We start from the raw sequence: 52,272 nt of genomic DNA on the forward strand, positions 1-52,272 counted from the left end.
CAGGAGCCGGATCGACGCGCGGCCGCCCCACAGGTCCTGGTCGTTCACCTTCCGGCCGTCAACGATGTTCCGGTCGTAGCCCTCGTGGTAGCGGCGCATGCCGGCGATCTGGAGGCTCGTCTTGCCCCCGGCGATCGGCACGCTGACCGACCCCTTGAAGTCCGCCTGCGTGTACTGGCCGAAGGTGCCTTCGAGGTGCGCCATCACCTTGTTGCCGGGCTGTTTGCTCACCAGCTTGATCGCGCCGGCGCTCGTGTTCCGTCCGTAGAGGGTCCCCTGCGGGCCGCGAAGCACCTCGATCCGATCGACGTCGTACAGGTCGAACTGCGCCCCGATCTGCCGCGGGATGTACACGTCATCGACGTAGATGCCGACCGGCGTGTCGGACGTGAAGAACGACTCGTCCTCGCCGATGCCTCGAATCGCCGCGCGCGAGCCGCTCGACGTCCCGGTGTTCTTCTCCATCCACAGGTTGGGTGTCTGATACGAGACCTGCTGGACGTTGGCCACCCGCTGGACCTCGAGGGCGCGGGACGTGAGCGCGGTGACCGACACCGGCACCTTCTGCAGGTTCGCCTCGACGCGCTCGGCGGTCACCGTCACTTCCTCGACCGCGAGGGCGAAGAACTGGACCGGCGGCGTGCCCGTCGGGTCGAACACGAGCTGCACGTTGCCGTTCAGCGGCAGGTCCACTTCCGCCTCGTACTTCTTGTCCTCGTAGGCAAACACGACCGTCTGCGGCCCGGCACCGGACGGCCTGACCGTCGTGTCGCCGCGAAAGACGTGGGTCTCCGCCTTGCCATCCGGTGTGGTGAAAGTCACGGTGACCTCGCCGCGGGGCACCACGGAGATGTTCACCGTGGCGCTGGCCCGCGCAGGAGCCGCCGCCAGCAGCACGCCGCCCGTCACGAGCAACCCCGCGACCAGGCGCGCGGCACGCCGCCCGCCCGCGGCGATGCGCAAGTTCTTCGACATGGTCCGCCTCCCCTGAGCGTTCATAGAGCCGTAATTGTCACGTTGTTATGACAACAGGAGCCTTTACCACGTGGCGGCGGTTTGTCAAGACCTTTGAGAACCCGCCGCCCCGGGGCGTGCGCCGCGCCCAAGACCCCTCTGTTGGCGCCCTTCACGCTAACTGCCGGTGCGGGACGGCTCGGTCGCGAGCGACGCCAGCACGTATTCCAGATCCGTTTCCCCCCAGTCGTACCGCACGAGGAGGCGGCTGTCCCCCGTGACCCACACCTCGGAGGTCGGCGACTGCACCCAGTCCGAATCCAGCCGGTAGCGCTGGCACGGGAAGACGCCGGCCGGAACGGTGACCGATTCGTCACCGACGTACCGGAAGCGAACCGTCTCCATGCGGCCCAGCGGGCCGTCCGTGCCGTTCCACTTGCTCGACGTGTTGTACACGGTCAGGATCTGCTCGCCGCCGCGCTGATGGTCGTAGACCCAGGACGGCCACCCGTCGAAGATCACTGCGTGCGGGTGCTTCGACATGTCGCCCTCCTCGTGGGACAGTCGACCGGTTGTCCTATTGTTATAAGAAGCGCACATTAACCGCCGCACCCGCCCCTGTCAAGCGGAATCGCGCTTCCGGAGGCAGACCTGCCCGCCTATGACGCGCGCCGCGCACGGGCGCGCAGCCACCCCCTCGCCCCCTTCGACCTTCGCGGTCGCCAGATCGATCACCCACCCGTGCCAGGGGCACACCACCCTCCGCCCCGTCACGGTGCCGGCCGACAGCGGCGCGCCCAGGTGCGGGCAGCGATCTTCCAGCGCCACCACCGCGCCGGCGATCCGCGTCAGCGCCACGCGCCCGACCTCGGGTCGCGCCACCACCGTGAGGCGCCCTTCCGTCACGTCGCCCGCGTCGAGCACGGGCACGAACGCCGCGGCGGGTGACGGGTCGTAAATCTCGAGGACCGCGCCGTCCGGCGATCGAAACGACGAGGTCCTCACGCGACCGAGGGGAGGCACCAGCCCGTCGGCGGGCGGCGCGATCTCGGCCGCGCCGTTGAGCAGCGCCAGCGCGTGGCGCCGGTCGACATCGTCGGTTTCGAACGTCATCACGCGCACGCCGCGCGCCGACGGCGCGGCGTGGGCGGAAAGGGATCGCGAGTCGGCGACGCGAGGCCCCTCGTACGCGACGAGCCCGACCTTGCCTCCGACCGCCGCCGGCGGGCCGATGAACGACATGCGGAGGCGGGTCTCCGGCGGGAGGCCGAGCGCCGCGACGAGCCCGGCGTCATCGACCACCGTTTCGGCCGCCGGCACACAATCGAAGACTCTCGCGTAGAACCGGACCGCGGCGTCGTAGTCGGAGACGATCTGGGTCGCCGCCGCGACTTCCGTGAACGCCGCGTCGCGCGATGATTCGCCGAAGGCGCGCCGCGGAACGCGGCTCATGCCGGCGAGGCTGACTTTCACGCCATCGGGCGTCGGCAGGTGCGCCTCTGTGGCTGTCACGCGGCTGCCCCACGACAATGGGTAGGTGACCGGCGGAGCGAGAAACCGTTCGCCCGCGGCGACGAACCGCTCGTAGGCGCCCGGCACGTCGTCGGTGAAGAAGTCGAGGTTCTTCACGTACCCGTGGTCGTACGTCCTCGCGCCATCGGTGATCGCCGGAGGGTTCCCCGACTCGAACCGGACCAGCCGCACGGCGCCGGATCGCGCGCCGGGCTGTTCCAGGCACGCGATCGCCAGCGGCGTATCCGAGGGAAGCGCCCAACGGCGCGCGACCGCGGCGCCCTCATCTCCCTCCAGCCGGTAGGCGGCGACCTCGCGCATCCCGAGCAGCCCGGCGTAGAGCCGGCGGGCGCGCTCGAGGTCTGCAGTGACGATGGTGACGGCGCGGACTTCTGAAATCATCGGCTCCCCTTCGTGTCGAGAATGTGTGCGTCGCCGCGCCAGTCGCTGAGGTCCAGCACCGCGCGGACGACCCGGTCGGGAGAGGTGGAGATCAACGCGAACGCCTCGGCGGCACACCCGGCGGGAGCGTGATGCGTGATGAGCGGGCCGGGATCGACCTCGCCGGCGGCCACCGCGGCGATTGCTTCGGGGTACAAGCCGCGGCCCCCCTTCGCCGCGCGCACCTCGATCTCGCGCGTGAGGATGGTGACGGCGGACACCTCGACCGCCCCGCCGACGAGGACGACCGTTCCTCCCGGCCGCACCGTCCGTTCGATGAGCGCGGCGGCGGAAGGATGGCCGGAGGTCTCGACGATGACGCACCACGGATCGGCGCCGGTCTCCTCGGGGGTCCGCACGTCGGTGACGCCGCAGCGCCGCGCCGCGATCCGCCGGCGCTCGAGCGGCTCGACGAGCGCGACGCGGCGGCCGTCGCGCGCGAGCAGGCACGCGGCCACGATGCCGATGGGTCCGCCACCGATGACGAGCGCCGCGCCGGGGCGGTCCGCGATCTGCTCGCGGAGATGCAGCCCCACCGCGACCGGCTCCAGCACGGTGGCCGTCGCATCGCTCACCGAATCCGGCAGCGGGATGGCGCGCCGCGCCGGCACCACCACCGCCTCGGCGAACGCGCCGGGCGCGGTCATGCCCATGTAGGTGGCCGCGGCGCACAGGTGGGTGTCGCCGCGCGCGCAGGCGCCGCAGAGCGCGCCGGGCACGGCCGCGCGGGCGCAGCACGCGGCGGGGTCGATCGTGACGCGCGTCCCCGGCTGCGGGCTTTCGACACCCGCTCCCACCGACTCGATGACGCCGGCCACGTCGTGTCCCGGCACGATCGGCAGCACGCCCGCCGCGCCGCGGTACACGTGCAGGTCCGTTCCGCAGATGCCGCCGGCGCCGAGCGCGACGCGCACCTCTCCGGGCCCGGGCTCCCTCACCGGGATGTCCGCGATCTCCACGCGGCCGGGCGCCGTGATCCGGATCGCGCGCGCGGCGCGGCCGGGGGCCGGGAACGAACCTCTTGACATTGTTATATTAATATGACATTTTCCGCGCGTTTGCGCACCTGGAGAGATTCAGCCATGGCCCCCACGTCCGCACCGACGCTCCCCACCCTGTCCCCCGCGCTGCTGCACATCGACGGCCGGACGCGCGAGGGGCGCGGCGCCGCGATCACGACGCGATGCCCGGCGACCGCGGAGCCGCTCGTCACGTTCCCGGCCGCGAGCGACGAGGATCTCGATGCGGCGATCGCGGCGGCGCGCCGGACGTTCGATGAGGGCACGTGGCGCGACGCCGCGCCGGAACGGCGCGCGGCGATCCTGTCCGACGCCGCCGACCGGCTCGCCGCGCGTCACGAGGAGCTCGTGCGGCTCATCGTCGCCGACAACGGCAAGACGCTCGGCGAGGCCGCCATCGACGTGCTCTCCGCGGTGGGGGTGCTCCGTGCGGCGGCGCAGCATGCGGGCCATCCCACCGTCACCGAGATGGGCGAGGAGCGAGGGGTCCGCAAGCAGATCCGGCGCGAGCCGATTGGCGTGGTCGCCGGCATTACCCCGTTCAACGCCCCCATCGCGTTCACCGCGCTGAAGGCCGCGCCGGCGCTCGCCGCGGGCAACTCGGTCGTGCTCAAGCCGTCCGAGCGCGCGCCGCTCGCGCCGCTCGCCGTGTGCGAGGCGCTCGCCGCTGCCGGGGCGCCGGCCGGCGTCGTCAATCTCGTGCAGGGCGACACGGCCACCGCGGCCGCCCTCGCCGGCGATCCCCGCGTGGATCTCGTGTCGCTGACCGGCGGCACGCCGGCCGGCGAGGCGGTGATGCGCGCCGCCGCGCCGGCGATCAAGCGCGTCGTTCTCGAGCTTGGAGGCAAGTCGGCACACATCCTTCTTGAGGACGCGGATCTCGAGGCCGCGATTCCCGCCGTCGCGGGGGGCATCTTCAAGAACGCCGGCCAGCGCTGCCTGTCCGGCTCGCGGCTGCTGGTCGACGCGTCGATCGCCGACGAGGTCGAGGCGCGTATCGCGGCGTTCGCCGATCGCCTCATCGTCGGCGACCCGCTCGACCCGGCGACCCAAGTGGGCGCGATGATCGACGGCCGTGCCGTCGAGGACGTGGCGGCGTTTGTCGCGCGGGCGCGCGGCGACGGGCTCGCGGTCGCGGCCGGCGGGCGCCGTGTCGCCGAACTGGCTCCCGGCTCCTTCTTCCGCCCCACGGTGATGACCGGCGCGAACCGCGGCAGCCGCGCGGCGCAGGACGAAATCTTCGGTCCCGTCCTGACGGTGATCCGGGTGAACGGGCCGGAGGAGGCGGTCGCCGTCGCCAACGACAGCCGCTACGGCCTGGCGGCGGGCATCTGGTCGCGCGACGTCGATCGGGCCGCGGCGATGGCGCGGCGCATTCGCGCCGGGTACGTCTGGATCAACACCTACGCCGCCATCTTCGGCGACATGCCGTTCGGCGGCTTCAAGCGGTCGGGACTGGGGCGCGAAGGGGGCGTGGTCGGGTACGAGGCCTACACCGAGCTGAAGAGCGTCCTGGCGGACACGACCGGCGGGACGACGGCGTTGCGATTCTGACACGGCGGCCTCAGGCCGGCTCGCGGGTCGCCCCCGATTGCAGCATGGCCGCAATCGCGTCGTCATCGAGGCCGGCTTCGCGCAGCACCTCGCGGCTGTGCTCGCCGAGCCGCGGCGGCAGCCGGCGCACGTCGCCCGGAGAGACCGAGAACGACATCGGGATCCCCGGCATGTTCAGCCGCCCCTCGGTGGGATGCTCGAACTGCTGCCAGAAACCGGTCGCGACGAGGTGCTCGTCGGCGAGCAGATCGTCGAGCGAGTTGACGATCATGGTCGGCACGTTCGTGCGCCCGAGGATGTCGAGCCACTCGGCGGTCGTGCGCTGCTCGAGGATGCGGCCGGTCTCGGCGTAGACGTCGTCGATGTGCGCGAGGCGGAGACTGAGCGTGGCGAACCGGGGATCGGCGCCGAGTTCCGGCCGCCCGGCGACCTCACAGAAGGAGCGCCAGTGCTCGTTGAGGTATGGCAGGACGGCCAGGTAGCCGTCCTTGGTGCGATAGGGGCGGCGATGGGGGCTGAGCAGACGCGTGTAGCCGACCGTGCCCTCGGCCGGCTCGAACACGCGCCCGAACAGGTGCTCTGCCATCACGTACGAGACGAGCGTCTCGTACATGGGCACTTCGATCTCCTGCCCCTCGCCGTGGCGCTCCCGGTGGAACAGCGCCGCGACGACCGCGCCGACGACCGCGAGCGCGGTGGTCTTGTCGGCGACGATCGTCGGCAGGTAGCGCGGGTCCTCGCCGATCATCGTCGGCAGCATGGCGATGCCGCTCGCCGCCTGGATCGAATCGTCGTAGGCGGCGCGGTCGCGGTACGGGCCCCGGCGGCTGTACCCGTACGTGCCGCAGAAGACGATCGTCGGGTTGACGCGGCGGACGGCGTCGTAGTCGAGGCCGAGGCGTGTCAGCGCGGCCGGGCGGTAATTGTGGACGAGCACGTCGGCGCCGGCGGCCAGGCGCAGCAGCGCGTCGCGGCCGGCGGGCTGCTTGAGGTCGAGCACGACGCTCCGCTTGTTGCGGTTGCACGTCAGGAACAGCGCCGACATGCCGGCGTGGCGCGACGGCCCGAGCTGGCGGTTGCTGTCGCCGCCGGGGGGCTCGACCTTGATCACGTCGGCGCCCATGTCGCCGAGGATCTGGCAGGCCCACGGGCCCAGGACCACGCTGGTCAGCTCCAGCACGCGCACGCCGTCGAGGGGTCCCGCCATCGCTCACCCGTCCCAGGGCGCGGCGCCGCGGGGCGCGCGCCCATTTTGTACTGTTGTTATTACAACCTGTCTTGAAGTAGTCTAGGAGCCGATCGCGGGGCTGTCAAGCCAGACGCCCCCGCGCGGGAGTTGCGCATGAGGGCCCTCGACATCGTCGTCAACCTGTGGACCAGCGATCTGACGAAGAACTATACGCCGAAGCTGAACGCGTTCTGGCAGAAGGTCAGCATCCTCGGCGAAACCGCCGCCGGCATCTCGCTCGAGGAGGAGATCCGGCGCATGGACGCCGCGCAGATCGACAAGGGGCTGCTCATCGCCACCACGGGCGGCTGGCAGGGATCGGACATCTTCTTTGAAAAACCGGTCGAGCGGATCGCGGAAGTCGTCGCGGCGCATCCGCGGCGGTTCAAGGGGGTCGTCGGCATCAACGTCACGCACATCGTCCCCTGGCTCCGGCGCATGGAGATGGCGGTCAGGGAGTACGGGTTCGTCGGCGCGCACCTGTACCCGCACTGGTTCGGCGAGGCGCCGGACCACCGGCGCTACTACCCGTTCTACGCCAAGTGCGCGGAACTCGGGATCCCGCTGCAGATCCAGGTGGGACACTCGGCGCAGCAGTTCCTGCCGACCGTCGCCCACCCGATGACGCTCGACCGCGTCGCCCTGGATTTCCCCGAGCTGACGATCATCGGGATCCACATCGGCTATCCGTGGACCGAAGAGATGATCTCGGTCGCGTGGAAGCATCCGAACGTGTTCGTCGGATGCGACGCGCACTCGCCGCGCTACTGGGACCCGTCGTTCGTCCGGTTCATCAACACGCGCGGCCAGGACAAGGTGCTCTTCGGCACCGACTGGCCGGTCATCGATTTCGAGCGCGCGCGGCGCGAGATCGACGAGCTGGATCTCCGCGAGCGCCCGAAGCAGAAGCTGCTGTGTGAAAACGCCGTCCGCGTCTACAAGCTCGAGCAGTGGGTCTGACGCACAACGGCTGCAGGAAGGATTGAGTCGAGATGGGACGCCCTCATATCGAACCGCTCGTTGACACGGACGTGCCGCGCCGGTCGCTCCCGATGCCCGGCTGGAAGAGCGGAGTCCAGGTACGCACGCTGAGCCTCGACCCGGTCAACGGCGCGTGCACCCAGATCGTCGAGTTCGGCGGCGGGTTCCGCCAGCCGGCCGGCTTCTCCACCAGCGAGTGGGAGCTGTTCGTCCTCGACGGCACCCTCCACGTCGGCGACGAGGTGCTCCGCAAGGATCATTACCTGTTCGTCCCGGCGGGACACCGCGTCGGCGCGATCTCGACCCGCGAGGGGTGCCGCGCGATCTGGTTCTTCAACGACCATTACCCCGACTGGGTCGCGGCCGAGGGGCACCGCGACCGGTCGGTCGACACCGCGCTGTTCACGAGCGTGAACGCGAACGACACGGTGCGGTGGACGACCCCCTCCTTCGCGCCGCAGACCGAGCCGGGCATCTTCATCAAGCTGCTCCGCCTGGACGAGAAGACCGGCGCGTTCACCGGGCTCTACAACATGTGCCCCGGCTTCTGGCAGGACAACGTGTCCTTCCACGACTGCATGGAGGAGGCGTACCACATCTGGGGCGAGTCGTGGATGCTGCAGTTCGGCTACCTGCCGACCGGCGGCTACTTCTATCGCCCGCCGTACATCAACCACGGCCCGTTCCGCTGCGAGTACGGCACGTACGCAATCTTCCGGACGGACAGCTGGCTGGTGAACCACTTCAACTGGAATCCGTTCACCACGCCCGACGAATGCCGCGTCAACGTGATCGAGACGATGCGGAAGCGTCAACCGGATCTCATGAAGTGGGTGTTCTTGCATGCCGGCGAGTTCATCCCGTAACGGAGACCCTTCGATGGCACAACAGCCACGCGGCGCCCTGGCCGGGCTGCGCGTGATCGACGCCGCAACGTTGTTCGCCGGACCGCTGGCGGCGACCCTGCTCGGCGACTTCGGCGCCGACGTGATCAAAGTGGAGCACCCCCGCGGGGACCCCGTGCGCACGCATGGGCCGCAGAAGAACGGCGTCCCGCTCTGGTGGAAGATGGTCGGCCGCAACAAGCACGCGGCCACGCTCAACCTCGGCGCCGCCGAGGGCCAGAAGCTGATGCGCCGCCTCGCGGCGGACGCCGACGTCCTGATCGAGAGCTTCCGCCCCGGCACGCTCGAACGGTGGAATCTCGGCCCCGACGTCCTCCACGAGATCAACCCGCGGCTCGTGCTGGCGCGCGTCACCGGGTTCGGCCAGTTCGGGCCGTACCGATCGCGCCCCGGCTTCGGCACGCTCGCCGAGGCGATGAGCGGCTTTGCCGCCATGACCGGCGAGCCGGACGGCCCGCCGACGCTGCCCCCCTTCGGCCTCGCCGACGGCATCACCGCCCTGGCGACGACGGCCGCCGTGATGTTTGCGCTCGAGGCGCGCCATCGCACCGGGCGGGGACAGGTGATCGACATGGCGATCATCGAGCCGATCCTGACGATCCTCGGGCCGCAGCCGATCTGGTTCGATCAGCTCGGCCTCGTGCAGGAGCGCCGCGGCAACCGCTCCGTCAACAACGCGCCGCGCAACACGTACCGCACCAGGGAGGGGCGGTGGGTCGCGATCTCCACCTCCGCCCAGAACATCGCCGAGCGCGTGATGCGGCTGGTGGGCCACCCCGAGGTGATCGACCAGCCGTGGTTCCGCTCCGGGGCCGAGCGCGCGCTCCACGCCGACGAGCTCGACGCGATGGTGGGCAGCTGGATCGCCGAGCGGTCCTTCGAGGAGGTCTCGTCCGCGTTCGAGGGAGCGGAGGCGGCTGTGGCGCCGATCTACGACATCCGCCACATCATGGAGGACCCGCAGTACCAGGCGCTCCGCACCATCGTCGCCGTCGAGGACGGCGAGCTTGGCCCCGTGAAGATGCAGAACGTGATGTTCCGCCTGTCGGACACGCCCGGGGCCATCCGCTGGGCCGGGCGTCCGCTCGGGGCCGACAACGACTACGTGTACGGGGAGCTGCTCGGCCTGCCCGCCGGCGAGCGCGACGCGCTGAAGGCCCGGGGCGTCATATGACCGAACAGCCCGCACGCCTGATCCGCTCGCACCTCTTCGCGCCGGGACACAGCACGCGGCTGCTGGCGAAGGTCTTCCTGGCCGGCGCCGACGCGGTGGTGCTCGACCTCGAGGACGCGGTGCCCGCGGCGGAAAAGGGGGCCGCGCGCCGCGCCGTCAGCGCCGCGCTGGCGGACCGCACGTCGGCGGAACCGCCGCTCGTGTTCGTGCGGATCAACGGTCTCGAGACCTCCTGGTGGGAGGCGGATCTCGACGCGATCGTCCAGCCCGGGCTCGACGGGATCAGGATTTCGAAGGCGCAGTCGGCCGCCGACGTGGAGCGCGTGGCGACCGTCCTCGATCGACTGGAGCCCGCGCGCGGCCTTGCGGCGGGACGGCTCGCGATCGTGCCCACGATCGAGAGCGCCGCGGGCGTGCTCCACGCCGCCGAGATCGCCGCGGGCCCCCGGGTCCGCGCGCTGTCGTTCGGCGCCACCGACTTCGCCCGTGACCTCGGCGCGCAACCGGGGCCCGACGATCTGGAGACGCTCTTCGCGCGGTCGGCGCTGGTGGTCGCCTCACGGGCCGCCTCGATCGATCCGCCGATCGCCTCCGTGTACACGCACCTCAGCGACGACGCCGGCTTGCGCCGGTCCTGCGAGGCGGCGCGGCGCCTGGGGTTCTTCGGGCGCTCCTGCATCCACCCGTCGCAGCTCGCGATCGTGCACGAGGTGTTCACACCGTCGGCCGAGGATGTCGCGCGCGCCCGCGCGATCGTGTCGGCCGCCGCCGATGCCGCCGAGCGCGGCGTCGGCGCGTTCGTCACCGCCGAGGGGGAATTCGTGGACCGCGCCGTCGTCGATCGCGCGCGCGCCGTCCTGGCCCGCGCCGTCGCCGGCAACCCCACAGGGCCCCAGGAGCCAGCCTCATGATCGAGACCGCCCCGTCCTTGTGGCGCATCGCGCAATCCGCCCGGGTGTTCGACCTGGCCCAGCCGCTCGAGCCGCTGATGCCGGTGTCGCCGAACCATCCCGGCTTCAAGATGTCGCTGATGCGCCGTCACGGCGATGTCGTGCGCGCCGACGGCGGATCGGCCGCCAACGAAATGATCGTGATCGGCGGGCACACCGGCACGCACGTCGACGCGCTGTGCCACGTGTCGCACCAGGGGCGGCTGTTCGGCGGCGTCGATGCCGGCGAGGCGCAACGAGGCGGCCGCTTCACGGCGCTCGGCATCGAGACGATGGCGCCCGTCGTGTGCCGCGGGGTGCTGCTCGATATCGCGGCGCTGCGGGGCGTCGACGTGCTGCCACCGGGACAGCCGATCACCGCCGACGATCTCGAGGCCGCCTGCCGCCGGCAGCGGCTGCAGGTGCGAGAGGGAGACGCGGTCCTGATCCGTTCGGGGTGGGCGCAGCACTGGTCGGACCCGCAGCGGTTCATCGGGCACGCGGCGGGCGTCCCCGGGCCGGACGAGGGGGCCGCGCTCTGGCTGGCCCAGCGCCGCATCCGGATCACCGGCGCCGAGACGATCGCGTACGAATGCATCCCGCCGGGGCGCGGTCACGCGCTCCTGCCGGTCCATCGCGTGCTCCTCGTGGAGTCCGGCATCCCGATCATCGAGGTGCTCGACCTGACCGCCGTCGCGGCGCAGGGGGTGCACGAGTTCCTGTTTGTGATGGCCCCGCTCAGGATTGCCGGCGCGACCGGCAGCCCGGTGCGGCCGCTGGCGGTGGCATGACGAGCGCGCCGACACCCCTCGAGCAGCTCGCGGCCTTCGTCGCCGGCGTCACCTACGAGCGCCTCCCGGCGGACGTCGTGCTCAGCGTGAAGCACCGCGTGCTCGACACGGTCGGGCTCTGCCTGGCGGCCACGCCGCTCGACACCAGCGTGCAGGCCGTGCGTCTGGCGCGGGCGTGGGGCGGCCCGCCGCAGGCGGCGGTGATCGGTCATGACGACCGGCTCGCCGCGAGCGGCGCCGCATTCGCCAACGGCGTGCTGGCGCACTCGCTCGATTTCGACGACACGCACCTGCCCTCCGTGCTGCACCCGAGCGCGTCCATCGTGCCCGCGGTGATCGCGGCCGCCGAGGAGACCGCCGCCCCGCCGTCGGCCGCCATCGCGGCGGCGGCCGCCGCCTACGAGGTGTGCATCCGGACGGGGATGGCGGCCTACGACCGCGCGCTCGGCAATTCGGTGTTTTTCGAGCGCGGGTGGCACGCGACCTCGATTTGCGGAACGCTGGCCGCCGCCGCCGCGGCGGCGAAGCTCTACGGGCTGAGCGCGGCCGGAATCGGCCACGCGATCGCCATTGCCGCGTCCACGAGCGCGGGCATCATCGAAGCGAACCGCGCGGGAGGGTCGGTCAAACGGTTGCACTGCGGGTGGGCGGCACACGCGGGGCTGATTGCCGCGCAAGCCGCGCGCGCCGGATTCACCGGGCCCGCGTCGGTGTTCGAGGGGCGGTTTGGTTTCTACCAGGCGTTCTGCGGCGGGATCGCCGCACCCGAGGAGCTGACGCGCGGCCTGGGTGCGAGCTGGTGCGTGCCGGACGTGTTCTACAAGCCGTACCCCGCGAACCACTTCACCCACGCCGGCATCGACGCGGCGCTCTGCGTCCGCCGGCAGATCGCCAGCTCCGACGAGGTCGTCGACGCGGAGCTGGCCGTGGCCACCCCCACGCTGCGCACGATCGCGGAGCCGCGCGAATCCAAGATTCGGCCGCAGTCGGGGTATCATGCGCAATTCAGCGGTCCGTTCACCGTGGCGGCGGCGCTGCTGGGAGGCGGCGGGCTGGGGCTGTGGCTCGATGATTTCACCGACGCCCACGTTCGCGATCCGCGCTACCAGGCGCTCGCCGCGCGCGTTCGCTGCATCGCAAGCGCCGAATGTGACGCCATCTTCCCGAACCAGTTTCCCGCCGTGCTCACCGTCACGCTGGCCGACGGGCGGCGGATCGTGGAGAAGGTGCTCGCCAACCGCGGCGGTCCCGGCAACCCGCTGAGCGAGGCGGAGCTGACGGCGAAGTTCCGCGCGAACGCCGGCCGTGCGCTCGACGAGGCGGCGGCCGTGCGGCTGGCGAACGCCATCGTGACGCTCGAAGCGCGTCCGCTGGAGGACACGCTGTCGCTCGCGCGGCCGAGTCCCGCCGCGCGGGTCTGACGCTGACTGTGACAGAGGATCAAGCTATGTCGAAACGACCGAACGTCCAGAGCGCGCGCGAGCGGGCCGTCGAGCGCGACACCCAGCGCGCGCGGCGGGCGCGCGACGCCCGGCTGTCCGCCGAGCGCGGCCGGCGCCGCACCGCCACGACTCCCGAGCCGACGATCACGTGCGTTGGGCGCGGGCCGGTCGGCGGATCGATTCCGCGGACGGTGCAGGCGTGGATCGATCGCGAGGCGGCCGATCAGCTCCGCCGCTACGGCCGCATCGCGGCCGAGATGGAAACGCTCGCCCCGGCGCGCGAGCGCTGGGTGCGGGAGTTCTACGAGCGCATCACCGGCCCGCGCGGGTTCTCGGTTCACGCGGGCCAGCGGCGGACGATTGCCGCCGGCGAGCTGCCGGAGCGCCCGCGCCGGCCGTGGCGCGTGGTCTGGTAGCCCCATGGCGCGCAACCATTCGACCGGCGCGGAGCGCCAGCCGCGCTCCAAGGAGTTCTTCTCGTCCGAGGTCCCGCTCTACTACCAGCTCGCCGCGGTGCTGCGCGAGCAGATCCTCTCGGGACGGTTCGCCGCCGGCGACCGGATTCCCACCGAGGCGGAGCTGGTCGAGCACTACGGCGTCAGCCGGATCACCGTCCGCCAGGCGCTCTCATCGCTCGAGCAGGAAGGCTTCGTGCAGCGCCAGGTCGGCCGCGGCACCTTCGTCCGGGAGCGCCGCACCTTCAGCGGCGAGCTGAAGGTCGAAGGATCGCTCGACGACCTGATCTCGATCGGCCAGTTCACGTCGGTGAAGCTGGTGGACCTGCGCACCGTGAAGGCCTCGGGTGCCGACGCGGAGGTGCTCGGCGTCGAGCCGGGAACGCCGCTGACGCGCTGCTCGCGTCTCCGGTACTGGCACAAGGACCCGTACTGCCACATCGTCGTCGATCTGCCGGCCGACGTCGGCCGCCGGCTCGCGCGCAGCGACTTCAAGGGGTCGATCCTCGGCGCGATCGAGAACAAGCTCGGGATCGGCATCCGCGATGCCCAGCAGACGGTGCGCGCGTCGCTGGCCGACGCGACGCTCGCGCGCATGCTCGAGACGCGGATCGGCGCGCCGCTGCTGGCGATCGATCGCGTGGTGGTGACCGACGAGGGAACGCCCATCGAGCACGTGCGGACCCACTATCGCAGCGACATCTACTCGTTCGCCGTGCACCTGCATCGCGACCAGGGGCGCCACGTCTGGAACGCGAAGACGAAGCCGCGCGCCTGAACGGCCCCAGTGAGGCGACCATGACCCAGGATTCTGCCCGCCCGTTCGACACACTCATCCGCAACGTCCGCCTCGTGCGCCCGCGCGTGCCCGCCGTGGAGACGGTGGACATCGGGATTCACGACGGCCGGTTCAGCCGCATCGCGCCCGGCCTGGCCCCGGGGCAGGCCGCCCGGGTGATCGACGGCGGCGGCCTGCTGGCGTTTCCCGGCGTGATCGACGCCCACATGCACGTCGGGATCTACCAGCCGCTCGCCAAGGACGCCCCCACCGAGAGCCGGTCGGCTGCGACGGGCGGGGTCACGACCAGCCTCAATTACATGCGGACGGGGCAGTACTACTTGAACAAAGGGGGGTCGTACCGAGACTTCTTCCCCGAGGTGCTCGGGATCTCGGACGAGCGGTTCTACGTCGACTACGGGTACCACATCGCGCCGATCGCGGCCAGCCACATCGACGAGATGGAGTGGCTGTTCACCGAACACGGCGTCTCCTCGTTCAAGATTTTCATGTTCTACGGCGGCTACGGGCTGCACGGCCGGTCCAGCTCGCAGCAGCAGTTCCTCATGATTGGCGACGAGGATCGGTACGACCTCGCGCACTTCGAGTTCATCATGCGGCGCTTGACGCAGATGATGCGCGAGCACCCGGCGGCGCGGGAGCATTTGAGCGTCAGCCTGCACTGCGAGACGGCGGACATCCTGAACGCGTATACGCAGATCGTCGAGCGCGAGGGACGGCTCGCCGGGCTGCGCGCGTACCACGCCGCCCGCCCCCCGCATTCCGAGGGGCTCGCGATCACGATCGCCTCATACCTGGCGCATGAGACGGAGTGCGCCAACATCAATCTGCTGCACCTCTCCTCGCGCAAGGCGGTGGAGGCGGCGCTCGCGATGGAGCAGGCGTTCCCGCACGTGAACTTCCGGCGCGAGGTCACCATCGGGCACCTGCTGCTGGACGTGGACGCGCCGGCGGCGGTGAAGGCGAAGGTGAACCCGCCGATCCGCCCGCGCGAAGACGTCGAGTACCTGTGGTCGGCGCTGCTCGACGGCCGCATCGACTGGGTGGTCAGCGACCACGCGTGCTGCTCGGCCGAACAGAAGTGGGATGCCAGCCAGCCGAACAACATCTGGCCCGCGAAGTCCGGGTTCGGTGGCACGGAGTACCTGCTCGCCGGCCTCGTGAGCGAGGGGCAGAAGCGCGGGCTGCCGTACCACCGCATCGCGGAGCTGCTCTGCTGGAACCCGGCGCAGCGCTTCGGCCTGCCTCGCAAGGGCGACGTCGCGCCGGGTTTCGATGCGGACCTGGTGCTCGTCGATCCGGCGGAGCACCACACCGTGCGCGCCGCCGACTCGCCGTCGCAGCAGGGCTACACGCCGTTCGAGGGACAGACGCTGACGGGTCGCGTGAAGCGGACGCTGCTGCGCGGCGAAGAGATCTACGACGGCCGCGCGGTGGTCGGCCCCCCGCGCGGCCGGTACGTGCCGCGATCGGTGGCGGCACCGGCCGTCGTCTAACCGCGCCGTAGCGGCGCCCCCCAGGAGCGGCCATGCGCGTGTTCTACGGCTGGGTGATCGCCGCGTGCGCCTTCTGCACGCTGCTGGTGACCAACGGCCTGATCATCACCGGAATCAACGCCTTCGATGCCTCGCTGCTCGCCGAGTTCGGCTGGTCCCGCGGCGGCCTGAAGTTCCGCGACCTGCTGACGTTCATCGCGGCGGGCCTGCTGGCCCCGGTCGGCGGCGCGCTCTCCGATCGCTTCGGTGTCCGGCGGATGATGCTCACCGGCGCCGCGCTGCTCGCGGTCTGCCTGTGGGCGTACTCGCACATCCACTCGGCGGCCGGCATGTACGCCGTGCACGTGCTGTTCGCGGTCGTGCTGGTGACCTGCGGCCTCATGGTGTGCGTGCTGCTCACGTCGCACTGGTTCGTGGCGGCACGCGGAACGGCGCTCGGCTTCGTCATCATCGGCACCAGCCTGGGCGGCGTCGTCTTCCCGGTGCTCAACACGGTCGTGATCGCCGCCTACGGGTGGCGCACCGCCATGCAGCTGCTCATCGCGGCGCCGCTCCTGCTGTGGGTGGCCATCGCCGCCCTCGTACGGGACTCCCCCGCCGACAAGGGGCTGCAGCCGTACGGGGCCGGACGCGCGGTTCCGGCGGCGGGCACGACCCGCCGGCAGCCTGAGCGCAGCGTGCCGTACGGCCAGGCGCTCCGGACCACCACGTTCTGGGCGCTTGCCGTGACGGCGATGTCGACCTTCTACGCCATCCTGGCGACGCAGGCGCACCTGATTCTGTACCTCCGGAGCCTGGGCGCGAGCCCCGTGAAGGCGGCCTCGGGGCTGAGCACGCTGTTCGTGATGGGGATGATCGGCAAGTTCCTGTTCGGGATGCTCGCCGACCTGTACGACAAGCAGCGCGTGCTGCAGGTGAACCTGCTGGTCATGTGGATCGGCGGCCTGGCGCTCGCGTCGATGTCGCCGGGCGCGGTCTGGTTCGCGATCGCGCTGTTCGGCCTCGGCTGGGGCGGGATCTACACGCTGCTCCAGGTCATCACGATGACCGCCTTCGGCCTCGCCGCCGGCGGCAAGATCCTCGGCACCATCACCGTGCTCGACGCCATCGGCGGCGGGCTCGGGATCTGGCTCACGGGACTGCTGTACGACCGCACCGGCTCCTACGCTTCCGCGTTTGCCATCGTCGCCGGCCTGATCACGCTGGCGGCGGGGGCGTCCACCCTCGTGAACGTCGGCCTCGGCGCGGACGGCAGACCGGCGATCAGCGAGACCTGAGCGCGCCGGCGGCCGCCCGGGCCGACTTGTTGATATTGTTATGTCTTTATGTCAATCTACCCCGGGAGGTCCCCCCGTGCCTGAAACACTCGCCAGCCTGCCCGATACGCTGCGCCACGATCTCGTCAAGACGATCGGCGCGGCCCACGTGCTCGTCGACGAGGAGACGCGCGCGTTCTTTTCGCAGGACATCGGCCGCGCGGCCGACGTCCCGGCCGCCGCGGTCGTGCAGCCGGGCACCGTCGAGGAACTCTGCGCCGTCGTCGCGTCGACGACCGGCGCCGGGTTCGCGGTGATCCCGCGCGGTGGCGGAGCCTCCTACACCGGCGGCTACCTCCCGGAACGCCCGAACGCCGTCATCGTCGACACGCGCCGGCTCGCGCGCGTCACCACGATCAGCCCCGAGGACATGTACGTCACCGTGGAGTGCGGCATGACCTGGAAGGGCATGGCCGATGCGCTGCGCCCTTCCGGCCTGCGAACCCCGTTCTGGGGCCCGCTCTCGGGGGCGTTTGCCACGATCGGCGGCAGCCTCTCGCAGAATTCGATCCTCTGGGGATCGGCGCGCTACGGCGTGTCGGCCGACAGCGTGCTCTCGCTCGACGTGGTGCTCGCCGATGGGACGCTGCTGCGCACCGGCTCGGCGGCCGTCCGGACGTCCTCCCCGTACTTCCGGTACTACGGGCCGGACCTCACCGGTCTTTTCCTCGGCGACACGGGGGCGCTCGGCATCAAGGCGCGCGCGACGATGCGGCTCATGCGGCTGCCGGCCGCCGTGCAGACGGCATCCTTCAGCTTCGAGACGCACGACGACCTCGTCGGCGCGATGGCGGAGATCGCGCGCGAGGGGATCGCGACCGAGTGTTTCGGCATGGACCCCTCGCTCCAGCGGCAGCGCATGAAGCGCGCGAGCCTGGCGAAGGATCTCAATGCGCTCAAGGGCGTGGTCACCTCCGCGCGCAACCTGGCCGAGGGGGTCAAGGAAGCGGCCAAGGTGGCGCTGGCGGGCCGTCGCTTCCTCGACAACGTTCCGTACTCCATGCACGTCTGCACCGAGGCGCGGGACCAGGCCGGGGCCGACGCCGCGCTGCGCGACATCCGCCGGATCGCGGCCGAACGCCGCGGGCGCGAAGTCGAGAACACGATTCCGAAAGTGATGCGCGGCGAGCCGTTCATGGGGATGCTGTCGGGCATCGGGCCCGAAGGCGAGCGGTGGCTTCCCGTCCATGCCGTGCTGCCACTCTCGCAGGCGGCGGCCACCTGGTCGGCCGTCAAGGCGCTGCTCGAGCGGCACGCCGACGCCTTCGCGCAGCACGGCATCGTGGTCGGCGTGCTGACGGCGATTGTCGCGCCCAGCGCGTTCGTCCTGGAGCCGGTGTTCTACTGGCCGGCGCCGCGGACGCTGTACTACGAGAAGGTGTTCGACCGCGCGACGCTCGCGCGTTTCACCGACTTCCCCCCCAACCCCGAGGGGGAGGCGCTGGTTTTCGACGTGCGCGGGAAGCTGAAGGAGCTGTTCCTCCAGCGCGGCGCGACCCACCTGCAGATCGGGAAGACGTATCCGTACCACGAGGGGCTCCGGCCGGAAGCGTGGGCGCTCGTGAACGCCGTGAAGAACGCGGTGGATCCGCGGCACCTCGTCAACCCGGGCAGCCTCGGCCTTGCGTGAGGAGAGCTGACGAGATCGTTCTGCCGGACCGAGCTCGGACAGGCGCACTACGCGACGGCCGGCCCCGCCGCCGGGCCGCCGCTCGTGTTGCTGCATCAAACGCCCCGCTCGATCGATGAATTCGCCGAGCTGATACCGCTCCTGGCTCCCACCGCGCGGGTCATCGCCATCGACACACCGGGATACGGCTGTTCCGATCGCGTCGCCGGCGCCCCGTCAATCGCCGACTACGCCCGGGCGGTCCTCGCCGTGCTCGATCGCGAAGGCGTTCAGCGGGCGCACGTCTTCGGCCATCACACCGGCGGGGTCACGGCGGTGGAACTGGCCGCCGCCGCCCCTGAACGCGTCGCGTCGGTGGCGCTGTCCGGCCCGATCTATCTCGACGAGAGCGGGCGCGCGGCGCTGCGGCCGCTGTTCAAGCAGTGGCACGCGCAGGCGGATGGCGCGCACCTGATCGACAAGTGGCAGAAGATGTCCGGCTGGACGACGCGCGACCCGGGGTTCGTGCAGCGCCTCGTGCTCGACGTCTTCCGCGCGGGCGAGACGAGCGAGCAGGGACACTTCGCCGCGGCGGCGTACCGGATGGAAGACCGGCTGCCGCTGGCGCACTGCCCGGCGCTGCTGGTCTACGGCACGCATGATCCGTTCGCGAGCCCGGCCAACGCCGGCACGTTCGCCGCCTCCTTCCGCCCCTGCCGCACCGTCACGGTCGAAGCGGGGATCTTCCTGCCGAACGAGGCGGCGGAGGCGCTGGCGCCGGAGCTGCTCTCGCTCGTGACGACGGCCTGAAGCGCGAATCGAATTTTCGCACCGTACGGGAGAACGTGCACATGTGGGTCAGCGAGATCCGGTACGCAACGATCGGCTGCTCGGACCTGGAGGCGTCGCTCCGGTTCTGGCGGGATGTCGTCGGGTTCGAGCTGCTCTCGCGCACGCCGGCCGGCGGCGCCGGCCTGGAGCGCGCGTGGGGGCTCGAGCCGGGAACGGGCGCCGAGGTCGCCGTTTTGCGATACGCCGGCATCGCGACCGGGCAGCTGCGGCTCGTGCAGTTCACGACGCGCAGCGGCGTGCACGTTCGCACGCGCGCCGACGACCCCTGGGCGATCGGTATCGGCGCCCTCGACTGCAACGTGCGGGATCCCGAGGGGACGTTCCGCCGCCTGCGCGACGCCGGATATGAATCCGAGGCGCCGCATCCGCACTATTACGTGATCGATGGGCTCGAGCAGTCGGAGGTCGTGTTCCGCACTCCCGACCACGTCAACCTGGTGCTGGTCGGCGCGATGAACTACCCGCCCGCGATGGCGCGGCCGAATCTGCCCGGCGACTTCAGCGCTCTGACCGTGGTGTCGCAGTTCGTTCGCGACATCGACGCCAGCGCGAAGTTCTACGGCGACGGGCTCGGGCTCGAACTCGCGTTCGATGCGTGGGTGGACGACCGCACGCGGCCGCTGATCAATGCGATGGTCGGCATCCCCGCGCACGCCGATCTGCGGCTGGCGGCGTACCGCACGCCGGGTGAGCCGGACGGCAAGACGCTGCTGCTGCAAACCAAGGGCATTCCCGTTACGAGCATCGCAGATCGCATGCGCCCGCCGCACCTGGGCGTCGTGATGTTGAGCCACGCCACCGACGATCTCGACGGCCTGCGGCTGCGGCTGCGGCAGATCGGCGGAACCCCGGTGACCGTGCCGGGCCTCGTTCCGGGCGCCGGCGGGTCCGTGCGCAGCTTCCTGGCGCGCGCGCCGGGCGGAACGATGCTCGAGTTCTACGAGGAGGCGCGCGAGCAATGACGGACCTGATCGCGGCGCTTCAAGCGATTGTGGGCGAGCCCTACGTGCTCACCGATCCGGCGGAGCGCGCCTTCCACTCCATGGACGCGTTCTGGACCGGCGAGACGGCGGCGGCGGTGGCCAGGCCCGGCACCGTCGCTGAACTCTCCGAGATCGTCCGGGTGGCGACCGGCGCGGGATACACCGTGATCCCGCGCGGCGGCGGGCTGTCCTACACCCGCGGCTACGTGCCGGTCGAACGCAAGACGGTGATGATCGACATGCGGCGCATCAACCGGGTCACCGAGATCGACGCCGAGGACATGACGGTCACGGTGGAGGCCGGCTGCACGTGGAACGAGCTGCGGAACGCGCTGCGCCCGCACGGGCTGCGGACGCCGTACTTCGGCCCGATGTCGGGACTCGTGGCGACAATCGGCGGCACGCTCTCGAACAACTCGATGTTCTACGGATCGGGCGTCTACGGAACGGTTGCCGACAGCGTGCTCGGATTGACGGTCGTGCTCGCCGATGGGCGCGTGCTCGCGACCGGCTCGGGAGCCACTCACGGCCACGATCCGTTCCACCGCCATTACGGCCCCGATCTGACCGGCCTGTTCCTGTCGGATTGCGGCGCGCTTGCGATCAAAGCTGCGGCGGCGCTCAAGGTCATTCGCGAGCCCGCGGTGACCGCGTTCGCCTCGTTCGCGTTCGACGACTTCGAGCCCATGTTCGAGGCGCAGTCGGAAATCGCACGCCAGCGTCTCGCCGCCGAATGCTTCGGCCTCGACCCGTTCCTCAACAGCCACATGACAGACCCGGGATCGACGGGCGAGGCGCTGCGCGTTCTCGGGCGCGTCGCGCGCGCCGGGCGTTCGCTGGCGGCGGGCGCGAGGGACGCGGCGCGCATCGTGTTCGCAGGACGGCGGTTCATGGAAGGCGTCGCGTGGTCGCTGCACGTCACGGTCGAGGGGCGCAGCCAAGCCGCGGTCGCCGCGGACATGTCGACGGTCCGGCGGATTGCGGGGCGAGCGGGTCGGCGGATCGCCGCAACGCTTCCCGCGGTGATCCGCGCCACGCCGTTCCAGCCGGTGGGGCCGTTTCTCGTCGGGCGCAACGGCGAGCGGTGGGTGCCGATTCACGCGTGCCTGCCGCTGTCGAAGGTGCCGCGCGCGTACGCGCTCATGCGCGAGGTCTTCGTGCGGCACGCCGATAGGTTGGAGCAGTTCCACATCGCCACGTCGCTCCTGACCGCGGTGGCCGGCACCGAGTTCATCTTCGAGCCGGCGTTCTACTATCCCGACGCGCTGACCCCGTATCACCTGCGTTACCTGGACCCGGCCGATGCGGCGCGCTACGCCGCGCATCCGCGCGTCGAAGGGGCGAACGACGCGGTCATCGCGCTGCTGAACGAGCTGAAGAGCGCATTCCTCGAACTGGGCGCCGTCCACCAACAGATCGGCAAGTTCTATCCGTATCGCGACAGCCTCGATCCCACGCCGCGGGCGGTGGTCGCCGACCTCAAACACCTGCTCGATCCACGCGGGCTGATGAATCCCGGCGCGCTGGGCTTGCGCTGAGAGGCTGGGAAGAAGATGCCGCTCGGATCGATCGTCGAGGCCGTCGTCGCCACGAGCGATGTGACGGCCGCTGCCCGGTTCTACTCGCGGGCGTTCCAGCTCGAGGTCCTCGAGGATCGGCCAGGCGACGTCCTGCTTGGTGTGGGTGGATCGCCGGCGGGGCGACTCCGCCTGCAGACGGCCGTCGATCCGGGGCTGCCGCCGCCGGAGTTGTGGGAGCCCGGACCGCGCCTCCTGGGCATCTACTCCCGGAATCTCGAGCGCACGAAAGAGCTGGTCGAGGCCGCAGGCGGTACGGTCGGGCCGATCGTGACGTACCCGTACGCGCAGTCGATGCGCGAATGCGTGCTGCGGAGTCCGGACGGCATGTGGTGGACGGTGCCACAGGTCTCGCCGCGGCGCCCCAGCCCTGCGCTCGATGCCGACCCGGATCGGCTGCACGGGGAACTGCACTCGGCCGTCCTGGTGGTCGGCGACGTTGACGCGGCGCTGCGCCTGTTCGCAACGGCCGGCGGCCTCAAGGTGCTCTTTGACGGAACGCTCACCGGCGATCCCTTCGACAGGATGCTCGGGCTGCCGGCAGAAGCGACGTTCCGCCTCGCGTTTCTGGCGAGCGAGGACGAAGCGCCCGCACGTTTCGAGCTGATGCAGTTCTCCGGCGTGCCCGATGGAAAAGTTGCGGGCCGCACGCTTGGCCTGCGGCGCCTCGCGTTTGCCTGCTCCGGCGATTCGGTTCACGAACGGCTGGTCGCGGCGGGCGCCGAATCGATAGGCCCACGCCTCGTGCGCGGGCCGGACGGGGTGGAAATCGAGCTGCGCCCGGTCGATCGTCAGAGCGTCCCGCTCAATGCCCCCCACCCCCCGGCCTGACGGTCATCGCGACAGCAGCCGCCCCCGATGGCCAGCGGTGCGGAGAGCGGTCACCACGCCGAAATCGCAGCTCTCGTCGGCGAGAAACCGCACCGTCTACTCTCGATCGTGGGCCGAGCGTTTGCCGATGAAGACGACTTCCTCGTGCGCCAGCGTCTCGGCCGCGTACCGCATCGCGGCCTGGATGTCCTCACGTGTGAGGCGCGGGTAGGCCTCCAAAAGGTCCGCCTCGGAAGCACCTTCGCTCAACTTGCGAAGTATCAGCTCAACCGGGAGCCGCGTCCCGCGGATGACTGGCTTCCCAAGCATCACGTCGGGATTTACCTCGATGCGGTCCGTCAGCATCATACGAAGCCTCTGCCCAGCATACACCGCAACGACCCTCGATATCGCCACCCTTCACCGCATTGGCGAGTCGCTCCAAACGCGGATTCGTGCCTGGTTCCGCGCTTCTTGCGGTGAAGCGGATCATCCCTTCGCACCCGCGGCGACCCGGCGACCCGCGAAGGTGACCGCCCGAATGTGGAGCAGCGCGGCTCGCGCCGGTTCGGTGTCGCGGATGGTGCGCAGAGCCAGATCCACAAACGCCGCCGCCGTTTGCGACATGGTGGCGCGGCTCCGCGCCACCAGCCAGATCTCGCGTCCGGCCGCGGGGCCGTCGAGCGGGATCGCCACGAGGCGGCGCTGCTGGACCTCGGTCAGCACGCACCGGCGCGACATGATCGTGATCCCCATCCCCGCCTCGACGGCGCGTTTCAGCGCATCCAGCGTCGGCACGCCGAGCACGATCCGGTGCTTGACGCCGCACGCGTCGAGCAGCGCGAGCACGCGCGTGCGGTCCGGCGACGGTTCATTGTGCGCGATGAGCGGCTGTTCCGCCACGTCGCGCAGCCGGAGGCACGATCGGCTGGCGAACTCGTGGGAGGGCGGAACGACGACCAGGAACTCGTCGCGGTCGAGCACGATGCTCTGCAGGTCCTCCGCCTCGGGCTTGTCCATCGCCAGGCCGACGTCGAGATCCCCCTTGCGGACCAGGCCCGCGACGTCGCGCGACCGCGTTCGTTTCAGGTCCACACGGGTATCCGGGCGCTGCTGGCGAAAGGTATCGATGAGCGGCAGGGCGACGCCCGCCAGCGAGTCGTTGGCCCCCACGAGCAGCTCCGTCCGTCCGATCTGTCGCAGGTTGACGATGGCGGCATGCGCCTCGGCGGCCATGTCAACGATCCGCCGGGCGTAGGCGGCGAGCCGCTCGCCGGCGGACGTCAGCCGGACGGCGCCGCGGTCCCGAATCAGCAGCGTTGTGCCCGCCGCGCTCTCGAGGCGTTGGATCGCGACGGTCACGGCGGGCTGCGTGCGGCCCAGTCGTGAGGCCGCCCGGGTCAGGCTCGTCTCGTCCAACACCATCACGAACGTGCGCAGATCGGTCAGGTTCATAAGCCACCAGAAAATGAAAAAGGCCATCATCCCGGGTGGGTGATGGCCTTGGTCGTGCTCTCGATTCCTCGCCGCCTACATCACCCAGCCCTCATCGCCGGCGTAATGCCGACCACGACCACGAGGGACAGGACGAGGACGAGCACGGACGACAGGCGGGCGAGAATCCGCCCGGACGCAGGCGCCGGGGCGGCGCTCGGCGCCGGTGTGCGAGGCGTGTCCGTGAACGAAGACGGCGTCATGTCTACGCGCATCGTAGCCCGGTTCGACGCGCGGCGACAAGGAGAGAGGCTGTCATTTATGGAAGGCAGAAGCGCAATTTATGCCAAGGCTGCGACATCTGCGACGACCGCTTCGTACGCCGCGCGGCCTCGAGGTGCACCCTACGCCGCCAGCTTCGCGTACACCCCGCGAGCCCGGCGCCAGAGCTCGATGACTTCCCGCTTCTGTGCCGGCGTGTCGAACGCGTCCGACTGCTCCAACAGCCCCAGGACGTGGTCGATCCACCGGAGGAAGTAGCGCGCATCTTCGGGAGACCGCGGCCGCGAGCCCTCCTTGGCCAGGTACACGGGATTGGTGTGCGCGTACACGTAGCTGTCCATCAGCAGGTGCTGGCGCTCCGGCCCGGTCACGCGTGCCGCGATCCAGCCGCTCTGCTCCACCGGCACGCTGCCGGCGAACGTCGCGTGGTACGGATCGGCCGGCTTGATCGACCGGACGACAGCGCCGTTCTGGACGATGTCGAGCGTGTCCATCGGAACGATCGACCGCGCCTCCACCTCCACCTTCACCTGCGTGCCCCTGCCGGCCGGGAGCGCCAGCTCCTCTCCGGGCTCGCGTCCGTCCACGCGCATGAACAGCAGCGGGCCGTTGGTGACGAACGAGCGTCCGGCCGTCAGGCCGCGGATCCAGTCCTGATAGTTGAGCGGGGACGCGCTCCGAACGTATACGCGGGTGGTGCCGATCGCCGGCGCCCGCCAATAGTTGGTCATCGCGTCGGTGCCCGCAGAGGCGGGCACGCGGAATCCGAGGTTGAGCACGCGGTACCACACCTTGGCAGACACGTACTCGTCGCTCCAGATACACATCACGTCGTAGTAGTCGACGTTGCCGAGCGCGGCGTTCACCGGAAACTCGCGCGCGCCGCTGTAGTTGACCTCCTCCGGCTCGCGCTTCGGCGTGGTGAACGGGTGAACGTAGCCCGCGACGCCCCCCTGCGCGTGCACGGCGTCGAGCACGAGCGCGTTGGGCGGGTAATGCCCGCCGAGCGCGGTCCCCTGGTTGCCGAGAAACTGCGGCCACACGAAAGACGTGAGATTCAGCAGCGCCATGTGGCCGGCGAACCCGGGACGGTACTCCTCGTTGAAGTACATCAACCGGTTCGGCTTCGAGATGGCGTTGAGCTTCCCCTCGAAGTACTTGAGATCGTGAATGCGGGTGCCCGCCTGGTTGGCGATCAGATCGTTGACGACGTGCAGATCCTCGCCGTCGGCTTCGAGCATCAACGAGCGCGGCGTCGCCTCGAAGATGCCGCCGTAATTCATGTGGATGTGATTGTCGCCCGAGTGCCAGCCGAGCGCCGGCATGTCGAGAACGCGCTTCAACGCGAACTCGACCGTCGCCGTCTGCCCTTCCACGATGGTGACCTGCTGCTTTTCCGGGCGGTACTCGAAACCCTTCGTCAGCTCGATCGTCGCGGGGCCGGCAGGCAGCTCGATCGTGAAGCTGCCCGGCGCATGAAAGTAGTGGTCTTTGGTGACCACCACCATTCGGTGAAAACCATCCTCCGGCGTGTAGCTCTTCCCGTCGGACGCGACGAGGTAGGCACGCGCCTGCGTGTCCTGCCCGGTGGCGGCGTCCCTGAGGTGAACGCGGAGGAGCCCGACGGGACGCCGGTGCTTCAGCCGCCTGATTTCCACCTGCGCTGGCGTACCACCGACGGCCGGCACGGTCCAGAGCGTGAACCGTCCGCCTGCGTTCGAGATGTAGGCGAGCGTGCGGCTGTCGGGCGACCAGGCGGGCGTGTGGACCTCACCATCGACGTACGTCAGCCGGTGCGGGTTGCCGTCGCTCGCCGACATCACCCAAAGCTGGTTGTGCCCGCTGCGGAACGACGCGTACGCGACCTTGCGGCCGTCGGGCGACCACACCGGGCGCGCGTGGTACACCGTTTCTTCCTGCAGCAGCAGATCGATCTGGCCCGTGTCGGGGCGCAGCGTCCAGAGACCGCCCGTGCCCTGGATGCGTTTGCTGCCCCACGGCCGGTTGCTGACGAAGACGATCGCCCGCCCATCCGGCGACCAGCTCGGCGAGATGTTCTGATATTCATCGGCGAGCACCGGGCGCACGGCCCCGTCGGCCAGGCTCACAGACCAGAGGCCCAGCGCCTTGCCCCGGTCCATCGAGACGAACAGGATCGACTGGCCATCGCGCGCCCACTGAGGGTCAACCGCGAAGCCGGTGCTCTGGGTCAGCGGTTGCGGATGGCCGCCGTCGGCGTCGATCGTCCAGATATCGATCACCGATCCGGTGTCGCGCGTGAACGCGATCCGGCGGCCGTCAGGCGACCAGTCGGGCTGCGAGTCGTAGTGCGGCCCCTCGGTGAGCTGTACCGCTTCTCCACCTTGAGCGGGAATGCGCCACAGGCTGCCGCGCATGGCCACGACAATCGACTGCCCGTCCGGAGACCATGCCGGCGCCCACGGTCCCGTGGTGACCGGCGGCAGGTACATGCTCTCCATGTACATTGTCGATCCGCCGGCGCCGAAGATGCGCTGGTAGGCCGACGGAATCTGGAGGATATGAGCCGTGAGCGGCACGGCCGCGACGATCGCGGCAGCAGCCAACGCAGCCAGAGCCAGTCGCCTCGACATCGATACTCCCTTTCGGACGGACTCAGGGGGTCGGCTTGGCCGTGCCCCCGCCGGCAATCGCTTCGAGGCGGCGGCGGGCTTGCGCAAACCGTGCTTTCAGTTTCGGGATTGCGGCACCGTCGTACCGCTCCGCGAGGCGCTTGTCCGCCACATCCATCCACCGCAGCAGTTCCGTTGCGGCGCGCTGGGCGGACTCGCGGTCCGTACTGCCGACCCGCCCGAACCAGACGGGTGCCGTGTGGGCGAACGGGTAGCTGTCCATGACGGGCCACCGCGCCGCGCCGCCGCGAACGCGTGCCGCAATCCATCCGCCGGCCGGAGCCTTGATCCGCCCTGTCCACGTGCGCTTGCCTGGCGCGTCCAGCCCTCGATCGCTCCACGCGACCGTGCCGTTGACGAGGACCTCGACGGTCTCGAGCGCCGTTGGCGACGCGACCGTCAGCTCCCACGGCACGTCGGCACCCGGCCTGGCCTCGATCGCATCACCCGGACCGGCGCTGCCCGCGGCGAATTGCAGCAGCGGGCCCGTCGTGACGAAGCTGCGGCCCGCGCGCAGAGCGTTCAGGTAGCTGTTCAGCGTCAGCGGGCCTTCGGGTTTCACGTACACGCGCGCGGTCCCGACCGCCATCGTTCTGTAGAAGTCGTTCATGACGTCGGTGCCGGCCGATGGCGCAACGACGGCTCCGACGTTGAGCAGTCGGTACCACGCGTCGCTGGTTCCCAGTTCGTCGCTCCACAGGCACGCCACCTCGATCGTGTCGAGGTCCCCGAGCACGGCGTCGGGTACGAGCCCCAGCGGCAGGCCGTTCGGCGGCTCGTTGCCGCCGGGGAAGGGACCAGCCCGCATCACCGGGTGGACGTATGCGTTCACGCCGCCCTGGCGCCTCGCGTGCGCGAGCGCGACAGCATTCGGCCGGTCGTCCAGTCCGTACGCGGGGTACCCAGGCCCCCAGTACCACGGCCAGTGCGGCGACGAGACGCCGATGAGTCCCATGTGCCCGAAGAAGTGGGGCCGGACCTCCTGGCCGAACGCGATGAGCGGCGGACCGGACGAGAGGCGTCGCCAGTCGAACCACTCGAGATCGTTCACGCGCGTGTGGAGATTGGCCATCAGTGGAGTGCCCACATCCAGGTCCTCGCCCTGCATCATCGGGACGAGATGCTCGGGTCGAAGCGTATACACGCCGCCGTAGTTCATGTGGAAGTGGTGATCTCCCGAGTACCAGCCGTCGGCCCGCGTGTTCCAGATCGGCGAGAACTGAAGATCGGCGGTCGTCGTTTCCGCCGTCCTGGCGTTGGCCGTCGCCGAAACGGCCGCCGCTCCGAACCCCGCGGCGGCGGTCACGCGCACGGCGCCGGCAGGCACTTCGATGGTGACCACGCCTGGCGAGTAGAAGTAAACGAGCCCATTCTGCCCGTCGAACCAGACCTGGCCCGAAGACGGCACTGCCGGGTGCCCGTCGCGATCGGCGACGTGCACGCGCGCCGGCAGCGGCGCGGCGCTCCCCTCGCGGCGCGTTCTGACCTGGACTCGCGACGTCGGCTCGCCCCAATCCCAGGCGCGTACCGGCACCTCCAGCACCTCGCCACCGCCGCGACCCACGCGACGCAGGCGGAACTGGCGCTCCGCGTCGGCCTCGACGAAGAACACGGATTCGCCGTCCGCGCTGAATGCCGGCATGACCGGCTTGCCCCCGCGCGCGATCCGGATCGGCGGTCCTCCGGCGACGTCCACGAGCCACAGGTCCCACGCGTCCGGATTGGGAAAGCCGGCGGCAATCGTCTTCCCGTCCGGATGGAGTGCGGGACGCATCTGCGAGGCAATCGGGTACTCGGCCAGCACGCGCCGCTGTTTGTCGGGAAGGCTCAACACCGCCAGCCGGTCGGACCCCTGGCCCTTGCCCACGTAGATCACCTGGCTGTCGCCCGGCAGCGGCAGCGGCCGCAGCTCGAGCCCCTCGTCCTCGGTGAGACGCGTCCTGGCGCCCGTCGCGAGGTCGATGCGCCACAGGTCAAGATCGCCGGCTTCACCCGACGAGTAGAACAGCGAGCGGCCGTCGCTCGAATAGGCCGGATCGAGATCGATCGCGGGTGTATCGACAAGAACCTTCTCAGACCCGCCCGCGACCTCGATCTGGACCAGGCTCGTGTCCTTGCCGGTGTCGCGCACGAACGCGATCTTCTGGCCGTCAGGCGACCAGGCGGGACGCGAGTCCATGCCGGCGCCTCGTGTGATGCGCCGCGCTTCCCCGGTCTGCGGGTCGAGAAGCCATAACCACCCGCGTGCAGAGAACGCGAGCCATTTCCCGTCGGGCGACGCGGCCGGATCGGTCGGGCCGGCGCCGAGCGCCGGCATCTCGTACCCCTCGAGATACACGTGATGGCTGTAGCCGGCGACCTTCGGGTAACGGTTGCTCCACTGCGCGAGTGGCGCGGGTTGCGCCACGCCGAAGGCAACGGCAAGAACGGTCGAAAGGCCGATCGCGCGCGGCAGCCCGCCCCCGGACGTCATCGCGACACCCCGGCGCACGGCGCCGCGCACTCGTTCCCCCGCGACGAGATCGGGCCGCGATCCTGGGCGTCGAACTCGCGGATGGCCTTCACCTCGGCCGCCGACAACCGCCGCACCATCTGCACGATCAGCTTCACGGTGTTGTCAAAGTCCGCGCGGTCGATCACGCCGGACTGGCTGTGCCCGTACCGGGTCGGCACGCCGATGTTGATCGCGGGGACGCCCGTGTCCGACTTCTGAAGCATCGCGCCGTCCTCGCCGTACCCGCTCACGGATTCGAACTGCAGCGGGATCTGGCCTTCCCGGGCGACCCTGATGATCCACTCGACGAAGTTGTTGTTCGGGATCATGCTGTTGTCGAATACAAACACCGACGGCCCCTTGCCCAGCGCCTCCTGCGACAGCCTGGGCGAGGTGAGCAGCGGGAAATCGGCGGCGATACCGATCTCCAGGTTGATCACGATGTCCGGTTTCGTGCTGGCGTACACCACAGACGCGCCGCGCAGTCCGATCTCCTCCTGCACCGTCGCGGCAACCTGCACGGTGTTGGGGTGCGATGTCGCCTTGAGCTGCTTGAGCGCCTCGGTGATGACCGCCAGCCCCACGCGGTCGTCCCAGGCCTTGGCCAGGTACCGGCCGGTCCCGCTCAGCGCCTGGAACTCGGTGTGGTAGGCGATGGGCAGCCCCGGCCGCACGCCGAACTTCTCCATCGCTTCCTGCCGGCTCCGCGCGCCGATGTCGATGAACATGTCCTCGAGCGGCACCAGGTGGGTGCGCTCGGCCGGCCGCAGGATATGTCCCGACTTCATCCCGGTATACCCGACGACGATGCCCCGGGGCGTCAGGATCGACATCCTCTGCGTGAGCACGCTCTGATCGAAGTAGCCGCCGACCGGATGAAAGTAGATGAAGCCGTTGTCGTCGATGTGGCGCACCAGGAATCCGACTTCGTCCATGTGCGCCATGAGCAGCACGCGTGGCGCGTCCGCCTGGCCGCGCAGCGCGCCGAGCAGGTTGCCGAGACCGTCGGTGCGCAGGTCGGAGAGCAGGCCCTGCCACTCCCGGCGGAGGATATTGCGCACGGGGCCCTCGAAACCGGCGATGCCATGGGCGTTGGTCAGCTCGGCCAGCAGCCGCACCGTGGCGTCCTGCGCCTGCGCCAGCACGCCGGCGGGTAGGGCGACGGTGCACAAGGCTGCCACGAACAAACCGGCCGGGGCGGGCGCCAACAGTCGCCTGCGATGGAGTCGAGTCGTTCTGCGCATCTAGTCCTCCTCTTGAGACGGGGCGCGCCTGGTCTTAACTGCGATGATGCCCGCTTTCTCCGCCGAGTCAAGATAGGCCGCCACCTCGTCGAGCGACACGACGCCGTAGTACCAGGCGCCCGCCGCATCCGCCTGCGCCGCCACTGCGTGAAAGATGTCGAGATAGCTGCGGCCGCCGCCGACGAAGTTGAGCACTTCGTAGGCCATGAGCGGATGCAGGTTTGCCGGTCTTTCGAGCCTGCTGCGTCCCGACATGAATGCCTGCACGGATTCGACGGTCTCCGGAATCCTGCCCGCCAGCTCCCGCTCGCGCGCCGTGAGCGCGGCCCGCGGCGGGGTCTGGCCGGTCAGCGTCGCGTAGTAGCCGGCGAGCCTGGCCACGGCCGCCGTGTCGGCAGGCAGCTGGGTGGAGAGATCAGTCAGTACCCGCTCGGCGTCGGACCCCCTGGTGGCGAACACACGCACCGACTCCAGGGCCGTCTTCTCACGATGCGACGCCTGGCGCACCAGATTTGCGGCGCGCGGGTACACGGCGGCGCGATCGGCCGGGGGCACGGCCTGGAGCATCTGCATGGCGGTCGTGGCGTCGCGGCTCATCCGCGCCAGCCCGCGTCCGTAGATCTCGGTTGCCAGCGCCGGAACGTGGGCGTCGCCGGCATTCGCCAGATAGAGCGCCGATGCGGCCACGCTGACCGCGTTGCGTTTCAACTGCGTCGGATCGATCTGCCAGAGGTCGTCGTCGGTGGAGTGGATGTACTCGTCGGGCCAGTTGGTGAACGTCACGGCCGGGATCCCGATCACGCCCATGTTGAACACCTGGTGGTCCGTGCTGTTGTGAAAGGGAATGACGCGTGCGTCGTAGCGTTCGCGCGTGCCCAGGCGTGAGAGGATCGGCTCGCTGAACGGGAGGTCCTCGCCGCTCGTCGACGAGGGCTGCGCGACGCCGCGGTGCATCTGGCGGGCCTGTCCGGCCGCGAGGTACGACGTGTTGCCGTGGACGATCGCTTCGACAACCGACTCGATCACGTCACCCAGGAAGCTCGCCCGCGAGAATGGGGGCCGCGTGATGAACTGGATTCGGCTCCCGGCGGATTGTTTCGCCCCGACCATGTCCTGGTTGATGTTGGCGAGGAACCGCCGGCGCTCGTCAGGATGATCGGCGAAGTACTGCTCCTCTGCGCTGATTTCGTCGACCCACCAGAAGCGGATGTCGCGGCGCGGCCTCGGCAGGCGCCCTTCGTCAATCATCTTCTTGAGCGCGCGCGCGATCTCCAGCACGTTCGCGCAGCCGCTCGCGTCGTCATTGGCGGAAAAGCGTTCTTCCTGCAGGTGCCCGGTCAGCACGATGTCCTGATCGTGGATTTCCGTACCGCGGATGACGGCCTCGACAATGGCCTGCGTCGAAGGCTCGTGGAACTCGGAGTCCACCTTCGCGCGGACTTTGAACGGGCGGCCGCCCGCGCCGGCCAGCGCCTGCCGCAGCCGCATCCCTTCGCGGTAGGAGAGCACGAAGGCGAAGGTGCCCTGCTTCGTCTTGTCCTCGCTCTCGACGGGAATCCGCATCCAGGGGAGCTGGTCCGGATAGCTGGGAACGCGTGATGTGGTGAAGGCCACGATTCCCAGGGCGCCCCGCTTCCAGACGGCCTCGTTCATCACGACGGCCAGCGGACCGCTCGCGAGCACGACCTTCCCCGCGATATCCGTGTTGTCGTAGTCGGCCTGCGTTGTGCCCTCGCCAACATCCACGAGATCCGCCGAGGCGATGTTCGTGTTGCGGCTGTAGTCGGCGAGCGACACGGCGACCTCCGGGCTGAACGCCAGCCGCCGCTCTTCGGGCTCGATCAGCCACAACTCGCCCAGCTTCGGCGTCCAGCTCGGGCTGTCGCCGGCAAGCTTGATGTACCGCACGTCCTCGAGGCCGTACTCCCGCGCTTTCTGCTCGACGTAGCGCGCCACCGCCTCGAATCCTGCACCGCCGCCCATCGGGCGGTGGTGGTGCGTGAACCAGCGGATGTGCTCGTAGGCGATGTCGCCCGAAAGTTCGTTGACGAGCGCGCGATGCGTGCGGGCCGGGAGGAACGGAGACTCCTGCGCGACGGCCGGCCCGGCCGTCGCGGCGAGAACGAGTGTGAGAGACAGGATTCGGTGTGCCATGTGATATTCCATCGGTCCGGCGTGCGTCACGGCGTGGGCGGAGCCGGCAGCAACTGCCTCGGGAAGAGCGACGGCATCATCGCGATGTTGTAGGCCGTCACGGCCATCGCGGCCGCATTCTTCTTGACGACGTCCGGATGGACCTTGTCGAACGTGTCCGACTCGCTGTGGTGTGACTTGACGTACTCGGAGATGTCCTGGTGGAAGGCGAATGCCGGTACGCCCTCGTCGAGAAACGGCAGGTGGTCGGTCCCGCCCTGGTAGTTGAGCGTGACGCCCCGAACGCCGAGGTCATTGAGCGGCGCGAGCGCCGCCGCCATCGCGGGCCGAAGGCGATCGCGGCCGTGAAGGGAGATGCCGACGGCCGGCCCCTGCCCGATGTCCATGATCAACACGGCGGAATGACGAGTCAGTTGCTCCTTGTGCGCCGTCACATACGCCTTGGCGCCGAGCAACCCCTGCTCCTCGCCGTTGAAGAGCGCAAACCGGATCGTCCGCGCCGGCCGCGCCCCGACCGCCTTCAAGGCCCTGGCGGCCTCGAGCACGATCATGCAGTTCACGCCGTTGTCGGTGGCGCCCGTGCCGAGATCCCAGGAGTCGAGGTGACCGCCAATCAGGACGATCTCGTCAGGCTTCTCCGTCACGCGCAGCTCGGCCACGACGTTGTACGCGTCGACCGGTTGGGTGCTGAAGGTGTTCTCCACGCCCAGCTCGACCACAGTCCGGCCGCGTTTGATGAGGCGCCAGAGCAGGAGGTAGTTTTCATGCGTCGTGTAGAGCGTCGGCAGCACGGGCGCCGCGGGATCCTGCCCGCCGATGCCGCCCATGTTGAGCAGACCCCAGTCCTTGTCCGAGTCCCGGATGATCGCGCCGACCCCCTCGCGGAGGAAGAACTCGTTCCGCCTGCGATTGAAGTCCGGGTTCTCCTTTTCCCGCTGCCGCTGCTCCTGGAGTTCCTTGACGCGGCGCTCCCATGAATACGGGTCCCAGGACGGCGGCCTGCCGACGTCGGCCGGCTCGCCGAGCAGGAGGATTGCCCCCTTCAGCGTGCCCGTGTGCTTGCCCAGCTCCGCCATCGTGTCGGCGGGGACGTACTTCACCTCGCCGCGGACGGTGCCGTTTGTGCCCGGTGCGAAACCGGCGGAGTGGACGATGAGGGGCAGGCCGTCGCTGGGCTCAACGATCCGCGCCCAGGCCGACCCGCGCGTCCAGCGGCGCCCGAACGGCCACGGCTCGAGGCGCACGTTCTCGAGGCCATAGTCACGGAACCGCTGGGCGGTCCACTCGTTCGCCTTTTCGAGCCGCGGCGAGCCGGTCACCCGCGGGCCGATGAGGTCGGTCAGGTACTCGAGATTCGTCATCACCTCGGACCGCTCGGCGATGTTCGCGATAATCCGCTGCGACGTCTCGACGACCGGGCCGGCGTCCTGCGCGGCAGCCGCCGCAATCACGAGCGTCGCAAACAACACCGGCAGCACGCTGCGCTTCAACATCGACATCATCGGCATGTACTCCCGTTCGATTACCGCCGAGCGGTGGGCCGGGCTTTGGCGGGAGCGAGGTAACGGTCGAACCATGCAAGCGTGCGCGCCAGTCGATCGACCTGGTGTTTGGGCTCACGGAACCCGTGGCCCTCGCGGGCGTACCGCACCAGCGCCGCCTCGACGCCGCGGCGCCGCAGGGCCGTATACATCTCTTCTGCCTGCGTGATGTGCACGTCGTTGTCCAGCTCGCCGTGCACGAACATGGTCGGCGTCACGACCTGCTCGACGTAACGCAGCGGCGACCACTTCCACAAGAGCGCGAAGTTGTCGCCTTTCCAGGGCTCGCCGCCGAACTCGACGTGCACCAGGTCCTGGTAGAGAGACGTCGCGTAGAAGCTGATCAGGTTGGAGAGGCTGGCGCCGGAAACGGCCGCTTTGAACCGCGGCGTCTGTGTGATCACCCAGTTCGTCATGAACCCGCCGTAGCTGCTCCCGACAACGCCCAGCCGGTCTCCATCGATCTCGGGGTACGCGCGGAGGACGTGGTCGACGCCCGCCATCAGGTCCTTGTAGTCGCCGCCTCCCCAGTTGCCCACGCAGCCATCCGCGAACGCCTGCCCGTAGCCGGAGCTGCCGCGCGGGTTGAGCGCGAGCGTCGCGTATCCGCGGGCCGAGTGGACCTGGAATGCCGGGTTGAAGGCGTAGCCGTACATGCCGTGCGGCCCGCCGTGGATCGAGAGCAGCATCGGCGCCTTGCCGCTGCCCGCGGCAGCCGGGTAGAGCCAACCCTCGATCTCCGTCCGGTCGAAGCTCGTGAACCGAACGGCGCGTGGCTCGACCAGGTTCCACCCGCTCGCCAGCGCGTGGTTCAACGTCGTCAGAGGCTGGAGCGCCCCCCCGCTCGCGGCCATGCGGTAGATCTCGGGAGGCTTCGTCGGCGAGCTGAGGCTGAGCGCGACGGCGCCGTCGCCACGGGCGACCGAGAAGGATCCGATCTGCGCGCGTTCGTCCACGAGCGGCACCGACCGGCCGCCGCCGCGCGGCACGGAGTACAGCGACGTCTTGCCATGATCCATCGCGGTGTAGAGCACGGACAGGCCGTCTCGCGTCCACCGCGGTGACGCGCTCCGCCGGTCGAGGGCGTGGTTCAGCTCCCGCGCGGGACCACCGGCCGTGGGAATCACCCACACGTGCGCGTCTTCGGCGACGCTGTCGATCGTCGTGACCGCGCGGGTCGTGGCGATGTACGCGATCCATCGCCCGTCCGGTGAGAGGCTGGGGTCCATCTCGACGCCCGGTGTACTGGTCACCTGCCGGACGGCGCCGGACCGAACGTTCACGGCGAACAGGTCGTAGTTGTAGTTCGCGTCGGCGTCCGGCTCGCGATTCGAGAGGAAGATGATTTCCGAGCCGTCTCCGCCCCAGTCGATCGAGTGCTCGTCGAAGCTGCCGGTGGTCACGGCACGCGGCGTGCCGCCCGTCGAGGGCACCACGTGGATGTGGGAGCGGCGGTTGTCGGACAAGGCGGTTCGGGTCTTGTACTGGATGCGGGTGATCACGAGCGGATCCGCTTCCGCCGGAGGCGGTTCGGTGGTTCCGGCGAACGCGAGTTGGCTCCCGTCCGGCGCCCAGGCCAGCGGGTTGCCGGCTTTCGAGAGAAAACTGTTGCCGCGATCGTAGTCGCAGATCCGCGTGAGCGCGCCGGAGCGGGCGTCGAGCACCCAGACGGCAGACCTTCCGCCTTGCGAGGCGAAAAACGCCAGGCGAGATCCGTCGGGCGACCAGCGCAGGCTGCCGATGCCGCCCAGGCCTTCTGCCAGCTGCCTCGACGCCCCGCCCGCACTTGGCATCACGATCAAACGCACGGTATGCCGGTTGGCTGCGAGGTCGGCCTGCGTCGCAACGAAAGCGACCGAGCCGCCGTCGGGGGAGGAGCTGATGTCACTCGGCTCGGTGACTGCGAGCAGGTCTTCCGGGGCCGGGGGCCGGGTTGCCGCCGGCGAACCCATGGCGGCCGAGAGTAACAACACAAGGGTCTCGAACGATGTACGCGCCAGCATCATGAGGTCCTCGAGAAAGCAGCGTTACGACATCCCGCGCCGTGCTGCCTGTCGACAGCGTAGTCTGGATGGCAGCGAAAGGCCGGACGCCGCATCCCGCCGGGCTGGAGGAGGAACGCCCGGCCGGCTCACGGCGCCCGGCCACGGCAGGGAACGTCGGCTCCGCTCGCGGGCCGACGTTCACTGTTGTCTCAGAAGTTGATCTTCACACCGAACTGGAACTCGCGAGCCGGCGTCGCCGTGCTCCCGATGCGGCCGAACGCGCTCGATGACATGTCGTTGACGGGCGCGCCCAGGTTGACGCGATTGAACAGGTTGAACGCCTCGGCGCGGAACTCGACGTTCAGACCCTGCCGCGCGCCGTCGAGCCGCAGCCGCTTGATGATCGACAGGTCGGTGTTGACCAGGCCTGGGCCCCGGATCGAGTTTCGCGGCGCACTGCCGAACTGGCCCAAGGCCGTGCGCTCGAACGCCGAGGTGTTGAACCACCGGGCCGCCGACCGCCCGTCGCTCGACAGGATCGGATCGCCGACAAGATTCGGGCGGCACGTGGGCGTGTAGTTGCCGGCCGTCAGACAGCGATCGCTCCCGTCATAGACGTTGTAGGGGAAGCCGCTCTGCCAGGTCCAGATGCTGGCCAGCGTCCAGTTGCCCAGGATGTTCCCCAGGGCACCTTTCGAGAGCCAGCGTCTTCCCGGTCCGAACGGCAACTCGTACACGTTCGAGATCACGAGCCGGTGGCGGGCGTCGTGATCGGAGTGCGCCCATTCCGCGGGAATGTTGCCGTCGTCCTGCGGCGTCATGACGTACACGCGGCTCGTCGCGCCCGAGTGGAAGTGCGAAGAGTAGTCCTTCGACGCCGACAGCGTGTAGGCCACCTGGTAGCCGAGGCCGTTGGCGAAACGACGCTGCAGCGTCGTCTCGACGCCGTTGTACTCGGACTTGCCCCAGTTCGTGGACCGGAGTACGGACGAGAAGCCGGGATACGGACGGAAGCGATCCTTCGTCGCGGCTGTCGTCTGGCCGGCGACGTATATTGGCTGGTTCATCTCCCGGAACTGCAGCAGGTCGTATCCGCGGTTGCCGACGTACGCCATCTCGAACATCGTGCTGTTGATGAACTGCCACTGGAATCCGACGCTGTAGACGACCGCGTACGGCTGCACGATGTTCGGGTCCGTCGTGTAGAGCTGTCCAATCACGGGCGGTCCCACGACTGGACGAATCGGGTTTTCAAGGGTCGTGTCGCGCACGACCGGCTGCTCGTAGAACGGGTACGAGAGCAGCTGCTGCAGCGTGAGGTTGTTGCGGAGCTGGTTGTGGAATACGCCTGCCCCGCCGCGCACCGCCAGCTTGCCGTTGCCCCACACGTCCCACGAGAAACCGAGGCGCGGCTGCACGTTGTTCTTGTCGGGAAAGTACGTCCCCTTCTCGGGCAAGCCTTCCGTGCCTGCGATCACGATATGGGCCTGGCCGCTCTGCGGCACGCCGGACGCGGCCTCGCGGTCGATCACCCACGTTGACGTCTGTCCAAGCTTGTCGCGGATGGGACTGAAGTAATCCCACCGGAGACCCAGGTTCAACGTGAGGTTGCTGGTGATCTTGTAGTCGTCCTGGAAGAAGACGCCGTAATTCCAGTTCTGCATGACCATCTGGGTACGGCCGACGGCGTAGTTGAACTCCGAGGCGCGCCCGATCAGGAAGTCGGCGAACGAGTCGCCGGTGTACGTGCCGTTGAACACAAACCTCCCGACGGTGAAGAACCCGTTGTCCGGATCCTCGCTGCCGCGACGGATCTCGCCACCCCATTTGAGGTTGTGGCTCCCCAGCGTCTTCGACATGACGTTCGAGATTTGATACTCGCTCGACACGCTGCGGCTGGGTCCCTGGATGCTGTTGCCGAAGCCCGACATGCCGGTGATGGTGATGTCCGGCAGGCCCAGTCCGCCGATCTTGTCCTGCGGCCGCACGTAGTTGATGCCGAAGTCCAAGGGGTTGAGCAACGGCAGGTTCGAGTTGGCACTCCTCGACCTCGAGAAGCCGGCGCGGAACTCGTTGAGGAACGTGGACGAGATGGTGGTGTTCACCCCCAACGTGGCGTGCTGCGTCCGCCCCCCGCTCGTGTTCGGAAATCCCAGGTAGCCAGCCGGGCTGGCGCCCTGGTAGGGATTGAAGTCGCTGTTGTCCTGCACGAAGTGGCGGTAGAACACGTTCCATTTCGAGTCGAACGTGTGATCGAGCCGCCACATGTACTGGTCGTAATCCTGGTTCTGCGACGGCGAGGCGACGAAGTTGTTCTGTCGGGGTCCTCGTCCCTCGATGTTCGGCAACGGCATCAGCGTCAGCAGGCGGAGCGCCGCCGCGCTGATCCGGCTGGCCGGGATCCGGTTGCCGGGGAACGGCTGCCCCGTGGCGGGATCAATCAACTGGCGCTTCAGGAAACTGAAGTCGCCGTCGCGCTCCTGCTGCGTCGCCACGGTCGTCTGCCGCGTCAGGCCGCGCTCGAGGCGGAAGCCCTCGTACGATGCGAAGAAGAACGACCGGTTCCGTCCGGAGTACACGCCCGGGATCAGAATCGGGCCGCCGAGCGTCGCGCCAAACTGCTGCTGGCTGAGCGGCGGAGGGTCGGTCGTGGCGAAGAAGTTCCGGGCCTGGAACTTGTCGTCGCGCAGGAAGCCCCAGCCGGCGCCGGAGAACGTGTTGGTCCCCGATTTGGTGACGACGGTGACGACCGACCCCGAGTTGCGGCCGAACTCCGCGGAGAAGTTCGACGTCTGGATCTTGAACTCCTGCACCGCATCCACGTTCGGCCGCGCCTGCAGGGTGTTGCCGCCCAGTGAAACGTTGGCGACGCCATCGAGCTGAAAGTTGTTGGCGTCGCCGCGCTGCCCGTGCACCACGAAGCTGGAGCCAGCGCTGGTGGATTGCCCGCGCGTCGTCACACCGGGCGTCAGCAGCCCGAGATCCGCGAAGTTGCGGCCGCTGAGCGGCAGCTCCACGATCTGTTTCTGCTCGACCACGCGGCCGACGGTCGCCGTGGTCGTTTGCACGATGAGACCCTCGGCGGTCACCTGAACCGTCTCGTTCAGTTGACCGACCTCCAGCGCCACATCGACGCGCGTCTCCTGGTTGACCTGAACGGTGATCGGTCCCCGGCTGTACCGCCGGAAGCCGGGAAGCTCCGCCTCGACCCGGTATCGCCCGGGCGCTAACCCGGGCACTTCGTACTGCCCCCGTTCGTTCGTCACCGCCTCGCGGCTCGTGCCGGTGGCGATGTTGTGGACGACGATCGAGACGCCTGGCATGACTCCGCCAGTCGAGTCCTGCGCCGTGCCGAGTATCTTGCCGCCGCTCGTCTGTGCCAACGCGAGGGATGGCGCCGAGAGCAGAATGGCTATCCACACCAGAAGCATTCTCTGCATTGCCGCCCAGCCTCCCTAATCGAATCCGGTTCGTACCGCATGCGCCCGGCGCTTCCCGGCGCGCACGGGCGCCTCCGCCTCCGTCCGTCCGCGTCACCGGCTCGAGGTCTTCTCCGCGGGAGCGTGGTCCGTCACGAACCGCGGCCTGCCGGCGGCGTCCGCGAGGCTGCGCGCCGACAGGTAGACCAGCCGCACGATCTTTTCCATCTTCGGGTAGTTGATTCGGTCCCACGTGTCGTTGGCCGTGTGGTAATCGGGATGCTCGCCGGTGTTGAACAGCACCATCGGCACACCCTTGATGGCGAACGGAAAATGATCGCTGCGCGAGAACCATCCCTCCCGATCGTCGCCGTCGGTCTTGAAGTCGAGCCGCAGAGCGGTCTTCTGGTTCTCGTGTTCGATGACACGCCGGAGATCGGGGCTGTACAGCGTGCCCGCCAGGTTCACGGAGTTGCGGCTGTCCGCAGCCTTGATGTTCCAGGTCGCCGACTCCTCGTCGCGGCCGATCATGTCCATGTTCAGGACGGCCACCGTGCGATCGAGCGGCACGATCGGATGGTTCACGTAGTGAAACGCGCCCTGCAGAAAGTCCTCTTCCGCCTCGAAGACGAGGAACAGGATGCTTCGCCTGGGCGGAGCCGGGTTCGCCTTGAATGCCTCCGCAATGGCGATCACGGCGGCGCAGGCCGTCGCGTTGTCGTCAGCGCCGTGAAAGACGAATGGCGCCTTCTGGCCGACATGGTCGTAGTGACCGGTGACCACCACGTACTCGTCTTTCAATTGCGGATCGGATCCTTCGATGACGCCGACCACGTTGCGGGTCTGAAGGGTCCGTCGCTCGCTCACGGCCCTCCGCATCTGGACGACGACGCCGGGGACGAGCGCTGATTGGGGACTGCCGCTGCGGTCGATGGCCGCCTGGAGATCGGCGACTGTTTTCCCCGACGCCGCGAGCAGCTCGTTCGCGACCCGTGCGTCGATGTTGAAGACTGGCAGATCCCAGAACGGGCTGGTCAGGGAATGGTTGGGGCGATCGGTACGAATCCTCCCGTTGGTTGGGCCGCTCGGCACGCGTTGCGGGCGCCGGGGAGGACCTTGCACGATGATGACGCCTGCGGCGCCGTGGCGGCGGGCGACCTCCGGCTTCCACGCGGGGTACGCATGGTAGGTGTCCCACGTCCCCTTGAAGCGGCTCTGCGGATCGCCGGCCTGCGGCTCGCGCGCCAGAACGAGAACGACTTTGCCCGCGACGTCGAGCCCCGCGTAATCGTTGTACCCGTACTCCGGCGCATCGATGCCGTAGCCGGCGAAGACGAGCGGCGCCGTCACGTCCACCTCCGTGCCACCCTGGCGCGCCAGCGTGAAATCCGAACCGAGGACGTAGTCCCGAGCGGTCGACGCCCCGGACCTGTTCACCGTCGCGCGCAGCCGGGTGCTCGCCCGATCCAGGTGCGATTGGGACATCGGGAAGTACTGGAAGTACGTACCGTTGTCCCCGATCGGTTTGAGACCGAACCGATGGAAGAAGCCGGCGATGTAGTTGGCGGCGATGCTTCCTTCGAGGCTGAGCGAGTCGCGCCCGCCCATCTCCGGCGCCGCAAGAAAGAACAGGTGCCCCCTGAGCGCATCGGCCCGAATGGTCTCCACACCGCGGTCGCCCGACTGCGCGCCGGCGACGGCGACGGCGGCAGTCATGAAAGCGAGAGCGCCTATGACACGGGAAACCGACCGGTACTGCCCGCTGATCGACATCAACGCCTCCTGAGCGGGACACGGCTCCACTTGCGCGAACCGCGCGACATGGCGGTAAAACTGCGTTGTAAACGGTCGCGTGCGCAAGCAGCATTCGGCATCCGCCGCCTAATGTGGCGTAATGCTGCGTTTCTTTACTTCGCCCGACCCCTTGCCGTAGAATCCGCCGGAATCGAACCAGTAGGGGTCATGCCACCATGTCGGAAGCCGCGTCTCCGGCGGGCAGCGGCGTTTCCTTCTCGGGCGCGCGCCTGGATTCGTGGAAAGCGATTGCCGGGTATCTCGGCAGACACGTAACCACGGTTCAGCGGTGGGAGGAGGAGGAGGGCCTACCCGTCCATCGACACCAGCACAAGAGGCGGGGGTCTGTTTACGCGTACACCGCCGAGCTGGAGGCGTGGCTGGCAGCCAGAACCTCCGAGGCGACGCCAGGCTCGATCGACTTCCCGGAATCAGCCAGCACATCCGGCAACGTCGCGGCAGAGACGGTTCGCCCCACGCGCTCGCGCCACGCCGAGCCGGCCGGACACGCGGAACTGTCGGTCGCTGCATTCGCGCAGGTGATCGAAGACGGCCACGCGGGCGCGGCGCGCGCGCGTTCCCGTTGGAAGAGTTCGTTCGTCTGGACGCTGGGCGCGGCCATGCTCGGCACGACGATCGTGGGCGCCATCGCCGGGTTGTGGCGGCCCGGCTCCCGTGGCGAGAGCACCACGTCGCTCGCCGTCCTTCCGCTCCAGAATCGATCGCCCGACGGGCATTCCGACTATTTCGTGGACGGGATGACCGAGGCGCTGACCACCGACCTCGCGTCGCTGTCCGCGATCCGCGTGATCGCCAGGCAGTCGGCGGCGCACTACCGGAACAGCGCGAAGCCTGCCTCGGAGATCGCAAGCGAGCTGAAGGCGGACGCGCTCGTTGAAGGCGGCGTGCAGCGCAGCGGTCAGCGCGTCCGCGTCGATATCCGCCTGATCGACGGCCGGACGAGCCGCTCGCTCTGGGCCGGAAGATACGAACGCGACCTGGGCGATGAGCTCGCCCTGCAGGCCGAGCTCAGTCGCGCGATCGTCCGGGAACTCCATCTCAAGCTCGAGCCCTCGCAGGTTGCCCGGCTCGGCAACCGGCGCCCGGCCAATCCGGAGGCCTGGGACGCGTATCTGCGGGCGCGGTTCTTCTGGAACAAACGCACGCACGAGGACATGAGCCGCGCGATCCAGTGGTACGAACGCGCGATCGAGCACGATTCGGCATCGCCGCTCATCTATGCGGGACTCGCCGACGTGTACGCGACGCTCGGTCCTCCGAACACGCCGATCTCCGAACTCATCGCGCGCGGCACGATCGCCGCCGAAAAGGCGATCCAGCTCGACCCGGAGATGGGCGAGCCGCTGGCGGCCCTTGGAAAGCTGAGCGCCTACGCGTGGGACTGGCAGGGCGCCGAACGCAACTACAGGAGGGCGATCGAGCTTGCCCCCGGCTATGCGCCCGCGCGGTACTGGTTTGGATCGTTTCTCGCGAACCACGACCGATGCGACGAGGCGCTCGCGCAGGCGCGCGAAGCCGAGCGGCTCGATCCGATCTCGCTGCCGGGCAACATGGTGATTTCAGGAATCGAGTTGCGCTGCGATCGCGTGGACCAGGCAATCAAGCGCAGCCTCACGGTCCTCGAGTTCGATCCCAACTACAGCGCGTCGTACGAGTTCCTCGGGCGCGCGTACCTCGCGCAGGGCAACGTGCAGCAGGCCATCCCGATGCTGGAGCGCGCCGTGACGCTGAACGGCGGCATGGCGACGGTGAGGGCGACGCTCGCGTATGCCTATGCGGCGGCCGGACGCAGGCACGAGGCGATCGCGACGGCCAAGGATCTCAGCGACCGGCACGCGCGCGGGAAGACGCTGGCGTCTGCCTGGAGCGTGGCGATCGCGCGCGCCGGACTCCATCGCGACGAGGACGCCCTCGCCTGGCTGGAGCACTCGTACGCCGACCACGAGGAATGGCTCGAGGGGCTCGCCGTCGACGACCGCTTCCGGCGCCTGCACGGCCACCCGCGATTCCAGCGATTGCTCGTGCAGCTCCGCCTTCCGGCCGAACAGGGCCCGACGACTCGTCGCTGAGCTGGATTTCGCGCGCGCGCCCGCGCGGCCAGGTCCACGAACGCCACCGCCGTTCGCGACATCGTGGCGCGGTTTCGTGCCACCAGCCAGATCTGGCTCCGACCGCAGCGTTGTCCGGCGGGAGCGTCGCGCCCCACCGGCCGTTACCAGCCGTTGCAGTCGAACTTGTAGCCGCAGCGAAGGCATCTCACGCAGCCCTTCACCTTGGCCAGCTCGCGGCTCTCTCCGCACTGGGGGCACGTCGTGGTGTCCGCGGCCGGGGCCGGCCGCTTCGCCTCCGGAAGACCCTTGGGACCTGTCATGGTCTCTGAAGACGCGCAGTATCTGCGCGCGCCGCGAGGAAAAGCAAGCGTCGTCGTTCGTGGTTTGAAAGAGCGAGTCTGGCTTGCGGCCAGCGCGAGCCGGGATGTGATGGCCACCCGGCTCGCGCGGCCTTGAGCGTTGCTACGGCACTCTGAGCGTGGCGCGCCCGGTGATCGCGTCACCCGACCCGGCAACCGTTTCTATGAAGGTGGCGATGCACCCAGGGCGCGGCGCGATCCGGGTCTTCTTCAGCGATCGACGGAACGGCGGATACTGCTGGAAGACCGAGGTCTCCTTGTATTTGGCGATAGGCTTTCGCTGTCTGGTAATGACGATGAGCCCGTCGTCCCGGATCTGGAAGCCGGCGGTGACCAGCACGCGCCTGTAGTTCTTGATCACGTGGACATCCCAGGGAACCAGGGAGCCCACCGCCGTGAGGATCAGAATGTCGCGTCCATCGGAGAGCGCGGCCTCCCCACCCCCTGTGAAGAACTCGCCGTCCGCGCCGAACCCTCCGGTGTACCGCAGAGTGAAGAACACGTCGAAAAAGCTGTCGATCTGTGCCGTCGCCGGCTGTCCGCCAAAGGTGCCTTCGAGACGGCCGACGGAGTGGGTGGGCGTGTAGTTGCCCGTGTACGTCAGTTTCGCTGTCGTGTCGCAGCCCGCCGTTTCGATGAGCGTCATGACGGCGCCGGCAACCGCCTCCGACATGACGGCCATCGACCCTTCGATATGGCTCTGCACCTGGGCGAGCGCGGGCCGGGCGCCCACGATCAGGATGGCAACCAGGAGCAGGATCCTGATCGCCGCAGGCGTAAGGTGATTCATACGGACCTCCATCGTCTGATGCAGCGGCACACTGCTGCTGTCCCCCGGAAAAGAAGAGGACTGGGACGACGAGAACCGCAGCAAAACCACGCTAGAGGAGCAAAGGCGGAGCCAACGGGGAACGGCACAAAACCCGCCGTCTGCTCTTCGGATGTCCGCTGGGCGGCAGACGAAAGGTCGCGAGGCAGGCGAATGTTCCACACGTTCTCACAACTATCCTGACGCTGGAGACCGGAATGAACTGTCACCCATGTGACCGGAATAGACCCTGTTGAATTGGCGCGCCCTGCAAGACTCGAACTTGCGACCTCCTGGTTCGTAGCCTTTCGCAAGTCGCGCCGGATCGCGCTACATCACGCCAACTGAAGGACGAGGCGGCGAGTTCATGCCGCCTCGTGCCGTCTCATCCCCAAAAGGATGCACACGAGATGCACACGGCGCGGTCACGCTGTGCCGACGAGCGGCGGGAACGGCTGAACCCTGAGCATCTCGTTCAGCGTTGGTATCGTGAACGTGCGACCGTCTGTGTCTCGAATGACCGGCCCGAGCGCGTCAGTCGTTCGCGTCCAGCCGAGTCCGGCGAGGACCGCAAATAGCGGAATGCCGCCGAGACGGGTTGCCTCGGTTCGCAGGGCTCGAAACCGCGCCGCCTTGTCGCGAGCTGTCCCGCCATCATTTGCGGCTTTGCATTCCAGCATGCCCTTGAGCGCGTCGGTCCTGTCGAACACCACGAAATCCGGAGCCGGTCTCACCGTGATGTTGAAACGCCGCGCAATTTCCTCTTGGTTCTGAGATCCGGTCCGAACGGACGGGACTCCGTTCTGTTGAAAGAGTTCCGCCACAGCATCTTCGAGAATGTCACCACGCTTGCCGCTCGTCGCGTCGAGCAACTGTCGAAACGCGCCGCCGTACAAACGTTGATGAAGAAACACCGGAAGCGGAACGCCGCTCGCCGCGTACTGCCGAATGGTGTCCCATCCCGCGAGCGTGTCGGGTTTGTCCAGTTTCAGCCGAACGCCTTCCGTGGGTGACGCGCCGAACAACTGACGACGCATTGTGAGATCGATTACGCGGGCGCAAGCGTCGGCGATATTCGCGTTGATCCGCCCGCCCGCTTCGATGCTCTTGACTCGACTCGCGGAGATAGCGGCAACCGCCGTGACGCTAGTATCAGTCGCCGCGAGCTGAGTCGTCGCGGCGGCGAACTCTTGGGCCGTGAAGCCAAGTATCACGCGGAAGATTCGGAGTGTCGCCGGCTCCTGTAGCAGCACCCGGGCAAGGTTTGCTCGATCAACATCCACGAATCCGCGTGTGAGTGCACGAGCCTTGTCGAAAGCGTCCTGCACGCCCGCGAGTTCGTATTCCTCTCGCCAGTGAACGTACGCGAAATCGGGCGCGAGCGATGGAACGTAGATTCGCCTCGCGATCGCAGCGTACACGTCCACATGCGCGGCGACGCCGAACTGTTCCAGTATTTGGCGAATCGCCGCGACGCGGGCATCCCACGACGGCGCGCTTGCTGCCGCCGTCACTGCGTCGTCAACCGTCATCTTTGGCTGCTAACGTCCTGCTCGAATGCGAGCAGGCACCACGGAGGCAAATCGGTCGTCGATCTCGGCAAGAATCCAACGCCGCTCTAGTTTCTCGGCGGCAACACCCGTCGTTCCCGTGCCGGCAAATGGATCGAGAACCGTTTGGCCCGGCTTGGTGAGCAGACGGATGAAGAACGACGGGATCGACAACGGAAACCGCGCCGGATGGAGTGTCGGATTGGGGCTGAACTCCGGTTCAAGATGGAGCAGCGTCGAAGGGCGAACCATATCCGGGCCGGCTTGGACGCGCTTTCGGCCTTGTCCCGAGGGTTCATTCACGCGCACGTAATTGTGCGCGAGACGCTTGCGCCGGGCGCGATCCTTCGCGTCCCATCGTGCCGGCGTGAGACAATTTTCAGGGAAGAACTGCCACTTTGGCGTTTTCGCGAAGTGAAAGCAATACTCGATCGCATCCTTCAGGAACCGATGAAATCGGCCCGGCGGAGGCGACGGTTTTCCCCACACGAAATCCTCGCAGAACAGATAACCTTGCTCGCGAAGCCAAAACACCAGTTCGTACTGTAAGGTTCCCCGCTCATCGCCGTGACGCTTCGAGCGGTAGTTCAGGACGAAACTCCCGTGTGGCTTCAGGGTTCTCAGGATCTCATGCGTCACATCGAGGAAGAATCCTCGGTACCAGTTCCGATCGTATCGTTCTCCGTTCTCGTACTTTGGCTGCCGGTCGTACGGCGGAGACGTGATCACCAGATCGAGACTGCTATCAGGGAGAGTTCGCAGAAGGGGCAGGCAATCACCAACGTACAGCGCGCCTAGATCGGTCCTGAATGTCGATTTGAGATCCTTTCTTCGCTCGACGAGGCGCAGGGCAGATCCTTCCCAGGCTACATCCAGAGCGGCGTTTGCAGTTCTGCGCATCGTTGCCGCGAAGATACCAGATTGAGCATCGCCTCGTCCAGACGACGCCATATGTGGGGCTTTCGCCCAACTTTCACTATGGGGGTTGAGCCGCAAACTCGACTAGTAGAGGATAGGCCAAAACTTGCATCCAGTTGTCCGTCAGCTTGCCGTTTTAGCTTGGCGCGCGAACAACTCCGTGTTCCACTCTGCGCCGGTCCCTAAGCGAAGCCAGATCACGTTCGCGGGAACCGACTCGGACGGTACAGGCATCTCATAACTGCGTTCGATCTGAAACAGGTTCGAGAGCGCGTCCGCGAGCTGTTCGACACCTGGCGTATTCGGTAGCGCATGCAGAGCCGCCTTGCCGGGCATCGTCGCAGCGCGCTCAACCGCCCTCATGTTCTGCAAGTCACCATTTGGACAGTTCGAGCCCACGACCGCAAACTGCGTCACCAAGCCCGCCAGTCCCCGCGCGTCCTCGGAGGCCGTCATCAGGAGCCTGCAAGTGGCGTCCGGGCCAATCGCTCGACGGTAATTCATAAATGCTCGCGCTTGTCGAACAGACGCCACGGTTCGAGGCTCCGCGTGCGGCACCGGACGATCCGACCGCCTTCAAGAATACGGAAGTTGGCGACGCCGAGATGTTCGCGGCTATGCACGGTGATTACGTGCGGAACGATAAGCGGCGGGATCGATGGCTGATCCTCGGCGACGCGGGATCTGGACGCCGGATCGAGGCTCACCGCGAAGCGCAGGAAAAGGATGCACACGGAGATGCACACGCGGCCGATCAGCTCGTGCAAGCCGAATCGACAGATGCTCGGAAGTCGTTGTAGCTGTGCAAGTTGAATTGGCGCGCCCTGCAAGACTCGAACTTGCGACCTCCTGGTTCGTAGCCAGACGCTCTATCCAACTGAGCTAAGGGCGCGCGCGGGGGGAAGGTTCGGGCCGGCAGCGCCTGCCCGAAACTACGATTATACCAAACCTCAGGCACCCTAACCCTCGCGCCTCGTGCCTGAAGCCTCCTATCGCGCCAGCCCGTGCCCCACCGGAAACATCTCCGGCAGCGCCACCGGCAGCTTGCCCCCGATCGGCGCCTCGCCGACCAGCGCGCGCACGGCCGAGATCTCCGCCGCGTCATAGAAGTCGTACGTCAGGAGCACCGCCGGCAGATCCTTCAGGAACAGCGCGGTATACGGGTTGCCGAACATCACCGCCACGAACGGCTTCCTCGATTCCGCGGTCCGCCGCGAGAGGTCCTGCAGCAGCCGCACGATCGACGGTGACAGATCCATCCGGCCCGAGGCCGACGCCGCGCGCACGAACGTGGACACGACGACGGCGTCGAACCGCGGCGCCATCGCGCGCACCAGTTCCATCTCCGACGCGGTTGTGAGATCCGACAGCTCGATCGCCGTCACGTTCGGATACCGCTCGCGCAGCTCCGGAATGAACGTGCGGCTCGGCGCCGCGATCCGCCAGCCGCTCGGGTAATCGAGCGCGGACAGATAGAGAATGCCCGCCTCGCGCGGCAGCTTCAGCGGCACCTGGTTGCGCTCGTCCCTGATCAGCGTGATCGCGCGCTGGCTCACCTCCCGCGCGACCGCCTTGTGCGAGCGCGCGCCGATAATCGATGCGACCGCGTCGAGGTTGACCAGCTTCGTCCTGTGCAGCCCCACGCGCGCCTTCGCCTCGAGGATCCGTTTCACCGAGGCGTCGATCTGCGCGATCGGAATCTCCCCCTTCTCGACCGCCGCCTTGATCCCCTCGAAGGCGGCCTCGTCATCCGGCGAGTGAAGGACGACGTCGTTGCCCGCCTTGACGGCGCGCACCGCGGCCTCTGCGGGATCGTAGAGCCTGGTCACGCCCGCCATGCCCATCGAATCGGTGTAGATCAGCCCCTTGAACCCCAGCTCGTTGCGCAGCAGATCGGTCACCATCGGCCGGCTCAGCGTCCCCGGCGTGTTCGGCGCCGGGTCGAGCGTCGGCACCTCGATGTGCGCGCTCATCACGGCCCCCGCCTCCGCCGCGATCCCCGCCTTGAACGGCGGCAGCTCCACGCGATCGAGCTGCGCGCGCGGCTTCTGGATCACCGGAAGCCCGAGATGCGAGTCCACGTCGGTGTCCCCGTGTCCGGGAAAATGCTTCAGCGTGGCAATCACGCCCGCCGCCTGCATCCCGCGGGCGAAGGCCGCCCCCAGGGCCGCGACGCGCGCGGGATCTTCCCCAAAGGACCGGACGTTGATCACCGGGTTTCGCGAGTTGTTGTTCACGTCCATCACCGGCGCGAAGCCCACCTGCACGCCGATCGCGCGCGCCTCGACGCCGGTCACGCGTCCCGCTTCGTACGCGAGCTTCTCGTCGCCGGCTGCGCCGAACGCCATCGCCTTCGGGAACGTGGTGGCGCCGGCGATGCGCATCCCGACGCCGGTCTCGATATCCGCGCTGTTGAGCAGCGGCACGGGAGAGATCGCCTGCAGCCGGTTGTGCATCGACGCCGCTTCGAGCGGCTGGCCGAGGATCACCGACCCGTAGCCCGGGTTCAGGAGCACCGGCGGCACCGGCTCGGACCCGCCGAACACGTGGAACCCGCCGACGCGGTACTTCGACACGAGCCGCGACAGCCGGTCGTACTCCTCGCTGTCGCTCGAGACGAACGTGGAGGCGAAGGAGGGCACGAGCATCTGCCCGATCTTCTCGTCCAGCGACATCTTCTTGAACGTCGCCTGCACCCACTTCTGCGCGACTTCATCCAGGGACCGAACGCCCTGGGCACCCAGGACGACGAGGGAAAGGGCGAGGGCGATCACCCCGGTAAGAAGTCGAAGGCGCATCCGGGAATCGTACCCCAGAACGTCGCCGGCACGAGGCCGCCGCATCAACACCCGTGTCCCCTGCGTCCCCTGGGGTGTATTCCCCTGCGTCCCCTGTGGTTTAATCACCCGCATGGCGGTCGAAGATCACAAGCGCGGCGGACCCGTCCACGCGCGCGTGTTCGTGCTCACCGTCAGCGACACGCGCGACGAACGCACCGACACCAGCGGCGCCACCATCGTCCGGCTGCTCGAGGAGGCGGGCCACGCCGTGGCGGGCCGCCTCATCGTCCGCGACGACCCCGCCGAGGTGCAGCGGATCGTCCGCCACCAGCTCGCCGTCGCCGACGCCGATGTCGTCATGACGACCGGCGGGACCGGCGTCTCGTCGCGCGACACGACATACGAGGCACTGGCCGGCGTGCTGCAGAAACGGCTGGACGGTTTTGGCGAGCTGTTTCGAATGTTGAGCTACCGGGACATCGGCTCGGCCGCGATGCTGAGCCGCGCGTGCGCCGGTGTGGCCGGCGGCAAGCTGGTGTTCGTGCTCCCGGGCTCGGAACATGCGGTTCGGCTCGCGTTGACGAAATTGATTCTCCCCGAGATGACCCACCTGCTGCGGGAGATCGCCCGATGACGACGAGCGGCCGCCAGCGATCGATGCGCCCCATCCGCGACACGATCGCGCTCGACGAGGCACTGTCGCTCATGCTCGACGGGGCGGCGCCGATCGCCCGCGTGGAAACCGTGGCGCTCGCGGACGCGGATCGGCGCGTGCTCGCGCGCGATGTGGTGGCCTCGAGCGCCGTGCCGCCGTTCGATCGCGCCGCGATGGACGGCTACGCGGTCGTCGCGGAAGACACGTTCGGCGCGGGACGTTTCGAGCCGAAGGCGCTCCGCACGGTGGAAAAAGTCCTGACCGGGGCCGTGCCGTCCCGGGCGCTTGTGCCGGGCGAATGCACCGAGATCGCCACGGGCGCGCCGCTGCCGGAAGGCGCAACCGCCGTTGTCATGGTGGAGGAAACCGAGCGGGCGGACGCGAACCACGTCCGCATCTTCACGCCCGTGTATCCCGGGCAGAACGTCGGCCGGCGCGGCGCCGACATTCGCGAAGGCCAGGTGGTGCTCGAGGCGGGCGCGGCGCTCAACCCGAGCGCGATCGGAGCACTCGCGGCGCTCGGCATGGCCGCCGTCGAGGTGTACGCGCGGCCGCGCGTCGCGCTGTTATCCACGGGCAACGAAATCGCCGAGCCGGGCACGCCGCTCGGCCCGGGACAGATCTACGACATCAACCGCTTCACGCTGTCGTCGATCGTGCGCCGCCACGGCGGCGAGCCGGCGCCACAGCCGGTCGCGCCGGACACGCTGCGCGATCTGAACGCGGCGATCGACCGCGCGCTCGCGGCGGACCTGATCGTCTTCTCCGGCGGCAGCTCGGTCGGCGAGCGCGATCTCATCATGGACGTGCTGCACGATCGCGGCGAGGTGGTGTTCCACGGCATCGCCGTCAAGCCGGGCAAGCCCACGCTGTACGGGCGGGTGGACGGCAAGCCGTTCCTCGGCATGCCGGGTTACCCCACCTCATGCCTCTCGAACGCGTACATGCTGTTGATTCCGGTTCTGCGCCGCATGGCGCGGCTTCCCGAGCACCGCCCGCGCACGATTTCACTCCCGCTCGCGCGCCGGATCGTCTCGACCACCGGCCGCCACCAGTTCTACACCGTGCGCATCGCGGACGGCGCGGCGCAGCCGGCGTTCAAGGCCTCGGGCGACATCACCAGCATGGCCCACGCGGACGGCTACATCGAGATCCCCGCCCAGACCGACATCGTCGAAGCGGGAGAAATCGTGACGGTGAAGCTGTTCTAGGGAAAAAGGGGGACAGTCACACTTTCCGACGCCGCGGCCGAGGAAAGTGTGACTGTCCCACTTATTCACCGAGCGAAGCGCGCCGCGACCGCCT

At 68.6% G+C, this 52,272-nt stretch carries 40 protein-coding genes and 1 tRNA gene (1 of these 41 cut by a window edge); 19 read left to right on the forward strand and 22 right to left on the reverse strand.

Going from position 1 to position 52,272, the window contains the following annotated elements; all coding sequences use genetic code 11:
- The 4 genes from HYU53_12300 to HYU53_12315 all read right to left on the reverse strand — a co-directional run.
- Positions 1-975, reverse strand: partial view of a TonB-dependent receptor gene (locus HYU53_12300; protein MBI2221973.1) — the start only. Its footprint begins 1,620 nt before the window's first position; the window shows 975 of its 2,595 coding nt (coding positions 1-975); the start codon lies at positions 973-975; its stop codon lies beyond the left edge, outside the window.
- Between the two features lie 156 nt (positions 976-1,131).
- The gene (locus HYU53_12305) at positions 1,132-1,497 is read right to left on the reverse strand and encodes a hypothetical protein (GenBank protein MBI2221974.1); all 366 of its coding nucleotides are present in this window, start codon (positions 1,495-1,497) and stop codon (positions 1,132-1,134) included.
- Between the two features lie 78 nt (positions 1,498-1,575).
- Positions 1,576-2,868, reverse strand: coding sequence for a Rieske 2Fe-2S domain-containing protein (locus HYU53_12310; GenBank protein ID MBI2221975.1), 1,293 nt, complete (start codon positions 2,866-2,868; stop codon positions 1,576-1,578).
- Complete coding sequence (locus HYU53_12315) at positions 2,865-3,935, reverse strand: alcohol dehydrogenase catalytic domain-containing protein (protein ID MBI2221976.1); 1,071 nt, start codon at positions 3,933-3,935, stop codon at positions 2,865-2,867. The genes HYU53_12310 and HYU53_12315 overlap by 4 nt, the downstream gene beginning before the upstream one ends.
- A 54-nt stretch (positions 3,936-3,989) precedes the next feature.
- Here HYU53_12315 and HYU53_12320 point away from each other — a divergent pair, with 54 nt between their 5' ends.
- Entirely contained in the window at positions 3,990-5,480 is a 1,491-nt protein-coding gene (locus HYU53_12320) for an aldehyde dehydrogenase (GenBank protein ID MBI2221977.1), read from the forward strand.
- A 10-nt stretch (positions 5,481-5,490) separates the two neighbouring features.
- On the opposite strand, the gene HYU53_12325 is transcribed toward HYU53_12320, so the two are convergent.
- Positions 5,491-6,687: a CoA transferase gene (locus tag HYU53_12325; GenBank protein ID MBI2221978.1), complete on the reverse strand. Its 1,197-nt coding sequence runs from the start codon at positions 6,685-6,687 to the stop codon at positions 5,491-5,493.
- Between the two features lie 135 nt (positions 6,688-6,822).
- On the opposite strand from HYU53_12325, the gene HYU53_12330 reads away from it, so the two are divergent.
- From HYU53_12330 to HYU53_12400, 15 genes are all read left to right on the forward strand, one after another.
- Positions 6,823-7,668: an amidohydrolase gene (locus HYU53_12330; protein ID MBI2221979.1), complete on the forward strand. Its 846-nt coding sequence runs from the start codon at positions 6,823-6,825 to the stop codon at positions 7,666-7,668.
- 32 nt (positions 7,669-7,700) lie between these two features.
- On the forward strand, positions 7,701-8,555 hold the full coding sequence (locus HYU53_12335) for a DUF4437 domain-containing protein (protein ID MBI2221980.1): 855 nt from the start codon (positions 7,701-7,703) through the stop codon (positions 8,553-8,555).
- A gap of 13 nt (positions 8,556-8,568) precedes the next feature.
- Positions 8,569-9,768 (forward strand): CoA transferase, encoded by a 1,200-nt coding sequence (locus tag HYU53_12340; GenBank protein ID MBI2221981.1) that lies wholly within the window; start codon positions 8,569-8,571, stop codon positions 9,766-9,768.
- Positions 9,769-9,785: 17 nt separating this feature from the next.
- Positions 9,786-10,679, forward strand: coding sequence for a CoA ester lyase (locus tag HYU53_12345; GenBank protein ID MBI2221982.1), 894 nt, complete (start codon positions 9,786-9,788; stop codon positions 10,677-10,679).
- Entirely contained in the window at positions 10,676-11,488 is an 813-nt protein-coding gene (locus tag HYU53_12350; GenBank protein ID MBI2221983.1) for a cyclase family protein, read from the forward strand. Before HYU53_12345 ends, HYU53_12350 begins: the two co-directional genes overlap by 4 nt.
- Positions 11,485-12,909 carry an MmgE/PrpD family protein gene (locus HYU53_12355; protein ID MBI2221984.1) on the forward strand — a complete coding sequence of 475 codons (1,425 nt, stop codon included), beginning with the start codon at positions 11,485-11,487 and terminating at the stop codon, positions 12,907-12,909. Before HYU53_12350 ends, HYU53_12355 begins: the two co-directional genes overlap by 4 nt.
- Positions 12,910-12,935: 26 nt before the next feature.
- Complete coding sequence (locus HYU53_12360) at positions 12,936-13,346, forward strand: hypothetical protein (GenBank protein ID MBI2221985.1); 411 nt, start codon at positions 12,936-12,938, stop codon at positions 13,344-13,346.
- 4 nt (positions 13,347-13,350) lie between these two features.
- Positions 13,351-14,163, forward strand: coding sequence for a GntR family transcriptional regulator (locus tag HYU53_12365; protein ID MBI2221986.1), 813 nt, complete (start codon positions 13,351-13,353; stop codon positions 14,161-14,163).
- Positions 14,164-14,183: 20 nt separating this feature from the next.
- Positions 14,184-15,680, forward strand: coding sequence for a dihydroorotase family protein (locus HYU53_12370; protein ID MBI2221987.1), 1,497 nt, complete (start codon positions 14,184-14,186; stop codon positions 15,678-15,680).
- Positions 15,681-15,712: 32 nt separating this feature from the next.
- Positions 15,713-16,957 carry an MFS transporter gene (locus HYU53_12375; protein ID MBI2221988.1) on the forward strand — a complete coding sequence of 415 codons (1,245 nt, stop codon included), beginning with the start codon at positions 15,713-15,715 and terminating at the stop codon, positions 16,955-16,957.
- Between the two features lie 76 nt (positions 16,958-17,033).
- Positions 17,034-18,626 carry an FAD-binding oxidoreductase gene (locus HYU53_12380; GenBank protein ID MBI2221989.1) on the forward strand — a complete coding sequence of 531 codons (1,593 nt, stop codon included), beginning with the start codon at positions 17,034-17,036 and terminating at the stop codon, positions 18,624-18,626.
- Between the two features lie 84 nt (positions 18,627-18,710).
- Entirely contained in the window at positions 18,711-19,415 is a 705-nt protein-coding gene (locus HYU53_12385; GenBank protein ID MBI2221990.1) for an alpha/beta fold hydrolase, read from the forward strand.
- Between the two features lie 41 nt (positions 19,416-19,456).
- On the forward strand, positions 19,457-20,419 hold the full coding sequence (locus HYU53_12390) for a VOC family protein (GenBank protein ID MBI2221991.1): 963 nt from the start codon (positions 19,457-19,459) through the stop codon (positions 20,417-20,419).
- Positions 20,416-21,978, forward strand: a complete 1,563-nt coding sequence (locus HYU53_12395) for an FAD-binding oxidoreductase (protein MBI2221992.1) — start codon at positions 20,416-20,418, stop codon at positions 21,976-21,978. The genes HYU53_12390 and HYU53_12395 overlap by 4 nt, the downstream gene beginning before the upstream one ends.
- A gap of 15 nt (positions 21,979-21,993) precedes the next feature.
- The gene (locus HYU53_12400; protein MBI2221993.1) at positions 21,994-22,848 is read left to right on the forward strand and encodes a VOC family protein; all 855 of its coding nucleotides are present in this window, start codon (positions 21,994-21,996) and stop codon (positions 22,846-22,848) included.
- Positions 22,849-22,944: 96 nt separating this feature from the next.
- On the opposite strand, the gene HYU53_12405 is transcribed toward HYU53_12400, so the two are convergent.
- The 10 genes from HYU53_12405 to HYU53_12450 all read right to left on the reverse strand — a co-directional run bounded on the left by HYU53_12405 (position 22,945) and on the right by HYU53_12450 (position 41,747).
- Positions 22,945-23,196, reverse strand: a complete 252-nt coding sequence (locus HYU53_12405; GenBank protein ID MBI2221994.1) for a DUF433 domain-containing protein — start codon at positions 23,194-23,196, stop codon at positions 22,945-22,947.
- A 120-nt stretch (positions 23,197-23,316) separates the two neighbouring features.
- On the reverse strand, positions 23,317-24,282 hold the full coding sequence (locus tag HYU53_12410; GenBank protein ID MBI2221995.1) for a LysR family transcriptional regulator: 966 nt from the start codon (positions 24,280-24,282) through the stop codon (positions 23,317-23,319).
- Positions 24,283-24,665: 383 nt separating this feature from the next.
- Positions 24,666-27,155: a CehA/McbA family metallohydrolase gene (locus tag HYU53_12415; GenBank protein MBI2221996.1), complete on the reverse strand. Its 2,490-nt coding sequence runs from the start codon at positions 27,153-27,155 to the stop codon at positions 24,666-24,668.
- 22 nt (positions 27,156-27,177) lie between these two features.
- Positions 27,178-29,667, reverse strand: a complete 2,490-nt coding sequence (locus HYU53_12420) for a CehA/McbA family metallohydrolase (GenBank protein ID MBI2221997.1) — start codon at positions 29,665-29,667, stop codon at positions 27,178-27,180.
- The gene (locus HYU53_12425; protein MBI2221998.1) at positions 29,664-30,869 is read right to left on the reverse strand and encodes a M42 family metallopeptidase; all 1,206 of its coding nucleotides are present in this window, start codon (positions 30,867-30,869) and stop codon (positions 29,664-29,666) included. Before HYU53_12425 ends, HYU53_12420 begins: the two co-directional genes overlap by 4 nt.
- A 63-nt stretch (positions 30,870-30,932) precedes the next feature.
- A complete protein-coding gene (locus HYU53_12430) occupies positions 30,933-33,086 on the reverse strand; it encodes a M28 family peptidase (GenBank protein ID MBI2221999.1) in 2,154 nt (717 codons plus the stop codon).
- Between the two features lie 26 nt (positions 33,087-33,112).
- Positions 33,113-34,579, reverse strand: a complete 1,467-nt coding sequence (locus HYU53_12435; GenBank protein MBI2222000.1) for a M20/M25/M40 family metallo-hydrolase — start codon at positions 34,577-34,579, stop codon at positions 33,113-33,115.
- 29 nt (positions 34,580-34,608) lie between these two features.
- The gene (locus HYU53_12440; protein MBI2222001.1) at positions 34,609-36,633 is read right to left on the reverse strand and encodes a S9 family peptidase; all 2,025 of its coding nucleotides are present in this window, start codon (positions 36,631-36,633) and stop codon (positions 34,609-34,611) included.
- Between the two features lie 188 nt (positions 36,634-36,821).
- On the reverse strand, positions 36,822-40,034 hold the full coding sequence (locus HYU53_12445; GenBank protein ID MBI2222002.1) for a TonB-dependent receptor: 3,213 nt from the start codon (positions 40,032-40,034) through the stop codon (positions 36,822-36,824).
- A 111-nt stretch (positions 40,035-40,145) separates the two neighbouring features.
- Positions 40,146-41,747 carry a M28 family peptidase gene (locus HYU53_12450; protein ID MBI2222003.1) on the reverse strand — a complete coding sequence of 534 codons (1,602 nt, stop codon included), beginning with the start codon at positions 41,745-41,747 and terminating at the stop codon, positions 40,146-40,148.
- Positions 41,748-42,001: 254 nt separating this feature from the next.
- Between HYU53_12450 and HYU53_12455 the strand changes: the two genes are divergently transcribed.
- Positions 42,002-43,915 (forward strand): tetratricopeptide repeat protein, encoded by a 1,914-nt coding sequence (locus HYU53_12455; protein ID MBI2222004.1) that lies wholly within the window; start codon positions 42,002-42,004, stop codon positions 43,913-43,915.
- A 444-nt stretch (positions 43,916-44,359) separates the two neighbouring features.
- On the opposite strand, the gene HYU53_12460 is transcribed toward HYU53_12455, so the two are convergent.
- The 7 genes from HYU53_12460 to HYU53_12490 form a co-directional block, all read right to left on the reverse strand.
- The gene (locus tag HYU53_12460; GenBank protein ID MBI2222005.1) at positions 44,360-45,046 is read right to left on the reverse strand and encodes a hypothetical protein; all 687 of its coding nucleotides are present in this window, start codon (positions 45,044-45,046) and stop codon (positions 44,360-44,362) included.
- Positions 45,047-45,489: 443 nt separating this feature from the next.
- Complete coding sequence (locus tag HYU53_12465) at positions 45,490-46,596, reverse strand: hypothetical protein (protein ID MBI2222006.1); 1,107 nt, start codon at positions 46,594-46,596, stop codon at positions 45,490-45,492.
- Positions 46,597-46,605: 9 nt separating this feature from the next.
- Positions 46,606-47,514 carry a site-specific DNA-methyltransferase gene (locus HYU53_12470; GenBank protein ID MBI2222007.1) on the reverse strand — a complete coding sequence of 303 codons (909 nt, stop codon included), beginning with the start codon at positions 47,512-47,514 and terminating at the stop codon, positions 46,606-46,608.
- 141 nt (positions 47,515-47,655) lie between these two features.
- Positions 47,656-47,988, reverse strand: coding sequence for a hypothetical protein (locus tag HYU53_12475; GenBank protein ID MBI2222008.1), 333 nt, complete (start codon positions 47,986-47,988; stop codon positions 47,656-47,658).
- Between the two features lie 44 nt (positions 47,989-48,032).
- Positions 48,033-48,299: a hypothetical protein gene (locus HYU53_12480; protein ID MBI2222009.1), complete on the reverse strand. Its 267-nt coding sequence runs from the start codon at positions 48,297-48,299 to the stop codon at positions 48,033-48,035.
- 48 nt (positions 48,300-48,347) lie between these two features.
- Positions 48,348-48,424: transfer RNA gene (locus tag HYU53_12485), tRNA-Arg, on the reverse strand.
- A 97-nt stretch (positions 48,425-48,521) separates the two neighbouring features.
- Positions 48,522-50,330, reverse strand: coding sequence for a hypothetical protein (locus tag HYU53_12490; GenBank protein ID MBI2222010.1), 1,809 nt, complete (start codon positions 50,328-50,330; stop codon positions 48,522-48,524).
- A gap of 112 nt (positions 50,331-50,442) precedes the next feature.
- Between HYU53_12490 and HYU53_12495 the strand changes: the two genes are divergently transcribed.
- Both HYU53_12495 and HYU53_12500 read left to right on the forward strand, forming a co-directional pair.
- The gene (locus HYU53_12495; GenBank protein ID MBI2222011.1) at positions 50,443-50,946 is read left to right on the forward strand and encodes a MogA/MoaB family molybdenum cofactor biosynthesis protein; all 504 of its coding nucleotides are present in this window, start codon (positions 50,443-50,445) and stop codon (positions 50,944-50,946) included.
- Between the two features lie 23 nt (positions 50,947-50,969).
- The gene (locus HYU53_12500) at positions 50,970-52,178 is read left to right on the forward strand and encodes a molybdenum cofactor biosynthesis protein (protein ID MBI2222012.1); all 1,209 of its coding nucleotides are present in this window, start codon (positions 50,970-50,972) and stop codon (positions 52,176-52,178) included.
- Positions 52,179-52,272: the final 94 nt, after the last annotated feature.

The sequence above is a fragment of the Acidobacteriota bacterium genome (assembly GCA_016184105.1).
In the GTDB taxonomy this organism is placed as follows: Bacteria; Acidobacteriota; Vicinamibacteria; order Vicinamibacterales; family 2-12-FULL-66-21; genus JACPDI01.

Coding starts and splice junctions, on each gene's coding strand:
- HYU53_12305 (MBI2221974.1), bottom strand. CDS start 1,497: ATGTCGAAGCACCCGCACGCAGTGATCTTCGACGGGTGGCCGTCCTGG.
- HYU53_12310 (MBI2221975.1), bottom strand. CDS start 2,868: ATGATTTCAGAAGTCCGCGCCGTCACCATCGTCACTGCAGACCTCGAG.
- HYU53_12315 (MBI2221976.1), bottom strand. CDS start 3,935: ATGTCAAGAGGTTCGTTCCCGGCCCCCGGCCGCGCCGCGCGCGCGATC.
- HYU53_12320 (MBI2221977.1), top strand. CDS start 3,990: ATGGCCCCCACGTCCGCACCGACGCTCCCCACCCTGTCCCCCGCGCTG.
- HYU53_12325 (MBI2221978.1), bottom strand. CDS start 6,687: ATGGCGGGACCCCTCGACGGCGTGCGCGTGCTGGAGCTGACCAGCGTG.
- HYU53_12330 (MBI2221979.1), top strand. CDS start 6,823: ATGAGGGCCCTCGACATCGTCGTCAACCTGTGGACCAGCGATCTGACG.
- HYU53_12335 (MBI2221980.1), top strand. CDS start 7,701: ATGGGACGCCCTCATATCGAACCGCTCGTTGACACGGACGTGCCGCGC.
- HYU53_12340 (MBI2221981.1), top strand. CDS start 8,569: ATGGCACAACAGCCACGCGGCGCCCTGGCCGGGCTGCGCGTGATCGAC.
- HYU53_12350 (MBI2221983.1), top strand. CDS start 10,676: ATGATCGAGACCGCCCCGTCCTTGTGGCGCATCGCGCAATCCGCCCGG.
- HYU53_12355 (MBI2221984.1), top strand. CDS start 11,485: ATGACGAGCGCGCCGACACCCCTCGAGCAGCTCGCGGCCTTCGTCGCC.
- HYU53_12360 (MBI2221985.1), top strand. CDS start 12,936: ATGTCGAAACGACCGAACGTCCAGAGCGCGCGCGAGCGGGCCGTCGAG.
- HYU53_12365 (MBI2221986.1), top strand. CDS start 13,351: ATGGCGCGCAACCATTCGACCGGCGCGGAGCGCCAGCCGCGCTCCAAG.
- HYU53_12370 (MBI2221987.1), top strand. CDS start 14,184: ATGACCCAGGATTCTGCCCGCCCGTTCGACACACTCATCCGCAACGTC.
- HYU53_12375 (MBI2221988.1), top strand. CDS start 15,713: ATGCGCGTGTTCTACGGCTGGGTGATCGCCGCGTGCGCCTTCTGCACG.
- HYU53_12390 (MBI2221991.1), top strand. CDS start 19,457: ATGTGGGTCAGCGAGATCCGGTACGCAACGATCGGCTGCTCGGACCTG.
- HYU53_12395 (MBI2221992.1), top strand. CDS start 20,416: ATGACGGACCTGATCGCGGCGCTTCAAGCGATTGTGGGCGAGCCCTAC.
- HYU53_12400 (MBI2221993.1), top strand. CDS start 21,994: ATGCCGCTCGGATCGATCGTCGAGGCCGTCGTCGCCACGAGCGATGTG.
- HYU53_12405 (MBI2221994.1), bottom strand. CDS start 23,196: ATGATGCTGACGGACCGCATCGAGGTAAATCCCGACGTGATGCTTGGG.
- HYU53_12410 (MBI2221995.1), bottom strand. CDS start 24,282: ATGAACCTGACCGATCTGCGCACGTTCGTGATGGTGTTGGACGAGACG.
- HYU53_12415 (MBI2221996.1), bottom strand. CDS start 27,155: ATGTCGAGGCGACTGGCTCTGGCTGCGTTGGCTGCTGCCGCGATCGTC.
- HYU53_12420 (MBI2221997.1), bottom strand. CDS start 29,667: ATGACGTCCGGGGGCGGGCTGCCGCGCGCGATCGGCCTTTCGACCGTT.
- HYU53_12430 (MBI2221999.1), bottom strand. CDS start 33,086: ATGGCACACCGAATCCTGTCTCTCACACTCGTTCTCGCCGCGACGGCC.
- HYU53_12435 (MBI2222000.1), bottom strand. CDS start 34,579: ATGTTGAAGCGCAGCGTGCTGCCGGTGTTGTTTGCGACGCTCGTGATT.
- HYU53_12440 (MBI2222001.1), bottom strand. CDS start 36,633: ATGATGCTGGCGCGTACATCGTTCGAGACCCTTGTGTTGTTACTCTCG.
- HYU53_12450 (MBI2222003.1), bottom strand. CDS start 41,747: ATGACTGCCGCCGTCGCCGTCGCCGGCGCGCAGTCGGGCGACCGCGGT.
- HYU53_12455 (MBI2222004.1), top strand. CDS start 42,002: ATGTCGGAAGCCGCGTCTCCGGCGGGCAGCGGCGTTTCCTTCTCGGGC.
- HYU53_12460 (MBI2222005.1), bottom strand. CDS start 45,046: ATGAATCACCTTACGCCTGCGGCGATCAGGATCCTGCTCCTGGTTGCC.
- HYU53_12465 (MBI2222006.1), bottom strand. CDS start 46,596: ATGACGGTTGACGACGCAGTGACGGCGGCAGCAAGCGCGCCGTCGTGG.
- HYU53_12470 (MBI2222007.1), bottom strand. CDS start 47,514: ATGCGCAGAACTGCAAACGCCGCTCTGGATGTAGCCTGGGAAGGATCT.
- HYU53_12475 (MBI2222008.1), bottom strand. CDS start 47,988: ATGACGGCCTCCGAGGACGCGCGGGGACTGGCGGGCTTGGTGACGCAG.
- HYU53_12490 (MBI2222010.1), bottom strand. CDS start 50,330: ATGCGCCTTCGACTTCTTACCGGGGTGATCGCCCTCGCCCTTTCCCTC.
- HYU53_12495 (MBI2222011.1), top strand. CDS start 50,443: ATGGCGGTCGAAGATCACAAGCGCGGCGGACCCGTCCACGCGCGCGTG.
- HYU53_12500 (MBI2222012.1), top strand. CDS start 50,970: ATGCGCCCCATCCGCGACACGATCGCGCTCGACGAGGCACTGTCGCTC.